We start from the raw sequence: 55,828 nt of genomic DNA on the forward strand, positions 1-55,828 counted from the left end.
AATCTGGTTTTTCACGGAAAAGCAGCAGGGCCAGAAGCGGAATAAATACAAAGTAGGCAGAAAGTACGCAGGAAGTTACTGTTGCGCCAGTTTTTTCGGCTCCAAGAATCAAAAATACATTAAAGGCAACCTGTTCCAGCGAAAGGATAAAAGACTGAAAAATCTGTTTTTTATCCAGGCGGAAAAGCTCACCAAAAAAGAAGAGAAGAACGATTATAAATCCTGCTCCGTTGGTAATCGTTAAATATCCGAACTGAGAAACCGAGGAAGGTACTCCGCCAAGAAAGGCATATTGAATTGAGGCAAAAAAAGTTATGATACATAAGGAAATTACAGCTTCAAACTTATTCAATTTATCAGTCCTTCTCTTTTACAAGATATTTTTTAAGCAAATATTCGGGCCTGTAGGACAATTTCATTTTACGAAGTCCCTCATGACCTAAATCCTCTTCCCAGTTAAGCCATTTAATTGAACCCGGGCAGCGGTCTGCAACCGTATTGTTCAGCATTTTATAAATATACTTATATGAACGGTCTGCCTTTTCTACAAAACCGTCATAAGTATCCTGATTTAAGGGCGTGCCGTATTCAAAGGCTGCAATTTTGCTGTCAATTAAAATCACAAGCCCATGAAAGCCAAGTTCATAAAAATTTTCCAGAGCATTGTCCAAGGCTTTTTCTTCTGCGCGAAGCTGGGCATTAGTTTCTTCTGTATAAAAATCGTCGTACCACCTTCGTGAAAAGGCTTTTACTTCTTCAAAATATGAAGGAACAAGTTCTTCTATTGAATAGCGGCCTTCAAATTCCTTCTGAAAACGATGGACTTCCCATCTCTTGCCTTCATATTCCTTGCCTTTGAGTTCAGCAAGTTTTTCTCGGTTGAAAATGTATTCCGCATTATCGCGTTTTTCTTCTATATAAAATTGCTCCGGATAATTCTCTTCAATAAAATTTTTGGCTTTTTCTGTGACAGTTTCAAAAACCAGTTTTTTACCTTTTTTGTGGGCTTCAGAGAGTAAAGTTTCTAATGCCTTCTTCCCATCCTTGATATTTCCCAGAGGGAAAAGATAGACTTCTTCATTTTCATTACAGCGATTCTGACGCAGGATGAATAAAAAATCATTTTTCACCGCATAGAGGTTTCCGTATTTTTCCTGAAGACAATAGGCTGCCGCAAAGGAATGCTGACAGGACCCTTCTCCATATTGGAAGAAAAAAGGATCAAGAAGAGGTTTTGTACTGAGAAGTAGAGGTTTAAAATCTAACATCAGGTAATAGTTTTCTTTCGGTTTTTCCTCATTAGTCTTTTATGGCGTATATAGTAATGTTACTTTTTCCGTCTGAACCTGAAAAAGCTTCTTTACCTTCTTTGTCCTTAAATGGCTTGTAACCGTCACGATATAAAGGAAGAACGCCGTAAGAAATATCTGCGCTTCTTACAAATCTTTCTTCATCTTTTGTATCTGGATTATAAATGACAGTGATTGTTCGTGGATTTTCTATTATATTAGAGGCTGCTTTTTTGAGAAGTTCTTTTAATTCCTTGTGATATTCTGGAATTTCCACATCGTAGTCTAGGCTTTCTGTAAAATATTTAATGGAAGCATTTTTTGTAATGATAAAAGCTTCAAGCTTGGAAAGTTCAAGAGAGTCAGCGTCTACGGTGTATGCGTATTCAACTTTTGCATCTTTCCATTCTTCTGGCAGAAAACGTACATCAGTAGAAGTCGCTGCCGGCGCTGTAGTAGTCATGGTAAGACTTCCGTCTTCATTAGCCCTTATGGATTCAAATTTTTCTCCAAGGTCTGAACCGTCTAAAATACTTCCAGTATCTATGTTACTGGCTAAGGATTTTCGCTCTTTATCAGTCATTACCGGCCATTGAACTATGGATTTGGAACTTTCATCTTTAAAAAAGAGAGTCCAGCAGCTGTCTTGTTTTGTATAAAGTTCTTTTGTGCTTTTTACCGGCGTATCCAGGGAAGTATAATCAAATTCTGCATACATCATGTCTGAAGTTGAATATGAAACTCGGGAATAATAGTCCAGAGCCTGAACCTGTAAAGCGCCGCCTTCCGCTGCAATTGTGGTCTGCTTCCAGTTTTTGTGACGTTTGAGCAGGCTTTTTTTAGAATTAGCCTTAATTATATCAGCGTAAGTAACTGACTCTGGATTTTTAGGAGTTGATTTATCTTTTGCGAATGTAGAAAACGTGATTCCTGCAATAAGAAGCGGAAAGAGCAAAAAGCATTTTTTCATATATTACTCCTAAGATAACGTTACTATACATTTTAATTCCTGTTATCTTGAACCGTCAAGAAAATTCGGCTTTAAACTACGATTTTTCTATGATAGAGTGATTGATGTGGAACTTCTTTCAAAGTCAGAAATTACAGAAATAATGAAACGCTGGCAGACGCAAAATCCTAATCCCGCTTCGGAACTGGAATATAAAAATGCATTTACTCTGCTGGTGGCGGTGGTGCTGAGCGCTCAGGCTACTGACAAATCTGTGAATATTGCAACGCGGCCGCTTTTTGAAGTCGTTGACAACCCTCAGGCCATGCTTGAACTTGGGGAAGAAGGCCTCATTCCATATATAAAATCAATCGGGCTTTATAAAAATAAGGCAAAGCATGTAATTGGCTTGAGCCGTAAATTAATAGAAGATTTTGACGGCGAAGTTCCAGGCGACCGTGACGCCCTTATGACCCTTCCCGGGGTGGGACGCAAAACCGCAAACGTAGTTCTGAACGTGGTATTTCACCAGCCGACAATGCCCGTAGATACCCATCTGCTTCGTGTGGCGCCCAAAATGGGACTGGCAGAAGGCAGCACGCCCGAGCAGGTGGAAGCTTCGCTGCTTGAGAGAATCCCGGCGGAATTTTTGCAGCACGCCCACCACTGGATTTTGCTGCACGGGCGCTATGTATGCACTGCCCGCAATCCTAAGTGCCAGGACTGCATAGTCAGTGATTTATGCAAATGTTATAATCAGAATAGAGGATAAAAATGAAAGAGGAACTTGTACTTATAAAGAATGATTTTTTGAAATTTATCACGACTTCCTGGGATAAAATCGATGATTTTATTACCGTGCATTACTTTTTTGTGGGAATAAGCATTCTTCTTGTACTTTTTATCTATTATGTGATTTACCGTCTGGTTCGTAAGGGAATCCGCCAGGTAAACGAGGAAAAACTGCCAAAAGAGCGCAAGGAAATTCTGACCCGCTTTGCCCGCTATATTTTTTATTTTGCCGTTGGCGTTTATGTTCTGGGACTTTTTGGAATTAAGCTTTCTGCTATCTGGGGAGCGGCGGGAATTGCCGGAGTTGCAATCGGTTTTGCGGCTCAGACTTCTGTCAGCAATTTGATAAGCGGCATTTTTATTGTTTCGGAAAAATCGATTAAGCTTGGCGACACGATTATCATTAATGGAGTGACCGGCGTGGTTGATACAATCAGCCTGCTTTCGGTTCGCGTGCATACTCACGATAATCAGATGGTTCGCATTCCGAATTCTTCTATTATAAACTCACTTTTGACAAATAATTCCTATAATTCTTACCGCCGTTATCTGCTTAATGTCAGCGTTGCCTATGAAAGCGACCTTGCCCTTGCGATGGAAACTCTGAAAAAGGCGCCGGCCCTTTGTCCGACAGCCCGAACTGACCCGGCCCCTAATGCCTGGATCGACAGCTTTGGCGAAAGCGGAATAAACCTCATTCTTGCAATCTGGTTTGACAATTCAGATTTCCTTGCCGTAAAAACCGAAGCCTTTATTGCGGTAAAAAAAGTTTTTGATGAAGCTAAAATAGAAATTCCTTACAACAAGATTGTGGTGCACAATGCCTAACTTTTTCCAACCTTACACCTGGGACTACATGCTGGAGCGTAATCCGCCCCGCGCCTACAGCGTCGCCGACTATCACGAAATTCTCTGTCCCCGTGCTGATTATCCGGCCTTTCTGAAGCCTTACCTTGAGCTGCCTCTGCTTACCCGCCTTAAGGGCATCGGCCTTTTGTGCGGCACCGACTGGACGAAGCTTTATCGCAACCGTTTTTATTATTCGCGATTTGACCACAGCCTGGGCGTTGCCCTGATTATCTGGCATTTTACCCACGACAAGGCTCAGACAATAGCCGGCCTTTTGCACGACGTTTCAACTCCGGTTTTCAGCCACGTGAGCGATTTCCGAAAAGGAGATGCCCTTACCCAGACTGCCACCGAAGAACCAAACGAACTGCTTATCCGCGGGGATGCCGCTCTTGCCCGCCTTCTTGCGGCTGACAGCCTCACCGCCGACCAAGTCTGCGACTATCACAATTACCCGGTTGCCGACAACGAAATCCCTCAGCTCAGCGCCGACCGCCTTGAATACATGTACCCCAGCGGCATGGCTCTGGACGGCAGCTGGACTTACGAGGAAATCCGCCGCACTTATGGTGACTTGCGGGTGCTCAAAAACGAAGAGGGCCTTCCCGAGCTTGGCTTCGCGACCCCCGAAATTGCCACCGAGTACACCGAGCATTTCTGCCTCATCGGTCACATCCTCCAGCTCAACGAAGACAAGCTCTGCCTGCACATGCTGGGGCAGATAATGAACCTGGCGGTGGAAGAAGGCGTTTTGCGCGAAGAAGATTTTATGACGCTGTCAGAGCCTGAAATTATTAAAAAGATAGAAGATGAGATGACCGGCTCGCAGGAACTTAAGTCTCTTTACTGCACCTTCCGCGATATGACATCCATAGTTCATTCTCAAGGCAAGCTCGCCGGTCATTTTTGCGTAAATTTGAAGGTCAAACTCCGCTATATCAATCCGCTGGTTCAAATGCCGGACGGCTCTGTCCGCCGGATAAGAGAAGTTTCCCCTCAGGCCGATAAAATTATCAGCGACTTTTTAAGCTGGGAAGACACGCCTTTCGGCTGCGTTAAGCTTTTGTAGGCGGGCTGGGGACGCTGACAGCTGAAAGCTGGCACTCTCTCAAGTGCAGGTTGTTCCCGTTTTCAATTACAGTTATAATAGCTCTATGAAAACTCAGATTACAATTACAGTTCTGCCGGACCAAGAGCAGAACTCAAAAATCATAAATTCTAAAATTACTGCGGAGATAAAAAAATCCCCGGCCGCAAAGGAACTTGCAAAAAACGGCGGAAAGTTCGAATCACTTTTTGTAAAAAAATCGATTGATGCCCGCCACGGCCAGGTAAAGCTGCACCTTCGCTACAATGTTTTTATTGGCCAAAGCGCAGAGGCAGCTGCCCAAGACAAACTCCCGGAATGGAAACATGCAGACGGAAAAAAATCAGTTATTATAGTAGGAAGTGGTCCTGCAGGACTTTTTGCGGCTCTTAAACTTCTGGAAAAAGGCATAAAACCCGTAATCCTTGAACGTGGCGAAGAAACTTCTCAGCGCAAGCGGGATATTGCACAAATCAGCACAAAGGATAATGTAAATCCCGATTCAAACTACTGCTTTGGCGAAGGAGGGGCCGGAACTTTTTCTGACGGTAAGCTCTACACCCGCAGTAACAAGCGCGGCAACATCAATCAGATTCTGATGATTTTTAATCACTTTGGAGCAGATAAAAAAATCCTTACAGATGCCCATCCTCACATAGGAACAGACAGACTTCCTCAGGTAATCAACAATATGAGGGCCAAAATCATTGAGCTTGGCGGAGAATTCCATTTTAATACCCGCGTTACAGAGCTTATCACTCAGGGAGAATGCGGGACAAAGCCTGTCGTAAAAGGTGTGTGTGCCCAGAATACAAAAAGTGGCGAAACTTCAGAATATTTTGGAGACTCCGTAATTCTTGCAACCGGTCATTCAGCCGGTGATATTTATCAGATGATTGCAAAGGCTGCTCCACAGGCTCTGGAAGCAAAAACCTTTGCAGTTGGAGTCCGGGTAGAGCATCCTCGGGTTTTGATTGATGCAATTCAGTATCATGGAAAACTTGATACAAATCTTGGAGCCGCAGAATACCGCGTAACAACCCAGGTTGATGAGCGCGGAGTTTATTCCTTCTGCATGTGCCCCGGCGGTTTTGTAGTTCCATCTGCCTCAGGCCCGGATGAAATCGTCGTAAACGGAATGTCGGCCGCAGCCCGCAATTCAAAATGGTCAAATGCGGCGATTGTAGTTGAAGTTCGCCCGGAAGATATTCCACAAAAGTTTAAGGATGCCGCTAAAAAGGACGGATGTCCTCAGCTGGCAGGCCTTTACTTTAGAACCGAGCTTGAAAAGCTGGCTTTCAAAAACGGAAAGGGGCAGGCGGCACCGGCTCAGCGTCTTTCTGACTTTCTGGAAAATAAAGAGTCATCGGACTTACCGCCATCAAGTTACACCGCAGGCCTTGTAAGTTCAAATCTCAATAAGTGGATTCCGGCTTTTATTGCAGACCGCCTTGCAAAAGGCTTCCGCCAGATAAACAAAAATATGAAAGGCTTTATCTGCCCTGATGCCCTTATGATTGCAATGGAAACCAGAACCAGCACTCCTGTAAGAATTGTCCGTGACAAGGAAAGCTTTGAATGTACTGCCCTTAAAAATCTTTACCCTTGCGGCGAAGGCAGCGGATATTCCGGCGGAATTGTTTCCAGCGCAATGGACGGAGTTGCCGCTGCAGGGAAACTCTAACTCCAAATTTTAATATTGTCGAAGTTCTTTAATATTGTTAAAATTATGCATCACGTTTTAGAGGAGTGAACACATGAAAAAAATCGTTGCTTTGGCTGCTTTGACAGCTGTGATTTCTGGTATGGCCTTTGCTAAACCTAAAAAAGTTGAAATTAATTCAGTTGCTGATCTTGAAGGAAAAAAGATTGGTGTTCAGGCTGGTACAACAGGTGAACTTTATGTTCAGGAAGAAGTTCCTGGCGCAAAACTTTCTTCATTCAAGAGCGGTATGGATGCTGCTTTGGACTTGAAGAATGGCGCTATTGATGCTGTTGTTCTTGATGAACTTCCTGCAGAGCAGATTGTAAAACGTAATCCTAAACTTAAGATTATCCGCGACCCATATTTTGCTGCAAATAAAGAAGAATATGCTATTGCCATCAAAAAAGGTAATACAGAACTCTTGAATACTATCAACGCAACAATCGCAGAAATGAAGAAAAACGGCGAATACGAAGCTCTTGTTGCTGCATTCATGCCGGCCGACGGAAACATTACAATTCCAGCTGCAAAAAATGCAAAAAGCGCTAAAAAACTTAAGCTTGGAACAAATGCTTCATTTCCACCATTTGAATATGTTGAAGGAACAGGCATTGTAGGTTTTGATATTACTATGGGACAGAAAATTGCAGAAAAAGCATCTTCTTCTCTTGAAGTAATTGATATGGCTTTTGACAGCCTTATTCCAGCTTTGCAGGCAGGAACAATTGATTTTATTGCTGCAGGTATGTCTGTTACAGAAGAACGCAAAAAGAACGTAGATTTTTCTGATCCATATTTTGCTTCTGAACAGGTTATTATTGTAAGAAAATAGCTTAGTTTAAAAGGCAAAAATAGCTTCCGGTCACAAAACGTGTAACAAAACCGCGCGATATCGCGCTACACGTTGATTGTGGTAAAGAAACTATAGAATTGGCCGCTCTCGCGGCCGCCACAATCAAAGTGTTTTTGTCACACGCTTTGCTCCCTCGCGCTATTTTTGCCTTTGACAATGCCTTCTATCCGCGATATCTCGCGGTTTTGTCCTGTACTTTGTGACTGGCAGCCATTTTTGCATTTTAAACACAACTTTTACAATAACTTCCTTTTAATTGCAAAATCCGCTATAATCTAAATCTATGTTTCAATCAATTTACGACACAATGATTGCAGGCCAGCGCTGGCTTTTGATTTTAAGCGGTCTGAAAATTACACTTTTAATTGCTTTTTTCGCTATTCTTATCGGAACTGTTCTGGGGTGTACATTTGCCCTGATGAAGGTTTCAAGCAATAAAATTCTTCGTGCAATTGCCAATGTTTACACAACTGTTTTGCGTGGTATTCCTCTTGCAACTCAGCTGATGATTTTTTATTTTGTTGTTTTTGCACCGCTTGGCTGGGACAGACTTCTGGTTGCTATTATTTCTTACGGTATTAACTCAGGTGCCTACTGTACAGAAATTTTCCGCGCTGGAATTCAGGGTGTAGACCATGGTCAGACAGAAGCCGGCCGTTCTCTTGGCTTGAGCAAGTGGCAGACCCTTTCAAAAATCGTTCTTCCGCAGGCAATGAAGGCTGTACTTCCAACTTATACCAGTGAATTCATTGTTTTGATTAAGGAAACTTCAGTTGCAAGCTTTATCGCCGTTACAGACCTTACAAAATCCGGCGATATGATTCGAAACGCAACCTACAACGCATGGATTCCGCTTCTTACCTGTGCAATCATCTATTTGATTTTGACTTTGGGCTTAACAAAACTCTTTGCCACCTTTGAAGGCAAAATGGCAAGAAGCAATTAAAACCTAAGCACCTGCTTATTTACTAACTTTGTACTGCAGCAAGAGCAGGTGCAGTTCTTCCAGTTTTTTTACACCAAAAATCTTAAATAATTCAGAAAAATCTTTTTTTACAGTAGAAATACTCACAAAATATTTTTCACTCAAATCTTTGTAAGTGCAGTTTTCGTGAAGGTTATCAAGAACAAAATCCATCTGACGCTCAGAAAGCTTGTAATCAGTCAGATGAAGCGGCTCTCCCGGCTTTTCCTTAATCACCGAATTACTCTTTGTTTCAGCCGGCAGGAAGCAGGAAAGCTTTGTTCTTAAAATATCATAAATCCAGTAGAAAAATGCCATGTAAAAGAATGAAGAGGCAAGCCCCAAAAATACATGAACCCAGCCAAGTTTTGCGCAGGCCAGAATTGAAAGCAGGTGAATTATCACAAGAGGAATGATTTTTGCTGCAGGCCGGCTTGTAAACTGTTCTTTTACGAACATAAGGATAAGCATTGCGTAAAAAAGGAAAACACCAAGCTGTGTGTAGCCGGTCATAACCGTAAGAACACTTTCGGTAAGAATAATGATGACTTCGAGTAAAATTATTGGTTCAATGAGTGTGATAATAGAAAGGGAAAAGGCAACTGCATGTGTAACAGTTACAACTTTCTGAGAAGTAATTAATGTCTGATACCTGAGCGGTAAAACTAAGCTGGCTAGAAAAGCAACAAGCAGAAATACCGTTGAAAAAAATAAGAAAACTCTCTCCGGATTAGTCCGGATATTCTTCATATCATAAGTATAAAGGATTAGTGGGAAAAGACAAGCGGGAAAATATCTTTTTAAAGTAAAATTTATGCAGTAAAAATTACATCATTGTCGCGATAAAGGCTGCGGTAAGGCCAGTGAAAATTGCTAGCCCAATCGAATGAACCGGCACAAAGCTGCTGAGGGCCAGTGCCCCGAAGGAAATGGCAGTTGTCAGGAAAGAAAGTATGATTGCCGTGCGTTCCAGGCGGCCGCCCTTGTGCTGTGTCATATAAATTATGTAGTCAATTCCAAGTCCGAAAACCAGGATAATTCCAGTTATGCAGAAAAAGTCTATCGGAGTGCCGCTTGCCGTAAAGACAGCGAGAATCGAAATCAGACTGAAAAGAGGAACAAGGGCAATTTTTAAGGTCTGGCGGACATTAAAAAAGAGCCGGAGGACAATCAAAATGATGATGTAGGCAATTGTCAGCATCAATAAAATCATTTTTGAAAGGCGGTCCAGGCCTGCGCTGATTTGTGAAACCTTGTTCTGATAGAAAATTCCGTCTTCCGGGGCAGCAAGGCTTTCCAAAGTGGCAGTTGGCAGGTTTTCTGTAGGCATAAAGACTGAATAGAAACGTCCGTCGATTTTTCCCAGCCAGAGCATTTTTACAAGGCTTTCCAGCTGTGGCGGAAGCGGGCTTTCAAGGCTCAGGAAATCTGCGTCATCAATCTTTTTCAGGATTTCTTTCTGTCTGACTTCCGGCTTTTCAAAATCAAGGATTTCAAACTGAGAAAGGCATTCCTGCGATGCTGTAAGAGTTCGGCAGGCTTCTATAGAAAGCCTCTGACTTTTTTCTGACGGAATAAGACGGGAAGTACAGATATATTTTTTATTGAAGTTGCCCTCTGAGGCAGTTTTTATCTGGTAAAGGGCAGAGAAAGCTTCTTCTTTCTGCAAAAGTTCTTCTTCCGAGCCGGCTTCAAGGATGAACCAGCTGGACGGAGTGTAATTCAGCACCTGGGATGCAAGAATTGTGTCACTTTTTAGGCGGCCCTGCATCTTGTAGAGATTTGACAGATTATTTTTTATCGCAAGATTTTTGAGATTTAGGGCGATAAGTGCGGCAGGCAAAATTAAAATAACAAGAAAGACCTTGCGGGGCAGAGCGGGACAAAGTGCAGGCTTGAAAGAAGGAATAAATCTTTTCTCATCATCTTGAATTCTAAAAATTGGATAGACCCATAAAACTGTCAGGAAGGATGACAGAATGCCGGTAAAAGAAAAAAGAGCCATCTGGCGCAGAAGAGGGAAGGGTGCAAAAATCAGAAGGAAGTAACAGAGTTCCGTGCTGGCAAGAGAAAGTGTAAGGCCTTTTTTAAGGAAGTTTTTGATTTCCTGACCGCTGGCAAGGTCGCGGTTAGCTTTCCAGTTTACAAAAAAGTGCAGGCTGTAGTCGATGCAGGAGCCGATTAGCGAAGTTCCAAAAACCAGGGTTAGCGCGTGAATGTGCCCGAAAACCGCGGAGGTGACGCTGAAGGCAAAGGCAATCGAAAGAAGAATCGAGGTAAAGGCGGCGGCAATGGGGAGAGGATTTCTGAAAGTGAAAATCAGCATGGCAAGAACTGCAAACAAAGAGACCAGGCTTATAAGAGTGATTTCCCGGCTGGCGTTTGTCGAGCTTTTGTGACTGTGAAATGGCGTTCCGGAAAAAACAAAGCGGGCTGGAGAGCTGCCGTCTGAAGCGGCGTCTTCCAGCGGCAGGCAGACGTCATAAATCAGCTGAACGCCGTTGTTCTTTTGGGCAAGGGCGGCGCCTTTGTCTGTAAGCAGGCCCTGAATCATTACAAAGCATTGACCTTCCCATTCGCAGGCCAGCACTCCATCCCTCAGGCTCATGTTTGTGCCGCTGTCTTGCAAAAGCTGCAGAAAAGTCCGCAGGTTTATCTCGTCAAGAAAAAATGGATCTTCCTCAAGATTATCCAGACTGGCAAGCGAAAATCCGCCGAAAATATTTGTCAGCGTTTCTTCGGCAAAATCAGCCCGGCCTTCCTCAGTCTGCAGCTGCGCGGCTGTTTCAGGGCTAAGCAGATTCCAGCGGTAGGCCTGTAAAAAATCCAGGACAGCGGCATAGCCTTCAGAATCCGGGTAGAGGGTAAGGCTTTCAAAAAAATCCGGGAAGGCAGGCTCTTCTATAAGCGCCCGGTAAGCCACCTCTGCATTTTTCTTCGCCGTTGTAAAGTCGCTGCTTTGGCTGAGAATAAAAACTGATTTTCCGCTGTTTCCCGTAAGCTTTTTGTCTGCAATTTCCAGCGCCTCTGACGACGCTGTGTTAGGAATCATCGAAAATAAATCTGAAGTTATAAAAAATCTTCCGCAGGCCGCAGAAATCCCGAAGGCGGCAAAAGCTGCAAGGTGAATGAGAAGAAATAAAAATAGCGGAAGATTATGCTTTTTCATGGTTCAAAAACTCGTAAAGAATTGAATCTCCGTTTGCAAGAATACTTTCCATAGAAAGCATGTAATCAAGGTTTCCTGTAAGGATTATTCTGCTGACTGCCTGGGCAATTGTGCTGTCACGCGGAGTAAGAATTGTCTTCCAATGCGCAGGATTATCTCCCAGGCTTCCGTCAAAATCAATCAGAAAATATTCCTGAAGCTGCTCACGATTTCCGGCAAAGAGGCTTGCCATCATTTTTGAAATCAGGGTGAAAACCTGGCTCTGACTGCTGTCTAAAACCGTCTCCTTTCCCCTTGAGTCGGTCGTAGTGATTTTTCCCTTTGTGATTGTAACGGTATTTTTCACTGGCTTTTGTGTCTGCCAGACTATTTCACCATTTCCTACTGTGAAAATTCCGCTTGATTTAAGGCTGCGGCCGTTTGAGGCAATCCTTCTTTTCTGTACAAAGTCGCCTTTTATCTGACTTTCAGGGCTCATAACGGAACATGCCTGCTCAAAAGTGGCAGAAAAAATTGAGGTTCCCGCAAATAGACATAAAATCAGCGAAAGAAGTATTTTTTTCATTTTCCTTCCATATATTTTCTAACGTTATCAATAAAAATCTGAGGGCAGACAATTGATGATTCGCTTGTTGCAATGCTCATAGCCATCTGGGTGCTTTCTGCCTTTGTGCAGAGTTCGCCAGTTTTTGCATTGTAGATTTCATATTTGATTTTGATGCAGTTTTCGTATTCTGTAAGATAGGAAACGACGCGGGCTGTGTCTCCGAATCTGAGGGAACGCACGTATTTGAGCTTCATATCTACAACCGGGAAGGCGGTTCCGCATTTTTCCATTTCAAGGTAACCGAAGTTTACGCTGTCCAAAAGAGCGCAGCGGGCCTTTTCCATATATTTTACATAATTTCCGTGCCAGACAACCCGCATTGTATCCACGTCGTAGAATTCTACCGGAAAAATGATTTCGTTTTTTACAAAGTATTCCATATTTTCTCCAAATTACCAGAAGTCAAAGAAATTATACCACTGATATGGGTACATTAAGCAAAAGACTTCCATTATTTTTATGTAGTCATTTGCCAGTTCCCTGATTTTTTCTTCGCGTTCTTTGCGGCTGCAGTCAAAAGTGATTTTTGATTTTATCAGATTTACCACATAGGTCGGATCAAAACCTTCCTGCTGCTTTCTCATTGAAAAAATAAAGAAGGTCGGGCAGTTTAAAAGCGCCGCAATTAAAAAAGGACCGTATGGAATCTTTGCAGGCTTTCCTAAAAAGTTTACTTCAAGGCTGCGGCTGGTGTTTGTTGCAGCCAGGCGGTCTGCCGAAATTATAACAAGGCCGCCCTGGTCGATTGTGTCCTGCATGATTCCGATAGTTGCCATGGAAATATCATCCGAAGCGATTACGTTCATTTTTGCGTTTGCGTTCAGGTTTTCGATCAGATTATTGAAATTCTGGGTTACCTTCTGGTCCATAATGATTGAAACCGGAATCTGATGGTCGAAGTTTTCGCCAAAGCTCAGGATGCTTCTGAAAAGTTCAATGTTTCCCAGATGAGAGCAGATAAGCATGCAGCCTTTCTTGCTTTTCAAAAGGCTTTTTACTTCTTCATTGTTTGCAACAAGTCCCGTGTTTCCAACCTTTCCATTTGCAAATTCAATAAAATCCATGCCGGTTTTCCCGGTCCAGCCTTCAATTTTTTCTACCAGGCTTGTAGCAAAGGAAGTGATATGGCGGTAAGTGTTGGGACGGGCCGGCAGCTTTGAAATGTCGGCATCCTTCAATTCCAGCGGAAGATTTTTTGAAAATTCTATGAGATTTCTCTGATAGAGGCTGGAATAATTACGCGCCCACTTTGTAAAAGCCCAGTAAAAAAGGGAAACAAAGCGGGTTAATGCAACGAGCACGCGGTGGGGAAAAATCCGCACCAGAAAGGCTGTAAAGGCAAGCGAACGACCAGATTTTGAAACTTCATGGATATTTTTCCAGCTGGCGGTCGGAGAAGAAGAGGTGGTTCTATTTGTCATCTGGTTTTCCATTGAATTTTCTTTTTAGCGCAAAATAAATCAGTTTTGGAAGCCGCAAAATCATACCGAAAAAGAGGCGTGAAAAGGTAAGCGAAATTGCAATATTATCTTTTATGATGTGAAAATTGCTGATTCCATCTTTCGGGTAGGAAACTTTAACCGGCAGGTTAAAAAGGGGCACTCCCATCCACAAATAATGCACCAGAATATCAGAATCATAGCCCATGCGGCGGTGAATAAGGGCATGGCGGCGGAGAAACTTTGCATAAGGTTTCAGAGGATAAATCCTGAAGCCGCAAAGTACATCTGCCGGTGAAAAATTAAGGCTTACTATTCCTGTCCAGAAAATAGAAAGCTTTCGGCCGTTTATTCTGTTTGCCGGAGCTGAAGTGTCGTATTCCGGGTAGCCGTTTATAAGCGCCTCCGGATGTTTTTGGCTGAGTTCTAAAAATGACTGGCAGGCGCTGCAATCGTGCTGGCCGTCCGCATCAATCTGAAATACGTGTGTGAGCCCCATTTCAAGGGCTTTTTTGACGCCGCGGCTCATTGCAAGACCTTTTCCTGCATTTTTGCTGTATGAAACAAGAGAAACAAGTGGATATTTTTCAGCGCATTCCAGAATCTGAGCCTTATTCTGCTCATCATTTCCATCATCTATGATAATAATTGGAAAAGCAAAGTGTAAAAGGCTGTTCACAACTCCTTCAATTGTAGAGCCGTGTCTGTAAACCGGAATGATAAAACCGGGCTTAAAATTCAAAGTACATGTATTATACTGTCTTTTATATAAAAAGTAAAAAAGTTTGAAGTCTGTTTGCCCAAACTTTACTTTGCATATATAATTAAATTTATGGACGAATTGAAACAGCAGATTAAAGAGATAATTATCAGCTCCTTGCAGCTTGAAGATATTGAGCCAGATGACATTGTAGATTCAGAGCCTTTATTCAACGAAGGTCTTGGTCTTGATTCAATTGATTCTCTTGAACTTGGCGTTGCCCTTAAAAAGAAATTCGGTGTAAAATTTTCGTCTGAAAATGAAGATAACCGAACTTATTTTGCAAGCGTAAATGCCCTTGCAGATTTTATAAAAGCCAAGCGTGAAGAAGCTAATTAAAATCCTTTTTTACATTATCTCAGTACTCTATCCGGTAATGATTTTCACTTTTCTGGTGATTTTTAAATTACCGGTAAGAATAATTTCTCTTTGTGTGATTGCGCTTGCGCTGGCTTTCTTTTTGAGCGCTACGGGGGCGTCTAACTCCGCCACAAAAGATGGAGACTCGGAAGGGGATGCCAGCGTAAGCGCCTCATCTTTTACTATTAAACCAGTCATTACGGCTTCTCTTTTGCTGGCGTCTGGGCTTGCCTGTTTTTTGACTAATCAGACACTTTTTCTGAGGATGTATGCCGTCGTTATCAGCGTCATGATGCTGGTGACTTTTGGCTCGACGCTGATTTTTCCGCCAAATATCATTTATCGTTTTGCCTGCCTTTCTGACCGCAGCATTCCTTCTTCCCTTGAGCATAAAGAAGTTGAGCATTATTGCCGCAAGGTTTGCATTGTCTGGTGCATTTTTTTTATTGTAAACGGCGGAATTTCTTTTTATACGGCCTTTTTTTCAAGTGAGCAGGTCTGGGCAATTTATAACGGGGGAATTTCTTACATTTTAATGGGGCTTTTATTTGGAATTGAGTTTATAATAAGAAAGGGAGTAAATAAAAAAATGTCAAAAACACATCCAATCACGAAATTTAATGCTTCTTCTTTTAGTGATGACCATATCATCAGTTTTGAAGGAAAATGGAGCGATAAGAAATATAAAACCTGGCTTGATTTTTTGAAGGCGACTGCAAAAATTAGGGCCTTTATTGGATCCCGGCCGGCTGAAAAGTGGATTTTGCACTGCGAGGATTACTGGCTTTTTACTGTAACCTTTGTGGCTCTGCTTCAGTGTAAAAAAACAGTTCTTTTGACCCAGAATATTACCGAAGGATTTTTGAAGGAAATCTGGACTGAAGGAATCGGATTTTTTACAGACCAGAAGGTTTCCGGGGCGGAAGATATACGCGGAATCCTTAAGGCCAGCGCAGAGCCGGACCAGGCTGAAATCAGAAAAACCCCTAAAATAGATGCTGACGGCACAAAAATCATTATGTTTACCTCGGGAAGTACCGGTAAGCCTAAGGGGGTTGAGCAGCGAATGACCGAGTTTGAACTTGATAATGCCTTTATCATTTCAAAGTGGGGCGAAGAGTTTTTGAGCAGAAAGCTTGTTGCCACTGTAAGTCAGCATCATATTTACGGCTTTTTGTTTACGGTTTCCCTTCCATTTACGCTTGGCGTTCCTGTCCGACGTAAGCGCATTGAATTCCCGGAAGAATTTGCAACTCTAAATGATGATAAATATATGATTATTGCGACTCCGGCCTTCTTAAAGCGCTGTGTTGAAATTGAAGGAAAACTTCCTCTTGATGACTCTTTTATTTTTACCAGCGGCGGACTTTTGACCTACGAGGTTGCAGAAAAATCTGCCCGTACTTTTGGCTTCTGGCCGGTTGAAGTTTACGGTTCTACAGAAACCAGCGGAATTGCCTGGAGACGCAGTAAAAATGGCCAGGAATGGACTCCTTTTGATAACGCAAAAATCTGGCTTGGCGATGACGGCTGTCTCCGTATTATTTCTCCATATATTAAAAATCCTGAAGGCTTTGCTACTGCCGACCTTGCGGAAATGCTGCCAGACGGACGCTTCCTGCTTAAAGGCCGCAGTGATTCTATTGTAAAAATAGAAGAAAAACGCATTTCCATGACGGAAGTTGAAAACCGTATTCTTGACAGCGGACTTGTAAGCGACGTAAAGGTTATTGCCATGGAAGACAGACGTCAGTATCTTGCGGCGGCAATTGAACTGAATGCCCAGGGAAAGGCAAAATTTGCAGACTGCAAAAAGCTTGAAATAAACAAATTCTTCCATAAATATCTGATGCAGTATTTTGAAAATGTCGTAATTCCAAAAAAATGGCGTTTTCTGGATAAATTACCGACAGACGTGCAGGGTAAAAAGCATAAAGAAGATATTAAGGCCTTATTTTTACAGAGCGAAGCCTGATTTTTTATAATTATTTGTTAAAAAATCACATAAAAAAATTTCTCTTATATCAAAACATGGTGTAAACTGAATGTTGAGGTTTTATGGGAAATAAGCTGAATCCGAAGGTTATAAAATATATTTTCACAGCTGTACTTTCTGCGGTTGCCAGTATTCTGATTGTACTTGTTACCTCAACTTTCTCTAAAAAAATCATGTCCTTTTACCGCAGGAATTCCTTTGAAACAACCAAGCTTATTGCGGATGGTTATGCGAAACTTGCGAATGAAAGGCTTAATTCTTATTTTGCTGTCCTGGATACCCTCTATGATGAAGAAGTTTTCTCAAAGGGTTCTTCCTTAGATATTATTTATCACATCAATAAGAATAAGAGTAAAATACCGTCGGAATTTCTTGATGTATTTTATTTTGATTTTGATGGTGTCGCTACCGATATTCACGGAAACACTCAGTATGTTACAGACCGGGCTTACTATAATGCTATAGTTTATTCAGGTTCAAAAAGCTTTATTACTGCAGCTCAGAGTTCAAAAGTAGACGGCAAGTACATTTTTATGATGGTAAAGGCTGTCTATGATAAGAATGCAAGGCTAAAAGGCGGCTATGGCTGTGCTGTAGATTTGTATCAGTTTGAAGAAATTTTCCAGAATGCAAATATTATTCAAAGGGGTTCTATCAGTATCATTGATAGATACGGAAAATTTATTATCCATAAAAATCATGAGATGATTTCTAAGTCTTACTCCGAGGATGATAAGCGTTACGCCCGCATTGCTACAACAAGTCTTGCAAAAAAGAAATCAGGAATTGAAAGTTTTAGGGATGAAAAAGGAATTCCTGTTACAATTTTCTATAGTTATATAAAAATTCCTGCCTGGGTTCTATGTTTTACCCTTCCTGATGAAAACATGCTGGTAATTCAGCGTAAGCAAATTCTTATAAATATCATAACAATTCTCTGCTGTGTTATTCTTTTGTTTACACTCTTCTTCGGCGAGTTTATGACAATTGAATTATTCCAGAGAAAATCCCTTATCTTCGTTGATTTTGATCCTCTTACCGGACTCTGGTCTTTGGATCGCTTTGAGCATGAAGCTGATAAAATGATTTCCCGTCATAAAAAAGAGAAATTCTTCCTGCTTGATATAGATATTCTTGGATACAAATTTATCAGTCAGAATCATGGGGATGCAGAACTTAAAAAGATACTGAAATTTCTTTCACGCGAAGTAAAAAAGGTTGCTGATGAAAATCAGGGAGTCTGCTGCCGTGGAGACAGTGACCATTTCTTTATGTTCTTTATAATCACTTCTGTACAGCAGGCTATGCGCGTATTTAAGATGATTGCAAGAAAGGAAAATAATATTACAGATTCCTATAAAATTCCTTTTGCCCTTAAATTCGGAGTTGCCTTCCATCTGCCGGAAGAAAAATATAAGGGAATCTCAACACACGTTTTGATTAATCAGGCGTCTATTGCAAAAAAGAACCTTCATAAAGATGGTGATCTGCTTTATGCAATTTACGATTCAAAATTCCTTAAACGCATTCAGACGGAATATTTTCTGGAAAGCCAGTCAGAAAAGGCTCTTGCAAATCATGATTTTTTTGTACTTTATCAACCAAAAATCAGCCTGAAGGATGAAAAAATTATTGGTGCAGAGGCGCTTGTTCGCTGGCAGCATCCGGAACGCGGCGTAATTCCGCCAAATGATTTTATTCCGCTTTTTGAACGCACTGGCTTTGTTACTAAGGTAGACTTCTTTGTTTATGAAGAAGTTTTGAAGTTCCTTGATGCCCGCTTACGTGCCGGACTTCCTGTAGTTCAGGTCAGCGTAAATATGAGCCGAAACCACAATAAGCCTGAAAAATTCATGGAAGATTTTCTTGCTGTCTTTAATAAATACAATGTACCTGCAAAATATATTCAGGTTGAAATTATTGAACGCTCCTTTGCCGAAAACCGTATTCTTGCAGAAATTACTACCCGTCTGCATCAGAACGGCTTTACTGTTGCCATGGATGATTTTGGTACTGGTGAAAGTTCCCTTTCCATGCTTACCCAGGTGCCTATTGATGTCCTTAAGTTTGACCGAAGCTTCCTGCTTTCTTCTACCAATTCTAACGGCGAAATTGACAGGCGCTCGGCGGCCTTTATCGAATCCTTTATCGGGCTCAGTAAGCGCCTTGATAAAGAGACGGTTTTTGAAGGTGTTGAAACTGAAAGCCAGAGAGACTTCCTTCGCGTAATCGACTGTGACTGTGTTCAGGGCTATCTCTATTCACGTCCTTTGAGCCAGACTGATTTTGAAAAATTTATTGAAACACATATTTAGGAAACTTTTTATAAAGTTCTTAATGAAGTAGAATATTGATTTATGGAAAACAAACAGGTTACACAAAACGATGTTGCCCGCGAGGCGGGCGTTACCCGAAGCATGGTCAGTTACGTTATTAACGGAACTGAGGGGCGTTCAGTTGCGCCAGAAACCCGCCAGCGTATTCTTGAAGTTATTGACCGGCTGGGCTACCGTCCCAACAAGGCGGCACAGGTTTTGCAGCAGGGTGAAGTTGCTTTTGCTTCTAAGCGGATTGGTGTTGTTTTGCGTGACCCGGATATGTTTCGTCGTCCTTACTATGCGGAGATTTTAGCCGGTATTCATACGGCGGCCCATGAACATAATTATAAGGTTTCCTTTATCCGCTTTTTTGAAGAGTTCAAAGATCCTGTTTTGTTTAATGAACTTGTCCACGAAGAAGAAATCGGCGGCTTGATTTTGATTGCCACCGACCAGTGCATTAAAGGGGCAGAAGACAACCGTCTTGTTCAGCGGATGAAAGAGCGCATACAAAAAGTTGTCTGCGTGGACTGGAAGTTTGACGGACTTTCTAGCGTCACTTTCGACCGCCGCGATGCCGCAAAAAAAGCTGCGGCTTATGTCATTGAAAAAGGCTACACCGATCTTTCTTATATCGGGGAACTTGATAACCGAGTAGACGGCATTGAAGATGTGATTGTTTCAAAGTGCCAGGTTTTCGGGGCATTTGATATGAAGGGCGGTTATGAAGCTGTTGCAGAAATTCAAAATAGCGGTCGTTTTCCTCGTGCTATTGTCTGTGGTTCTGATGAAGTTGCCTATGGAGTTTTGTGCCACCTGAACAAGCTGAACATTTCTGTCCCGGCTCAGGTTGCCGTAATAAGTATAGATGACCTTGAAGCCTCTTCCTACATCACGCCGCCGCTTACTACGGTAAACGTGCAGAAGCAGGGCATGGGAAGGAAGGCTGTAGAACTGATTGTGAGCGGGACAGCAGGGCAGGGAGAAAAGGCCCTGAACATTGAGTTGCCGACAGAATTAATTACAAGGGTGAGTGCCTAGTCTAGAAAAAAAGCGCTGCGGAGGTTCGTGATTTGCGACGCTTTTTTCGCGATGCGGGGCATACAACGCGTAGACTACCTACAGAGCAAGCGAAGCTTGCGTCGAGCGAAAAGCTGGCGGAGCAAATTACGGTTCTCCGCAAAAGCTTTTTTTCTAAAACTGCACTTCTATATTTTTAATTAATCCTTCTCGTGCAAATATTGCCTTAGTTTCTTCCACTGTCAGTTCGTTACCCGCACGCTTGCTTCCGTTTACGCTGATGCTGGCTTTTTCGGCCGAGGCTGCTTTTACGCCGCCTTTTCCAAAACGGTAGGTAACCGGAGTTCCGCACCAGGTAAAGCTCAAAGTGCTGTCTTCCCTGATTTCAGAATCCTTAAGAATAAGCGGAAGGAAGCTTGCTTTTCCGTCTTCAAGGCAAACTCCAAGTTCACCAAAGCGGGTAAGAACTTCTTCTTTTACCTGACCTGTCATACCAGGCTGTTTTGCGCCCTGTCCGCTTGGAGTATGTGAGTATGGATCTGCCGGGAAAGCGCCGTAAAGTTCAGGTGTCTTGTGGTAGCCAAGTCCGTCTCTTACTTCGTAGTAAGACTGAGTCAGCTTACGGGCATTTTCTTTATCACCAAGCTTTTCTGCCTTAAAGATGTTTTCCTGTACGGCAAGCAGCAGCTTTGAAACCATGTGCCAGTAAATGCTTCCAAGACCTTCGTAAGCATAGAAGGTTCCGGAACGGCCGGTAAAGCTCTGGTGATTAAAGGTCTTTTCGTAAAGGGCAAGAAGTGCTTCCTGCTCTGCAGCTGTCGGACGATTTTCTTCTTTCTGAGCAGCAATAAAATCCTTAATAACATTCGAGTTTCTGAAAGTTGGATTAAAGTGCCAGATATCGTTTACATCCTTTTCCATGTACAGAGTTCCGCTGCGGGAAATTAAAGCCTGCAGAGGTTTTACGTCTCCTGCCTTTACGCAGTTTTTGTTCTGGAAGGCTGGCAGTTCCTTGTTAGGGTAAAGCATGTAAGAATGCTGGCGAGTTTCGTACATCGCGCTCTTTCTGAGGGCTTCAAGAAGAGACTGAGCTTCTGCCGGGCTGAGCAAATCTGAAGAAAGAATTGCAACCTGACCTTCCAGCATTGGCTGAAGATAAACGATTTCCATTTTGCCGTCAGCGATTTTTACAGTGTTGTAAGAATGATAAAGTCCGTCGCTTCGTTTGTTCATCTTAATAGAAAGTTCAATCATCTTGTTGAATTCTGCAAGTGAAGCAAGCAGACTTGAGATTTCAAGCTTTTCTTCTCCGTCAGAATAACCGTTTTTGTAAAGGTCATTTCTTTCTTTTTCAAAAATACGTCCGGCCTTGTCTGTGAAAGCCTTTCTTTCTTCTGCATTTTCTGCGGCCTTTTTAAGGTCTGCGTCTTTGTAAAGTGCGGTCAGTTCTGTGAGCGCTGCCTTTACAACCTTAGGAAGAGAAACTTCCTTTACACCGCTCTGCTCAAAAATATTCTGCAGCAGTCTGATGTAGCGGTAGAGATAGCAGAGGGTAACAACTGAAAGACCATAGCCTGCAAGAGCGTTGTTAGCGTCATTCCATTCAGGGCGCTGGGTGTTCAGCCAGATTCCTCCGCCCGGCACAAGATTAGAGATTTTTGTAATTACAATCTGCAGGGCTTTTGCGGCAAAGCTTACCAGATAAGGATTTTTGTCGCTTCCAAGTACCAGTTTTGCATCAGAACCGCGGACTTTTGTCTCCTTCTGAAGCTGATTGCTCAATTCGCGGTCAAAGAAGATTGTATTTCTTGGGTCTTTTAAAATCTCATCATAAGATTTGATGCGGTAAGGCACGTTTGCGCTTGTGTAGATTTTTTCATCAAGACTCTGCATAAGCGAAGCCTTATCTGTTTTAAGAAGGAATTCCAGAAGCTTTGCAAAGTAGATAACCTGATGGTCTCCCCAGTAACCGATAAAGGCCCATGGATTGTTTGGATCCGGGATTTCCCAGTCGATTCCGGCGCGGTTGATTTTATAAGGATTGAAACCGTCTGCTGTCATTGCGTTCAGGAATTTTACGCACATATTTTTGATGTAGAAAGGATAAGACCATGAAAGGGCTTCCCAGTTCTGGAAGATGTCTCGCCAGTTTCCTTCGTAATTCAAGATTGGATTTCCGTCAGTGTCGCGGAGTTTAATTGAGAAAATGTTCCATGGACGGCTTGGGTCACCGTGGCGGCGGCTGAAGGTGAGAGGCATGTATTCAAAGAAAAGGCGGGTAAGCTGAGGATTGTCATGCTTCTTTACAGCGTCAAAAAGCTCCTTGTAATCTACATCTGATTTTTTGTCCATCAAAGGTTTTACAAGGCTCTGAGCTTCTTTTACAAGACCTGTGTTTCTCTGTTCAATGAAAACGATAAAGTCTTTTAAGCCGATTTTTCCCTGATTGCAGAAAATACCGCCGCGCATAATATTAAACATTACATTCTGCTGGTGGTGAACGCATGCCATTGTGTCGGCAGTTGACTGAAGTCCGTCTGCATTTGCAAGGTAGTCAGTCATAAGAGCGTCAGTCTTTTTAATATCAGCTTCAAGAAGTTTTAGAGCCTCTTTTCTGTCTTTAATTTCTGCCTTAAGATTTTCAAGTTTTGCAAGGTCAAGGTAAGTATTGAAAACCTGATACCAGTCTGCTTTTTCCTTTGCTTCAAGGCTAAGGTTTTTGCAGATAAAGCATGAAGAACGTGTTCCCTTTGTTACAATCTGAGGATTAAAATCTGCTGTTTTAGGAAGAGAAGTGAAGTTTGCAAAGTCGGCAGGGGCACTTGTATTCAAAATGATTTTATCATCTGTTGTGAACCAGCTTACATTGGCGAGAAGGCTTTCTGAAGGTTCAGCCTTATCGGTAAGAACTGATGAAAGGGCGAAGAGAGCAATGTTTCCACTTTCGTCCAGGTCGGTTTTCTTGTAGGCGTCAAGGAGGCAGCTGTTAGAGTTCTGCAAATCTGAAGTTGTGCAGGCAGGCATGATGTTCTGTGCCCCGTCAAGAACTGCAAGTTCAACCGGCTTGTCGTTAAGATTTTTAATTACAGTTGATTTTACAAGTCCAAAATGGTCAGAAGAAGTCCAGCCGATTCTAAAAAGAAGATTGAGTTTTGTGTTGATTTCTTCAAACCATACAGCGGTTCCGTTGTAGTTTTTGTAAATGTTGAACTGAGAATTTCCTTCCATCAGTTTTTTTACGGAAGGAGATGCGTTGAAGTAAGAGAAAGGCTCCCAAAGTTCAATTCTGTTGCTTGTTTTTACAGCTACTGCTGCATAATTTCCTGTATAAGTGCGTGCGTCAAAAACCTTGTCTGCTGTGTAATATGGAAAAACAGCGTGATTACTGTCAATTCGTCCTGCTGTAATTCCGCCCTGTGACCAGCAGAAATTCCAGATGTCTGACGAGCTTGTGATGGTCATAAAAAAGTTTTCCATCATGTCGTAATTTTCGATTTTGTAAACCGGGCAGCTATCCAGTTCTGTAAAAAATCCTTTTACTTCTTTTTTCATAAAAATCCTTCCGGGTGCAAGCACACCTTAAAAAAATATATAGGCAACCGATTGCCTACTTAATTTAGTTTTAAACTATACTATAGGTTTTTTGTTGTCAAGACTGGATTTTGATAAAAATGTGATATAATTAACTTATGCTTTCTACAAAAGAAGAAATAAGAAAAAAACTGTTTGAACTTCAGGACACTACTTACCGCGATTTTCAGGCAAAGCTTATTCCCACCGTGGCAGCTGACAGTGTGATTGGTGTAAGAACGCCTGCTATGCGTGCCCTTGCAAAAAGTCTTGTAAAGGACGCAGCCTGTGATGAAGAAACTGCCTCTGCAATAAAAGCTTTCCTTTCCGACCTGCCTCATAAATATTATGATGAAAATCAGCTGCACGCATTTATTCTTAACGAAGAAAAAGATTTTGACATCTGCTTTTCTGAAGTAGAAAAATTTCTTCCTTATGTTGATAACTGGGCAACCTGCGATACTCTTTTGCCTAAGGTGTTTAAGAAGACAAAAAATCACCAGGCTCTGCTTGAAGCCGTTAACCGCTGGATAAAATCAAGTCATACTTATACGGTGCGCTATGCAATCGGAAGTTTGATGCGCTATTTTCTTGATGATGAGTTTAAGCCCGAGTATCTGGAAAAAGTTGCTGAAGTTCGCTCAGAAGAGTATTACATCAGAATGATGGTTGCCTGGTATTTTGCAACGGCGCTTGCAAAACAATGGGATGCAAGTCTGCCCTTTATAAAAGAAAAACGCCTTGAAGGCTGGACGCACAACAAGGCGATTCAAAAGGCTATAGAAAGCTACAGAATTGCCCCAGAGCAAAAAGTCTTGCTCAGAGGAATGAAGGTTTAATTTTTATTTCTATTCGCGAAATTTGCTAATCCACGCTTAAACTGAGGAATGCGGGCGCAGGTTACGCTGTCCCAGCCGTCGCGGTCGCCGCGTTTTAAGAAGTGGTAGGCAACTCCCGCAATCATGGCTCCATTGTCTCCGCAGAGTTTGAGCGGAGGGAAGATGCAGTTTAAGTCTGTGCGTTCTGCCAAAAGTGAGCGGAGTCGTGAGTTTGCGGCAACACCACCGCCGGCAACAACTGTTGTAAGGCCTGTGTCCTCTACCGCACGGAAGAGGCGTGAAGTCAAAGTCTTGCAGGCTGTTTCCTGGAAGGCGGCACACATATTTTCCTTAGAATGTTCGTATCCTTCGTTCCAGAACATGTCGCACTGGTGAATTACAGCTGTTTTCAATCCGCTGAAGGAAACGTCATAGCGGTGTTCCTTGTTATCAAGCTTAGGAACCGGGAAAGTTGCGGCTCTTGCGTCACCCTGCTTTGCAAGATTATCGATGATAACACCTCCAGGGTAACCCAAACCGTAGAATTTGCTGACCTTATCAAAAGCTTCGCCTACAGAATCATCAACTGTAGTTCCCAAAATCTCAAGATCATCAAAATTATTTACCTTACAGATAATACTGTGACCGCCGCTTACAAGAAGTCCCAGATAAGGATACTGAATGTCATTTACAAGGTGAGCGGCATAAAGATGACCCAGCATGTGGTTTACTGCAAGGAAAGGCTTATTCAAAGACCAGGCAAGTGTTTTTGCAAAAGTAAAACCAACCATCAGAGAACCCATAAGACCCGGACGGTTTGTAGCAGCAATTGCATCAATATCATCAAAAGTAAGTTTTGCTTCTTCAAGAGCCTGACGAACTACAGGCAAAATCCATTCAACATGCTTGCGGCTTGCAATTTCCGGCACAACGCCCTTATAAATCTGATGGAAGGGAATCTGAGTTGCTACAACGTTGCTCAAAATTGTTTTTCCGTCTTCAACGATAGCGCAGGCTGTTTCATCACATGATGATTCAATTCCTAAAACTTTCATACTATTCCTCTAAGGTAAAGCTAAAAAAAGCAGTGCTTTTTTTTTAACGCTTTGCTATTTATCAAGAAGAGGCATAGCCTCTTCACTCATCTCTTTAATCCACGGCATTCCGAAACCGTTTTAAACTTATATCCCTTTTCCAGAAGTTCGGGATAAACTTCCATTAAGGCAGCCGGCATAAAATCAGCCGACCAGATATGGCCTATCATTATAACAACGCCGTCGCGGTTTGCAATATCAAGATTTTTACGAATTTCAGCTACAACGTTGTCGCGGGTTTTTACGTTATCCAGGAAACGACCGTTACGTTCATAATATGACAAACCAAGCGCACTTGCAACGGCAGGCACAGTAGTATTTACGTTAGTGCGGGAATCCAAAAAGTAGATACCGTTTTCAGATGCATACTTCAAAACCGTTTCCATTTTTTCTGCATCAGCCGTAATCAGCGAACCTTCGTGATTATTAAAGCCCGCAATCGGACCGATTTCCGAAATATTCTGATAAAGCATAGCCTTAATCTGCTTTTCATCCATGTTCGGTGTAATTGCGCCCGGCCCTGGATTCACTTTTTCGTTTATAGCCTGCATAGGCTGGTGCAGCATAAGCTCTTTTCCGCTGGCACGAACCTTTGCAGCCGATTCTTTTGAGTGCGCCAGTTGAGGAAGCACCGCAATAGTAATTGGGAAGGGCAGATCAAGGAATTTCTGCAAGTGAGCAAGATTCTGACCGCCGTCGTCCAGAAGAATTACAAGCTGAGCCCCGTTTTTAGCCTGAGGGAAATTGAATTTTGACTCAGCTACAGGGGTGGTAGACGGCACTGTCGCTTTGGAAGACGAACCTGTTGCCTGGGAAGACAGCGCTTGCTGGCTAGACGGCACCTTATTCTCCGTAGTTGGTGTTCTTACCGGTTCTTCTTCCTTTTTAGGAGTTACAGGCTTAGGCGCCTTTTCCTCAGCCTTCTTTTTAGCTGCAAGTTCAGCCTTTTTTTTAGCTTCTGCCGCCTTCTCTGCTTTTTCTTTTTCAGCCTGGGCCTTATCTGCCTTAGCCTTTTCTTCAGCCCTGCGTTTTTCTTCAGCCTTACGAGCCTCTTCTTTTTTCAAGGCATCTTTTTTCTTTTGAGCCGCAAGCCTTTCTTCCTGCAGCTTTTTCTCTTCGTTAATCTTCTCTTCTTCAAGACGCTTTTCCTGGGCCTTTCTCTCTTCCTCTTTTCTTTCTTCTTCAAGAAAAGTCTGCTGTTTATTCCATGCCCGCTGATTAATCGCCGTACTTACGACCAGAAGCCCCATGCAAATAGCAATAATTGCCGCGCACAAAATAATGATTTTGTAAGGAGCAATATAAACCTTGCCCTTTTTAGTGCGTTTTTTCTGAGTTCGTCGTGATTTTGCTGTAGTTTTTGATTTAGAAGCGCGCCTTTGAGCCATATTCTTCTATTTTATAGTTTTCCCCGGGTATTTGCAAATTATGAATCAGAATAAATGGCTTGCGGTCACGAAGCATGGTTCAAAACCGCGCGATATCGCGCTACATGCTGATTGTGGCAAAGAAACTTTTGAACAGGTCGCTCCCGCGACCTCCACAATCAGAATGTTTTTGAACCATGCTTCGTTCCCTCCGCCAGTTTCTCCTGTTTAAAAACACAAAACCGTCGAAGTTTCCCTCGACGGTTATTAGGCTTCCAGCCACTTGCGCAGCAAGTGTTAGGAGGTTAGAAGCCTTCGGAAGTTGGAGTTTTCGTTACGACCTCCACATTACGCAGTCAAAGCCTTAATTTCAATCTTTTTAGGTGCTTCACTAGCTTTTTTCTGCATAAGGATTGTCAAAACACCGTTCTTAAAGTTAGCAGAAACATTTTCTGTATCTACATCCTTTGGCAGAACAAAGCGGCGTTCAAAGCTGCTTGTGCGTCGTTCTTTAAGAATGTATTTTCCAGCCTTCTTCTCTTCTTTCTTTTCCTCTTTCAGCTCTTCTTTAGAAGAAGTAATAGTCAAATTGTTCTGGTCAAGCTCAATATTTACGTCTTTTTCAGTACGACCAGGCAAATCCATCTCAAGAGTGTAACTCTTTTCGTCCTCCTCAATGTCAACTTTTGGAGTAGAAGCTGTTACATGGCACATTGCAGGTGTGTCAAACACGTCGTTGAAAAGTGAATTGATAAGTGAAAGTTCGTTCATATCGTACCTCGATTTTTTTTAAGGGAGCTTATACAAGTTCCCAGATTTTTCACTTAATATATAGCAATATTCGTGCCAACTTTCTGATATTTAATAAAATTTGCTAAATTTTATGAATTTTTCGGGCGGGCCCCCCTATTAACAGGCTTTCCGGCACTCCGCTGCCGCTTCGGTCTTAAAAATTCCGCTCCGCTCCCATTTTTAAGACGGCTCCGCCTGCCTCCAGGCCTGCGCATGCTGCCCCATAAATCAGCCAGTTTTCTCTCCGCTTCGGGAGAATTTTCCCAAATTTTCATCCAAAATAAAGCTTAGTGAGTAAATATGACACAGTAACTTGTTTCTTTTCGACACGGATGCACGCAGATGAACACGGATGGGACACGGATACTTTTTAATCAGTTATTTTATAATCACTATCCGTGATAATCCGTGTTTATCCGTTTAATCCGTGTCAAAAAAAATCTGCGCCCTTTCTGCGGCTATTTTCCAAACACAGCCTTCACCAGTTGTTTAATATTTTCAACTTTTGTACAGTCCTTTTCTTTTTCAGGGCAAATAACATCATTAAATCCCAGCTGCTGAGCCGCCTTAATGCGCTGTTTAGCCTTTGTAACCGGTCTAATTTCCCCGGCAAGACTCAATTCTCCAAAAACAACTGTCTGATTTTTAAGTGCAATATCAGTTCTTGCCGAATAAAGTGCCGCCGCCAGTGCCGCATCAATCGAACTTTCTGTTAATCGAACACCGCCGGCCACATTCACATAAATATCCTGATCAGAAAATCTAAGTCCGCAGCGTTTTTCCAGGACTGCTGCAACCCGCGCAACACGGCCTGAATCAACCTTTTCGCTGTAAATTCTGCTTATACTTGCCTTTGCGGGCACTGTAAGAGCCTGAATTTCAACTAAAAATACCCGTGAACCTTCAAAAACCGGGGTACAGGCAACTCCAGCCGGCTGATTTTCAGTCCTTTTTGTCAAAAAGAGGTTAGCCGGGTCTTTTAAAGTTACAAGACCCTTCTCTGTCATGCTGAAAATCCCGATTTCGTCCACAGAACCAAAGCGGTTTTTCTGGGCATGTAAAAATCTTATTTCATCATCGTTGCGTTCAAAAGAAATTACAGTATCAACCATGTGTTCCATGGATTTTGGGCCCGCAATCGAGCCTTCCTTTGTAACGTGGGCAGTCATAATCAGAACAGAATCTCGTTCCTTTACCCACTGAATGAACTCATTAGCGCAGTATTTAAGCTGATTTACGGTTCCCGGAATAATTCCTGCCTCTGCCGAATAAACAGTCTGAATGGAATCTACAATTACAAGGGTTGGATTGAGCTTATCAAGAGCATTGAGAGTGTCTTCCAGGCGGTTGGTGCACAAAATATTGATATTTTTACAGTCCAGTTGAAGTCTTTTTGCCCGGTCTTTAATCTGTGCCGCTGATTCCTCTCCGCTGACGTAAAGAATTTTGCTTTCAGCTCCAAAAGATTTAGCGCAGGAAGCTGCAGTCTGTAAAAGAAGGGTAGATTTACCGATTCCTGGCTCACCGCCAAGCAGAATTGCCGAGCATTTTGTAGCTCCTCCGCCAAGTACGCGGTCAAATTCTGCTATGCCGGTTGAAAAACGAACATTTTCTGCTGCTTCAACGCTTTCAAGGCTTACAGGCTTTTGCATTTCAGCCTTTTCTGAGCCTCGTCCGGCCGGGGTAACTGCATTTTTATCTATGATAATCTCTTCAAGGGAATTCCATTCGCCGCATTCCGGGCAGCGTCCAAGCCAGCGGGGCTGTGAGTAGCCGCAGCTTGAGCATTTATACATTATTGAACCGCTTTTCTTTGCCATGTTTTTATACTAAGGCATATTGAAGGAAGAGGGCAAGGGCTGCTTTAACTTAACAAAAAATTATGGAAAATTTTGTTGACAACTGAATATATGCAAGTTATATTTATATCAGCTTGTAAATAAGCTGATAAACTCTCTCCGATGACCAACTATGTTGGTCGACACGCTTCCCTTCTAGTGTTACTGTCTGGGAAGCGTGTTTTTTTAACCTCAGATGATTTTTACGGGGGCGTTGCGGGGGGCTAAGCGAAGCGACCCCCGCTAGAAGGGGTGGTGTAAGACTGCGAAGCAGGCTGGAGACAGGGGAAGGCTTTCCCCTCACCTTAATCCTGAGTAATTACGCTATTTGCAGGAACTGATTTAGTTACCCAGGTGTTACCTCCGATTGTGCTGCCTTTTCCAATGACAGTTTCGCCGCCCAAGATTGTTGCATTGGCATAAATTGTTACATCGTCTTCTATAGTAGGGTGTCTTTTGTTGCCTGTAAGAGACTTCTTTACGCTGAGAGCGCCAAGTGTTACACCCTGATAAACTTTAACGTTTGTTCCTATTATACAGGTTTCTCCAATAACAACGCCGGTTCCGTGATCAATAAAGAATGATTCACCGATTTTTGCGCCCGGATGAATGTCGATTCCGGTTTTTCCGTGAACGTGCTCGCTCATAATGCGGGGAACGATAGGTACTCCGTTTTCGTAAAGATAGTGGGCGATTCGGTAAACAAGGATAGCTTCAAGACCAGGGTAAGAAAGGATAACTTCCTCATTGCTCTTTGCGGCCGGGTCTCCGTTGAAGGCGGCAATTACGTCCAGCTGGATTTTGCGGCGGATTTCAGGGATTTCTTCTATAAGACCTGTGGCAACTTCTTCTGCCAGCTGGAAGCATTTTGAGTTTGTAGGATTCTGTCTGCAGTCTGACTGGGCTTTTGTAGAAAGGGTGTAAATCAAAGCTTTCTGAATTTCCTTTGTCAGCTTTGCAATTACGTTATTAACTTTCTGGCCTGTTACGTAGCGGATGTTTACAGGATCAATATCCTCTGCCTTTTTAAATCCCGGGAAAACGAGGGTCTGGATGTCTCCAAGAATTTCTACTACGTTCTGGCGGTTTGGAAAGGAGTCTGAATCACTGCGGTTGATTAAACCGTATCTATGGTAAGAATCAAGAATTCCGTCGATAAGCATATCTATTGTCATAAGCGCCTCAATGTCTTAAACTATCTTTTAGATAGGTTAAAAATAGTGCAGAATTCGTAAAGAAACAAGATGAATTTTCGAAAATTCTTGATTGAATTTATTGACATAAAACTTGTGTTTCTTTATAGTCATAAAACGCACGTTTTCTATAGCAAAAGCAGAAGTGCGAAATTGCCCCTTTAGCTCAGTTGGTAGAGCACCACATCGGTAATGTGGAGGTCTGCAGTTCGATTCTGCAAATGGGCTAAAGAAAATTTATAACAGGAGTTACAAATGGCAAGTAAGAAAAAGGGCGCTGTAGAAATCATTGCTTTGCAGTGCACAGAATGTAAAAGAAAGAATTACACAACTTACAAAAACCGCAAGAATATCACTGGTAAATTGGAAAAGAACAAGTATTGTCCATTCTGCCGTAAGTCTATCTTGCATAAAGAAACAAAAGCAAAATAATTTTTAATATTTTTTACCGGTTCGCCGGGATTAAATATATAGGGCAGTAGTTCAGTTGGTAGAGCAGCGGTCTCCAAAACCGCCTGTCGTGGGTTCAAGTCCTGCCTGCCCTGATTTTTTAAGGAATTAATGATATGTCAAAATTAGTACAGTTTGTTCGCGAAAGCAAAGCAGAGTTGAAAAGAGTTGATTGGCCGACAAAGGAAGATGTATTTTCTTCTGTTAAAGTTGTAATTATTTCAACTGTTGTTGTTGCTGTTCTGCTTGGTGTGCTTGACTTGGCATTCACTCAGGTTTTCAGATTCTTAATGAAATAGGACGTAGAGATGTCTAGAAGTTGGTATATTCTTAACGCTTATACAGGCTACGAAGGAAAAATCGAACGTACTATCAAATCTTTGCTGGAAAAATCAGAAATCGATCCTAACGTAGTTCTTGATGTAAGAGTTCCGCTAGAAGAAGTTGTTGAAATTAAAGATGGTAAGAAACGTACTCGCATGAATAAGTTTTTGCCAGGTTATATTCTTCTTGAAATGGATCTTCCAGAACTTAATTGGAAAGAAACTTGTACAAAACTTTATAAGATTCAGGGTGTTACAGGTTTTGTTGGTAATGTAAGCCGCAATGACCGCCCGGTTCCAATCCGCCCTGATGAAGCAAAGAGTCTTTTGCAGAAGTCTGGAATTATCAAAGGTGAAAAACAAGTTCACGTTCGTCAGTCTTTCGATATCGACGATGTTGTTAAAATTACAGACGGTGCATTTGCATCATTTACTGGAACAATTAAAGAAATCAATCTTGAGAAAGAAAAGCTTAAGGTTGAAGTTCAGATTTTTGGTCGTTCAACACCAGTAGAAGTAAACTTCCTGCAGGTTGAGAAGACAAAATGAGGGAAGAAGCTATGCTTCTTCTTGATTGATAGCAAGCCGTTAAGAAAAATGCACCGCATTTTTTAGGCTTACCTACTTGTTAGAATATAATGCAGCGGTGGTTGGGCTTTCTTGGCAAAACCACCTTTTGTGTTTATTCAATGTTGTTTGGCAAATTCAGGGGTTTGTATCCCAAATACAAACCATTTTTATCCTGTTTTTGGGAGAAGTAAAAGTCCGTTGGACAGAGTTACTTCGTTAGGAAGATTCCTTGTGTGAACTTCCACACCAATTTTTGGGAGAAATAAAATGGCTACAAAGAAAGTCACAGCTGTAATCAAATTGCAGTGTCCTGCAGGGGCGGCTACACCAGCTCCTCCAATCGGACCAGCTCTTGGACCTCACGGTGTTTCAGCTCCTAAGTTCGTTCAGGAGTTCAATGACCGTACAAAGTCTATGGAGAAAGGTCTGATTATTCCTGTTGTAATCACTGTTTACCAGGACAAATCTTACACATTCATTCTTAAGACTCCTCCTGCTGCAGTTCTTATTAAGAAAGCAGCAAAAATCGAAAAGGGTTCTGGAAATCCTCTTCGCGACAAGGTTGCTACTTTGTCTAAGGCAGCTCTTGAAGAAATCGCAAAAACAAAGATGCCAGATATCAACGCTAACGATATCGAAGCAGCAAAGAAAATCATTGCCGGTACTGCTCGCAGTATGGGTGTAGAGGTGGAGCAGTAATATGAAACATGGAAAGAAATATCGCGCAGCTCTTGCAAAATATGATCTTACAAAGAAATATGATGTAGCTTCAGCTTGCAAAATGGTTCAGGACATGAAGTTTGCTAACTTCGATGAGACTGTAGAAGCTCACGTTGTTCTCCGTCTTGAGAAAAACGCTACTGTACGTGATACATTGGTATTCCCAAATCAGTTCCGTGGCGAAAAGAAAGTTCTTGTTTTCTGTAAGGAAGACAAAGTAAAAGAAGCTTTGGATGCTGGTGCAACATACGCTGGTTCTGATGAATACATCGAAAAAGTAAAGGGTGGATGGCTCGAATTTGACGTTTGTGTTGCTACACCTGATATGATGAAAGATGTTGGTCGTCTTGGTATGGTTCTTGGTCGCAAAGGTTTGATGCCAAACCCAAAAACTGGAACTGTTACTCCAAACGTGGCACAGGCTGTTGCTGAACTTAAGAAAGGTCGTACAGAATTCCGCGCTGATAAAGCTGGAATCGTTCACATTGCTGTTGGTAAGTGTTCTATGGACACAGACAAGGTTGTTGAGAACGTTAAGACTCTCCTTTCTGAAATCGGTCGTAAAAAGCCTGCTGGATCTGCTGCTGGATTTGTTCAGTCAGTATCTGTTAGTTCTTCTATGGGCCCAGGCGTTTGGGTTGACTATAAGGATGGTGAATAATGGCAATCAAAGCAAAGAAAATTCAGCCTGCTAAAGCAGAAGCTATTGAAAACGCAAAGAAAGTTCTTGGTGAATACAACGACTTCATCTTTGCTGATTACCGTGGTCTTACAGTAGAACAGATTACAACTCTTCGCGACAAACTTCGCGAAAAGAACGCTGTTCTTAAAGTTATGAAAAATAACTTTGCACGTATCGCTTTTGAGGATATGAAAGTAGAAAATGTTGCTGACTACCTCAAAGGTCCTACTGTAATTGCAATGGCAAAAGAGGATGCTAACGAAGTTGCAAAAGTTCTTTTTGACTTTGCAAAAGATGCTCCTACTTTGACTGTAAAAGGTGCTTATGTAGAAAAAGAAGTTTACGATGCTGCAAAGATCGAAGCTTTCTCAAAGGTACCTGGAAAGAAGCAGCTTATTGCTATGCTTATGTCTGCAATGAACGGTCCTGTTCAGAAGCTCGCAGCTACTTTGCAGGCTTACGTGGACAAAAAGACAGCAGAAGGTGCCAACTAATTGTAAACATGGAGTGGCGTTGCCGCTCCTATCAAACACACTTTCAGGCTTCATAACTGCTGACTGTTAGTGTGCGCGGCGGCCGAAAGGCTGCAAAATATAAATACTTTATTGTAAGGAAGACAATATGGCAGTTACAAAAGAAGACATCCTTGAGACAATTGCAAACATGTCAGTTCTCGAGGTTTCAGAGCTTGTTAAAGCAATGGAAGAAAAATTTGGTGTTACAGCAGCAGTTGCAGTAGCAGCAGGTCCAGCAGCAGGTGGAGCAGCAGCAGGTGGAGAAGAGCAGACAGAATTCACTGTTACTCTCGAATCATTCGATGCAGCTAAAAAGATCCCTGTTATCAAAGCAGTTCGCGAAATCACAGGTCTCGGACTTGGTGAAGCTAAAGCTTTGGTTGAAGGTGCACCAAAGGCTCTTAAAGAAGGCGTAAGCAAGGCTGACGCTGACGAAATCGTTAAGAAGATCGAAGAAGCTGGTGGTAAAGCTTCTAAGAAATAAGTCGGAGCAAATCTGGCTTAATAGCTGCTAAAAAGCAGTAAAACAGGGGGTATCCGGTAAGAAATTACCGGATATCCCTTTTGTCGTATAAAACGACTTTTTACATTTTCCATTTTTACAACATGATATAGCAAAAAATCAGAGTTTTCTGTGCTGTGCGGAGTTTCCAGCATGTAGCAGACTACATCTGAATTTATAAATCTATAGGAGAAGCTGATGTTCGCAAAAACACGGACTATCAACCGTCAGTACATCGGTAAAGACATCCAGACTGTAATGGATGTGCCAAACCTTATTGGAATCCAGACATCATCTTATGAAAGCTTTCTTCAGTCTGAAAGACTTAAGAAGGGTGAGAAGCTTTTAAACCAGGGACTTCAGGACGTTTTTAATTCTACTTTCCCTATTGAAAGCCCAAATGGCGACATGTCATTGGAGTATGAGTTTTATGAGTTGGATTGGGCAAATCTTAAATTTTCAGAAATCGAGTGTAAGCAGAAAGGTGTAACATATTCTGTTCCTTTAAAAGCCCGCATTAACTTGAATTTCCTTCAGACAGGAGCAATCCTTCAGAAAGATATCTACATGGGAGACATTCCGCTCATGACAGACCGTGGTACATTTATTGTAAACGGTGCTGAACGCGTAGTTGTTTCTCAGATTCATCGTTCGCCTGGTGTAATTTTCTGCCACGACAAGGGTGTTTACTCTTCTCGTATCATTCCGTATCGCGGATCATGGCTTGAATTCGAAATTGACCAGAAAAACGAATACATTTATGCAAAGATTGACCGCAAAAAGAAAATCCTCGGAACTATTTTCCTCCGTGCTCTTGGTTATTCAACCCGCGAAGAAATTATCCGCTGCTTCTACGATGTAGAAGACGTTGAGGTTAAATCTGATAACGAAGGTAAAGAATCACTCTTTGACCGCGTTCTTGCAAGTGCTGTATTTATTAAAGATGAAAACGGCGAAGAAAAACGTCTTTTCAATGCCGGAACTCGTCTTAAGGCACACGATGTTGATGACCTCGTTGCTAACAACATCGACAAAATCACTGTAATCCGCTTTGATACACGTGCTAATCCTTTGAACAAGGAAGAAAAGAACAATTCTCTTGATTCTCAGATGATTATCAACTGTTTCGACCGCGAAGAGGCAAAATTCGTAAAAGAAGGTTCAATCGATAACGAACCAACTAAGGAAGATTGTCTTGCAGCTGTTTACGCAGTTCTTCAGCCTGGTGAACCAATGACAGTTGAATCTGCTGAAAAAGATTTGACTTCTATGTTCTTTTCTGAGCGCCGCTATGACCTTGGTCGTGTTGGTCGCTACAAGCTCAACAAAAAATTCGACTACTCGGATGATGTTAAAGACTTTACTTTGATTAAAGACGATATCATCAACACAATGAAGACTTTGATTAAAGTTTACATTGGTGACGAGCAGATTGACGATATTGACCACCTGGGTAACCGCCGTATCCGTTCTGTTGGCGAACTTATGACAAATCAGCTTAAGTCTGCATTTGCCCGCATGGAACGCATCGCTAAAGAGCGCATGAGCCTTAAAGAAACTGATACAATGAAGCCACAGGATTTGATTTCTATCAAACCTATCGTAGCTGCAATCAAAGAATTCTTTGGTTCTTCTCAGCTTTCTCAGTTCATGGATCAGATCAACCCATTGGCTGAACTTACTCACAAACGTCGTCTTAACGCTTTGGGACCTGGTGGTCTTTCTCGTGACCGCGCCGGCTTCGAAGTTCGTGACGTACACTATTCACACTACGGACGCATGTGTCCTATTGAAACTCCTGAAGGTCCGAACATCGGTTTGATCGTTTCTCTTGCTATGTACACAAGAATTAACGATTACGGTTTCCTTGAAGCTCCATACCGCAAGGTTGTAGACGGAAAGGCAACAAACGAAATCGAATACCTTTCAGCTATTGATGAAGATAAATACTACATCGGACAGATTGTTCCTGGTATGAAAGAGGATGGAACATTCCCAACAGAAACAATTTCTTGCCGCAACCGTGGTAACTATACTCAGCGTTCTCCAAAGGACGTTCAGTACATCGACGTTTCTCCACGTCAGGTAATTTCTGTATCTGCATCTATGATTCCGTTCCTTGAGCACGACGATGCTAACCGTGCGCTCATGGGTTGTAACATGCAGCGTCAGGGTGTACCTCTGCTCTTCCCGGAACCACCTCACGTAGGAACTGGTATGGAACGCAAATGTGCTTACGATTCAGGTGTTCTTGTAAAAGCTAAGCACGACGGTGATGTAGTTTACGTTTCAAGTGAACTCATCAAAGTTAAGACAGAATCTGGTGCAATTGATGAATATCCATTGCTCAAATACCAGAGAACTAACAACGATACATGTAACCACCAGCGCCCAACTGTTGGAGTAGGCGAAAAAGTTAAGGTAGGAAGCGTTCTTGCTGACGGTCCTGCAACATTCAACGGTGAAATGGCTCTTGGCCGCAACATTCTTGTAGGATTCGTTCCTTGGAATGGTTACAACTACGAGGATGCTGTATTGATTTCTCAGCGCGTAGTTCGTGAAGACTGGTATACATCTATCCATATTAAAGAGTTCCAGGTTGAAATCCGCGAGACTAAACTTGGACCTGAGCGCATCACACGCGATATTCCTAACACTGCAGAAAAGGCTGTTGCTAACCTTGATGCTGAAGGTATTATCCGCATTGGTGCAAAAGTTCGCTCTGGTGATATTTTGGTTGGTAAAGTTACTCCAAAATCAGAAACAGAGACAACTCCTGAATTCAACCTCCTTCGCTCAATCTTTGGTGAAAAGGCTAAAGAAGTTCGCGATTCTTCACTCCGCGTTCCACATGGAATTGAAGGTGTTGTAATCGATATTCAGCAGATGAGCCGCCTTGAAGGTGATGATTTGAACCCTGGTGTAGACAAGGTAATCAAAGTTCTTATCGCTAACAAGCGTAAGCTTCGTGAAGGTGATAAGATGGCCGGACGTCACGGAAACAAGGGTGTTGTTGCACGTATTCTTCCTATTGAAGACATGCCATACCTGGAAGACGGTACTCCACTCGATGTATGTTTGAACCCTCTTGGTGTACCTTCCCGAATGAACATCGGTCAGATTATGGAGTCTGAGCTTGGTATTGCAGGTAAATACCTCAACCAGTTCTTTGAAGCACCTGTATTCCAGTCTCCAACTCAGGAGCAGATTGCAGACAAGCTCGAAGAAGCAGGTCTCCCACGCAGCTGTAAACAGATTGTTCACTCAGGTCAGACTGGTGAACCATTCCATAACCCAATCTTCGTTGGTGTTATCTACTTTATGAAGCTTCATCACTTGGTTGATGATAAGATGCACGCTCGTTCTACAGGTCCTTACTCGCTCGTTACACAGCAGCCACTTGGTGGTAAGGCTCAGTTCGGTGGTCAGCGTCTTGGAGAAATGGAAGTTTGGGCTCTCGAAGCTTACGGTGCCGCAAACTGTCTTCAGGAAATGATGACTATCAAGTCTGATGATATGAACGGTCGTTCAAAGATTTACGAATCTATCGTTAAGGGTGACCCTTCATCACCAATTGGAATTCCAGAATCATTCAACGTATTGGTTCAGGAAATGCGCGGTTTGGCTCTTGATTTCACTATTTATGATGCTAAGGGTAAACAGATTGCTCTTACAGAACGTGATCAGGATTTAATTGATAAAGCAGCTTCCGGATTTGATAAGGAGGACAAGAATGCGTGATGTTCAGGACTTCGACAGTCTTAAAATAAAATTGGCTTCTCCAGAGACTATTAAATCATGGTCTTATGGTGAAGTTAAAAAACCTGAAACAATTAACTACCGAACTCTCCGTCCAGAGAAAGATGGTCTTTTCTGTGAAAGAATTTTTGGTACAACAAAAGAGTGGGAATGTTACTGCGGTAAGTTCAAGTCAATCCGTTATAAGGGTGTAATTTGTGACCGCTGTGGTGTTGAAGTTACTCACTTTAAGGTTCGCCGTGAACGTACAGGTCACATTGAACTTGCAGCACCAGTAAGCCATATCTGGTACTACCGTTCAGTTCCTAGCCGCATGGGTCTTTTGCTTGACCTTCAGGTGGCAGCTCTGCGCCAGGTTCTTTACTATGAAAAATACATCGTAATTGACGCTGGTGATACAGACCTTAAGAAAGGTCAGCTTTTGAGCGAAGAAGAATATCAGACAGCATTGGAACACTATGCTGGTTCTGCTTTCACAGCTGATATGGGAGCTGAGGCAATCAAGACTATGCTTGAACGCCTTGACCTTGATGAACTTGCAGCTGAACTTCGTGCAAAGATGATTGAAAAAGGTGCTAAATCTGATAAACGCCTTCTTCGCCGTATTGAACTGGTTGAAAACTTCCGTGCATCTGGAAACAAAGTTTCATGGATGATTCTGGACGTTATTCCGGTTATTCCTCCTGAGCTTCGCCCTATGGTTCAGCTCGATGGTGGTCGTTTTGCAACATCTGACTTGAATGACCTCTACCGCCGTGTAATCAACCGTAACAACCGTCTTAAGAGACTTCAGCAGCTTTCTGCTCCTGATATCATCATCCGTAACGAAAAACGTATGCTTCAGGATGCAGTTGACGCTTTGTTCGATAATACAAAACGCAAGCGCGCAGTTAAGGGTGCTTCAAACCGCCCTCTTAAATCAATTTCTGACCTCCTCAAAGGTAAGCAGGGACGTTTCCGCTTGAACCTTCTTGGTAAGCGTGTTGACTACTCAGGACGTTCTGTAATCGTTGTAGGTCCAGAATTGAAGCTCTGGCAGTGTGGTCTTCCAACAAAAATGGCTCTTGAATTGTTCAAACCATTCTTGATGAAAAAGCTTGTTGATAAAGATGTTGTATTCAATATCAAAAAGGCTAAGATGCTCGTAGAATCTGAATCTCCAGAAGTTTACGCAATCCTTGATGAAGTTGTAAAAGAGCATCCGGTTATGCTTAACCGTGCGCCTACACTTCACCGACTTGGTATTATGGCATTCGAACCTGTACTTGTAGAAGGAAAAGCTCTTAAGCTTCATCCTCTTGCTTGTAAGTCATTCAACGCCGACTTCGATGGTGACCAGATGGCTATCCACGTACCTCTTACACAGGCTGCACAGATGGAATGCTGGACTTTGATGCTTTCTGCACGCAACCTTCTTGACCCGGCTAACGGTAACACAATCGTTGCTCCGTCACAGGACATGGTACTTGGTATTTATTACATGACTGCCATCAAACCGAACGCAAAAGGAACAGGAAAACGTTTCTCTACTCCTGATGAAGTTCGTATGGCAGCAGAACTTGGAAACATCGACTGGCAGGCTCTTATTAAGGTTCCTGCTCCAAAAGATTCATTCAACTCAAAGGCTCTTAAAGTTAAGGGTGACGAAGGATTCGTTTCTGGAACTCAGGACTTTAAAGAAGGTGATTTGATTGAAACTTCTGCCGGACGTCTTGCATTCAACGAAGCAATGCCAGAAGGTGTTGAATACGTTAACCGCCAGATGTTCGATAAATCACTCAAGAAGATGATTGAGTACGTTTACCACAACAAGGGTTCATGGCTTACAATCCAGATGCACGATGCAATCAAGGATGTAGGTTACAAGAACGCTACTTTGTACGGTGCAACACTTTGTATGGATGATATCCTTGTTCCGGATGAAAAGAAGGACATGATTGCAACTTCTAACAAGGAAGTTGAAGATATTATCGCTCAGTATTCAAAGGGTGTTATTACAGCAGAAGAGCGTTACAACCGTGTATGTAACATCTGGGCTCGTACTAACGAAAAACTTACAAACCTTATGATGTCTAATCTTGAAAAAGATAAAGACGGTTTCAATACAATCTGGATGATGGCTAAATCTGGTGCCCGCGGTTCTCGTGGTCAGATTTCTCAGCTTGCCGCTATGCGTGGTTTGATGACTAAGCCTAACGGAGATATTATTGAACTTCCAATTCGTGCAAACTTTAAGGAAGGACTTTCGGTTATCGAATACTTCATTTCTACTAACGCTGCACGTAAAGGTCTTTCGGATACAGCTCTTAAGACAGCCGATGCCGGTTACATGACTCGTCGTCTGGTTGATGTTGCTCAAGATGTTGTTATTAATGAAGAAGACTGTCAGACAATTAACGGTATTGATTATGCCGCAATTAAAGACGGTGATGATATTAAAGTACATTTGGCAGACCGCATTGTAGGTCACTACACAATCGAACGTGTTGTTCACCCGGTAACTGGCGAACTTCTTTGCGATGTAAACCAGTACATTGATGATGATCTGGCACAGAAGATTGAAGCTGCCGGTGTAGAAAAGGTAAAACTCCGCACTGTACTTACTTGTGAAGCTAAACACGGTATCTGTGTTAAGTGTTACGGTAAGAACCTTGCACGCAACAAGATTGTTGAAATTGGTGAAGCAGTTGGTATCGTAGCTGCTCAGTCAATCGGTCAGCCTGGTACACAGTTGACACTTCGAACATTCCACTCGGGTGGTGCTGCCGAAATGACAACTGATGATAACCACATTGTTCTTAAGTTCAACGCATTCCTTAAAGACATTTCTGGAACTCACGTTGAAATGAAGAACGGAAACTGGCTCTTTACTCGTAAGGGTAGCATGACAGTTATCCGCATTTTGGACGAAGTAAAAGTTGGCTCTGGTGACAAAGTTCTTGTTGAAGACGGAACAAACATCATGCGCGGTACTCCAATCCTTAATCAGGGTGGAAAAGAAATCGCTGCTGCTGTTACTGGCCGTGTAATGCTTAAAGACGGAACTCTTTACCTTGTAAGTAAAGATCAGAAGATTGAAATCGTAAACGGTTCTACAATCTATAAGAAGGCTGGAGATTTGATTAAGAAGGGTGAAGCACTTGGTGAATTCGACCCATTCTCTGACCCAATTATTGCTGAACAGAACGGTTTCATCCACTTTGAAGACGTACTTGTCGGTTCAACTCTGGAAGAAAAAGTTGACTTGCAGACTGGTTCAAAAGAGCGCTACATTACAGATCTTCACCTTGATGTTAAACAGCCTCGTATTTTGATTACTGATGAAGCTGGTAACGAGCTTGGAACTTACTACCTCCCAGCTGGTGCTCTTCTTCTTGTTGAAGATAAAGCTCCAATTGAAGCCGGAGTTATCCTTGCTAAGATGCCAAAAGCTGCTCAGAAATCTCAGGATATTACTGGTGGTCTTCCACGTGTATCTGAATTGTTCGAAGCCCGCAAACCTAAGAACCCTTGTGTACTTGCACAGATTTCTGGTCTTGTTAAATTCAAGGGAATTACAAAAGGTAAGCGTATCGTAACTGTTGAAGACGAGTTCGGAAAAGTATTTGAACACCTTGTTCCAATGACAAAACGAATGATCGTTCGCGATGGTGACCATGTTGAAGCAGGTGAACAGCTTTGTGTAGGTTCTCCAAACCCACAGGATGTTCTTGCAATTCTTGGTGAAAACGCACTTCAGAACTACTTGATGGATGAAATCCAGGACGTTTACCGCGCTCAGGGTGTAGACATCAATGATAAGCATATCGGTATTATCGTACGCCAGATGCTCCGCAAGATTGAAATTGTTGCCGTAGGCGATACAAAATTCATCTTCGGACAGCAGGTAGATAAATACAAGTTCCATGAAGAGAACAGACGTGTAATCGAGGAAGGTGGTCAGCCAGCTATCGGTCGTCCAATGTTCCAGGGTATTACAAAAGCTTCTCTGGGTGTTGACTCATTCATTTCTGCAGCATCATTCCAGGAAACTACACGCGTTCTTACAAATGCCGCTATTGCCGGTGCTACTGACGGACTCCACGGAATTAAGGAGAACGTTGCTATCGGTCACATGATTCCGGCTGGTACTGGTATTAAGAACTACAAAGATATCAAACTCTTTGACGACAGCGACCGCGACCTTGATGCTCAGATGAACGAAATTCTTGAGCGCCGCCGCCTTGAAGAAGAGCAGGAATCTCAGCTTGAAGAGCCTAGCTTTGTAGAGACTGAAGATAATGACTAATTCAGAAAAACTTCTATTATATAGAAGAAACTGATAAAAAGCCCGCACCGGGAATTACAACGTGCCGGCTGAAACCCAAATGCGGGTTACGGCTGTCACGTGATTGTGAATGGTGCGGGCTTTTTTTCATCATATAGTAAAAATTTACATGAAATTCAATTAAATTCAGTTGAATTCATTTTTTGAATTTTATATACTCTTTAAACCTATCAAAATCTAATAATTTTGAATTCTTTCCGGGGTGCTGACCGGAGTAAATATAGGAGATTAGGCGATGCCTACAATTAATCAGTTAATCCGTCAGGGTCGTAAGTCTGCAGCTAACAGAACCAAAGCTCCCGCACTTGATTCTTGTCCGCAGAAACGTGGTGTTTGTACACGTGTAATGACTATGACACCTAAAAAGCCAAACTCGGCTCTTAGAAAGATTGCTCGTGTTCGTTTGAGCAATGGTATTGAAGTTACTGCATACATTCCTGGTATTGGTCATAACTTGCAGGAACACTCAGTTGTATTGGTACGCGGTGGTCGTGTTAAGGACCTTCCTGGTGTACGCTACCATATCATTCGTGGTACAAAAGATACTCTTGGCGTAGAAGACCGCAAACGTGGTCGTTCTAAATACGGTGCTAAGAAACCTAAGGCTTAATGGAGGACTAAGATGGGAAGACATAAGAAATCAATCGAACGTCCATTGATGCCGGATGTTAAATATAATAGCAAAGTAATTTCTAAGTTTGTTTGCCGTATGATGCTTGATGGTAAAAAAGCTACTTGCCAGAAAGTAATTTATGATGCAATGGACAAACTTAAGGCTAAAACCGAAAAAGATCCTCTTGAGGTTCTTTTGAAGGCTCTTGAGAATGTAAAACCAATGGTTGAAGTTAAATCTCGCCGTGTTGGTGGTGCTACATATCAGGTTCCAATGGAAATCAGAGAAAGCCGCCGTGAAGCATTGGCTATGCGCTGGATCATCGATGCAGCCCGCAACCGCAATGGTCACGGAATGGCTGATACACTTTCTGCTGAACTTTTGGATGCTTACAATAACACAGGTACAGCATTCAAGAAGCGTGAAGATGTACATAAAATGGCAGAAGCAAACAAAGCTTTTGCTCACTACCGCTGGTAGAATCAGCTGCCTGATGGCGGCTTAAGAGATGGGGACTTCAGAAAACTGAGGTTCCCATTTTTTTTGAAAACCTTGTAATTTATCGCAAAGGCTGGAAATTTTTCATAAACTCTTGAAACTTTTTTAACAAAACTGTATATTTTCAAATGTTCGGCTTTTTATGCATGCCGAAGGGTTCTTTGAGAGTCAGGCAGAAACATTAAAAATAATTAAATAAAAATGTTATCTGGTGTGTCCGTAAAGCTAATCACATCTTTTGTGGTTTTCAGGTTGCACGGCCCTAAATTTGTAATTTGTTACCGTTGGTAATAAAGATATAGACAATTTGTTTGGGTTTCTGACTAAGTCGCTAACGACTAAAACTCGAATATACCAAACCAGTTGTCAGTTGAAGAGATGATAATGATGGTGGTTACCGGGTTGCGGTTCATTGAATAGATAATGAACTGAATCTTCTTCCTATCCGATTCCTATCTATCATTTATATAATCTTTCAAACATTGTGTCTGCGAATGAAGGCTTCCGCGTATCGGAGGTTTTTCGTTCTGGCTTAAAGTGCGGCACATAAAAAATAAGTATGCCGGCGTATGTACCGGCAAGGAGAAAAACATGGCAAAGGAGAAGTTCGAAAGAACCAAACCTCACATGAACGTTGGTACTATTGGTCACGTAGACCATGGTAAGACAACACTTTCTGCAGCTATCACTACATACTGTGCTAATAAGTATGGTGATAAGAAACTTAAGTATGATGAAATTGATAACGCTCCAGAGGAAAAAGAGCGTGGTATTACAATCAATACTCGTCACCTTGAGTATCAGTCAGACAAACGTCACTATGCACACATCGACTGTCCTGGACATGCTGACTACATTAAAAACATGATTACTGGTGCTGCTCAGATGGATGGTGCTATCCTCGTAGTATCTGCTCCAGATTCAGTTATGCCTCAGACAAAAGAGCACTTGTTGCTTGCTCGTCAGGTAGGTGTACCAAAGATTATCGTATTCTTGAACAAAGTTGACTTGGTTGACGATCCAGATCTTCTTGAATTGGTTGTTGAAGAAGTAAAAGACACTCTTCAGTCTTATGGCTTCTCTGCTGATACACCAATCATTAAGGGTTCTGCATTCAAAGCTCTCCAGGAAGGCGCTACAGCTGAAGATACAGCTTGTATCGAAGAACTTCTTCAGGCTATGGATACATGGTTCGATGATCCAGTTCGTGATTCTGATAAACCATTCTTGATGCCAATCGAAGATATCTTCACAATTTCTGGTCGTGGTACTGTAGTAACAGGTAAGATCGAACGCGGTGTTGTAAATATGAACGACCCAGTACAGATCGTAGGTATCCGTCCAACAGCTGATACAACTGTAACAGGTATCGAAATGTTCCAGAAGACTCTTGATCAGGGTATGGCTGGTGATAACGTTGGTATCCTTCTCCGTGGTGTTGAGAAGAAAGACGTTGTTCGTGGTCAGGTTTTGGCAAAGCCAAACAGCATCACACCTCATACAAAGTTCGAAGCTCAGATTTACGTTCTTTCAAAGGAAGAAGGTGGACGTCACTCTCCATTCTTCTCTGGATATCGCCCACAGTTCTACTTCCGTACAACAGATATTACTGGTACTGTAGAACTCGAAGCTGGTACAGATATGGTTAAACCAGGTGACAACGTAAAAGTTATCGGTAACCTTATCCACCCAATCGCTATGGACGAAGGTCTTAAACTTGCTATCCGTGAAGGCGGTCACACAATCGCTTCTGGACAGGTTGTAAAAATTATTGAATAGTTTTTAATTTTTTCAAACAAAGGGGCTGGTTCGCCGGTTCCTTTGTTGTGAAAAGGAGTATTTGAAAATGGCTAATGGAAAGATTCGAGTTAGACTTCGCGCATTTGACGTAGAGTTAATCGATCAGAGTGCTAAAGCCATCGTGCAGACTGTTCAGAAGGCGGGAGCAAAGGTTTCAGGCCCTATCCCTCTTCCAACAAGAATCAATAAGTTTACTGTATTGCGTTCACCTCACGTAAACAAAAAGTCACGTGAACAGTTCGAAATGCGTACACACAAACGTCTTATTGACATTATGAATCCATCTCAGGATGTTATGGATTCTTTGATGAAACTTGAACTTCCTGCCGGTGTTGACGTAGTTATCACACAGTAGTGAAAATCGCGGACTTAAGCCCGCAAAAATAGCAGGTGTTATCCTGCAAGGTACGAGCCCTTTGGATCAGGGACGACGGCCTAAATAATTCAATAGAACAATGGTCTGGAGAAATCCTTTCTAGTTTGTTCTAACAGGAGATATCAGAATGAAAGGTCTGATTGCTAAGAAAATTGGCATGACGCAAGTTTTCGACGAAAGCGGAAATCTGACACCAGTAACCGTGATCCAGGTCGAGCCAAATGTTGTCGTTGCCAAGAAAACAAAGGAAAATTGCGGTTATGATGCAGTTGTTCTTGGTTTGGAAGATGTAAAAGCTTCTAAAGCAAACAAAGCATATGCCGGTCAATTCCCAGAGAACATCAACCCTAAGCGCCACTTGAAAGAGTTCCGCAACTTCGAAAAAGAAGTAAATGTTGGTGATGAAATTGGTCTTGAACTTTTTGAAGGAAGTCGCTTCTTAGACGTAACTGCTACTTCAAAAGGAAAAGGTTTCCAGGGTGTAATGAAGAGATGGGGCTTCCATGGTGGACGTGCTACTCATGGTTCTAAATTCCATCGTGAGCCAGGTGGAACTGGAGAATGTACTACTCCAGGACACAGCTTTAAAAACATCAAACTTCCTGGACATATGGGATTCAAAAAAATTACTGTTCAGAACTTGAAAATTGTTAAAGTAGATCCTGAACTTAAAGTAATTATGGTTCGCGGAGCTGTTCCGGGAAACAAAGACTGTACTCTCATCGTAAAGTCCGCAGTTAAGAAATAAGGGGAATAAGATATGGAAAAGAAAGTCTATTCAACTTCTGGAAAAGAACTGCGTACAATCACACTTGATGATAAAGTATTCGGTCTTCCAGTAAATGACGACGTAATTTATTACGCAATTACAAATGAATTGGCAAATAAGCGTGTTGGTACTGCTTGTACAAAAACACGTGCAGAAGTTCATGGAAGTAACGCAAAGCCTTATAACCAGAAAGGTACAGGTAATGCTCGTCGTGGTGATAAGAAATCTCCTATCACTGTAGGTGGTGGTACAATTTTTGGACCAAAACCACGCGACTTCAGTTACTCAATTCCTAAAAAGGAAAAGAGACTTGCTCTTAAAACAATCCTTAGCTCACACGCTCAGGGTGACAGACTTACTATCGTAGAAGACTTTACAGTTGAAAGCGGTAAAACAAAGGACTTGGTTGCAATTCTTAAGAACTTTGCTAAAGATGAAAGAACAGTTTTGATTCTTAAAGATGACGATGCAAAAGTAAAACAGGCTGCAAGAAATATCAAAAATCTTACATTCTTGTCTTACAACCGTCTCAACGCTCATGACTTGTTCTACGGAAGAAAGATTATCGCTCTTGAAAGCGCAGTAAAGAATCTTTCTGACTTCTACGCTGATGATAAGGAGGCTAAATAATGACTTACACAGATATCCTTATTAAGCCTGTAGTATCTGAAAAGGCAAGCACTTTACGTGAACAGAATAAATATGTATTTGTAGTGCACCCAGATGCAACAAAAACACAGATTAAAGCTGCTGTTGCTGACTTGTTCAAAGTAAAGGTAATTGGCTGCACAACTATGAATGTGCTTGGAAAAATGAAACGTCTTCGCGGTAAGCCGGGAAGAACAGCATCTTACAAGAAGGCTATTGTTCGTCTTGCAGACGGTGAAACAATCAGCGCTTTTGAAGGTGTTTAATTCCAAGTTGTAACTAAGGGGAACAAAAATGGCTCTTAAAGTATTTAAGCCAATGACACCTGGTACACGTGGACGTGTAGACTTGTGTCGTGATGAATTGACATCAGCAAGACCCGAAAAATCATTGGTGTCAAAACGTAAGTCACATGCTGGTCGTGGAGCTGGAGGACGTATCTCTGTACGTCACCAGGGCGGCGGTCACAAAAGACTTTATCGTGATATAGATTTTAAGCGTGATAAGCACGGCATCCCTGGAACCGTAAAAGCAATTGAATACGATCCAAACAGAAGTGCTAACATCGCTTTGATTTATTATGCTGACGGTGATAAACGTTATATCATCGCTCCAAAAGGATTGCAGGTTGGACAGAAAATCATGTCTGGCGAAAATGCAACTCCTACAGTTGGAAATGCTCTTCCTCTGAAAGCAATTCCAGTTGGTTTCACTATTCATAACATTGAGTTGACACTTGGTGCTGGTGGACAGCTTGTTCGCTCAGCTGGTGCTTCTGCTCAGATTTCTGGTAGTGAAGGTGACTATGTTATCGTTCGTTTGCCTTCTGGTGAAATGAGAAAAATCAACGGACGCTGCTATGCTACAGTCGGTGTTGTAGGAAACGAAGAACACATGAATGTAAAGCTTGGAAAAGCTGGTCACAGACGTTGGTTGGGTATCAGACCTACTGTTCGCGGTATGGCTATGAACCCTCATGATCATCCGCTTGGTGGTGGTGAAGGTGCCGGTAAAGGTCGTAACCCAGTTACTCCTTGGGGACAGCCTTGTAAAGGTTACCAGACACGTAACAAACGTAAGACATCTAGCAATTTCATTGTTAGCCGTCGTAAGAAGAAGTAGGCGAGGAGATAATCGTGTCAAGATCTGTTAAAAAAGGACCTTTCGTAGAGAAATCACTTTACAAAAAGGTTCAGGCTATGAATAAAGAAGCAGACAGAAAAATGATTAAAACATATTCTCGCTGCTCAACAATCATCCCAGAAATGGTAGGTAATACTATCTCTGTTTATAATGGTAAATCATGGATTCCTGTATACGTTACAGAAAACCTGGTAGGTCACAAACTTGGTGAATTTGCACCAACTCGTACTTATCACGGCCATGGTGGTTCAGATAAATCTGCCGGAAAAGGCAAATAATAGGTGGATATTATGGCTGAGAAAAAAGGTTATGTAGCCACTACAAAATTCCTTATTGCATCACCAACAAAGGTTCGCCCAGTTGCTAATGTAATTAAACAGAAGTCCTATTCGGAAGCTATGGCAATTCTTGCTAATATGCCACAGAAAGGTGCAGCTTTGATCAGCGCTACTTTGAAGTCAGCTGCTTCAAACGCACTTAATTTGAATAGCAAGTTAGATGAAGATATGCTTTACGTAAAAGAAATCAGAATCGACGAAGGTCCAAGACTTAAGAGAGTTTGGTTCCGTGCTCGTGGACGTGCTGATCAGCTTTTGAAACGTATGTGCCATATTACCGTTGTCGTTGACGAAAAGGCGGGGGAATAAAGTGGGACAGAAAGTAAATCCAATTGGTTTGCGCTTGGGCGTAAACAAAACATGGCAGTCACGCTGGTATGCAGATCCACGTGAATATGCAGATTTAGTTTTGGAAGATATCAAAATCCGTAAATTGGTTTCAGACCTTCCAGAATGTAAAAATGCTGATATTGCTGAAATTGAAATTGTACGCCATCCACAGCGCGTTACAATCGTAATTCATACAGCTCGTCCTGGTGTTATTATTGGTGTAAAAGGTGCTTCAATCGAAAAGATTAGCGCTGACATCCAGAAACAGCTTACAAAGAAAGTTCAGATCAAGATTAAGGAAATTAAACGTGCTGATTTGAACGCTTCTTTGATCGCTCAGAACATCGGTCGCCAGCTTTCTGGCCGTGGTTCATTCCGCAAGGCTATGAAACAGGCTGTAAGCAATGCAATGCGTGCAGGTGCACAGGGTATTAAAGTTCGTGTAAGTGGTCGTCTTGGCGGTGCTGATATGAGCCGTACAGAAGAACACAAAGAAGGACGTGTACCTCTTCACACACTTCGTGCTGATATCGACTATGGTACATTCGCAGCTCTTACTACATACGGTAAAATCGGTGTAAAAGTATGGGTTTATAACGGAATGAACTATGGTATTGAACGCAACGAAGATGCCGGTCAGCTTGTAAAGAAGCCAAGACGCAATCGTCCAGCTGCTGACAAAGCTGAAGGTGCAGAACCTAAAAAGGCAAGGAGTTAGTTATGCCACTGAGTCCTAAAAGAGTTATTCACCGTAAGGTACAGCGTGGTCGCGAAAAGGGCAACGCTACACGTGATAATACAATCGACTTCGGCGACATTGCTCTCGTAGCAATGGAACCAACATGGCTTGATGCTCGTGTAATCGAGGCTGCCCGTGTTGCTATCAACCGTAAGCTTGAACGTAAAGGTAATGTTTGGATTCGTATTTTCCCAGACAAGCCTATTACAAAGAAGCCTGCTGAAGTTCGTATGGGTAAGGGTAAAGGTGCTCCAGATCATTGGGCAGCTGTTATCAAACCTGGTATGATTTTGTTTGAAATTGGTGGTGTTGATCTTGAAGTTGCTCACAGAGCTTTGGAACTTGCAAGTGATAAACTTCCAGTTATTACAAAAATCGCTTATAAGCCAACAAAAGACTAGGAGGAAATAAGATGGCTGATTCAAAGAAAAAGAATGACAAAGAACTGTCTTATAAAGAACTAGTTGCTAAACGTGATGAGCTTAAGAGAGAATACATGGATCTCCGTTTTAAGATGGTAGTATCTCATGTAGATAACCCGTTGCAGAAACGTACAATTCGTCGTGAAATTGCACGTTTGAACACATTTATTCGCCAGAAAGAAATTGCTGGCGAGAATAAATAGGAGCTGAACCGTGGCAGAAAATACTGTTCAGACTGTAAAGGCTGCAAAAAGATCTTTTACTGGGCTTGTTACAAGTGAAAAAATGGATAAAACCATTGTTGTAACAGTTACAACAAAAAAGATGGATCGTCTTTACAAGAAATATGTTACTAGATCAAAGAAATACATGGCTCATGATGAAACAAATGATGCACATGTAGGCGATACTGTTCGTATTGTAGAATGCAGACCACTCAGCAAAAATAAATGCTGGCGTCTTGCAGAAGTTGTTGAAAGAGCAAAATAAGCTAAGGAGTTAATGAATTATGATTCAGATGCAATCTTGTATGACAGTTGCTGATAACTCTGGAGCAAAAATTGCTCAGTGTATCAAAGTTATCGGTGGTTCACACCGCAGATACGCTGGTATCGGCGACATCGTAGTAGTAGCTATTAAAGATGCTATTCCTACATCTACAATCAAAAAGGGTGCTATTGAAAAGGCTGTAATTGTACGCCAGGCTAAGGAATACCGCCGCCCTGATGGAACTTACATTCGTTTTGATGATAATGCTTGTGTTATCGTTGACGACAGCAAGAACCCTAAAGGAAAACGTATTTTTGGACCTGTAGCTCGCGAGCTTCGTGATATGGACTTTATGAAGATCATTTCACTCGCTCCAGAGGTTCTTTAAGGAGAAAATGAGATGTTAGTTAAATCAAAAATCCGTAAAGGCGATACAGTAGAAGTACTTGCTGGAAAAGATAAGGGAAAACGCGGAGAAGTTGTTCGCGTAAACCTTAAAAAAGAAGCAGTAATAGTATCTGGTGTAAACATTGTTAAAAAAGCAATGAAAAAGAGAAGTCAGCAGGACCAGGGCGGTATCGCTGAGGTTGAGGCTCCTCTTAATATTTCTAACGTTGGAATCGTATGTAAAAAATGCGGTAAACCAGTTAGAATTGGTTACAAAATCGACGGCGACAAGAAAGTTCGTGTTTGCCGTAAATGTGGAGATATCTTGTAATGGCAAATTACGTACCTCGGCTTAAGAAAGTCTATAAAGACGAAATCGCACCGGCTCTTGTAAAAGAGTTCAGCTACACAACTCCGATGCAGATTCCTGCAATCAAAAAAGTTGTTGTAAGTATGGGTGTTGGTGAAGCTCTCACAAATAAGAAACTCCTTGATGCCGCAGTTACTGACTTGACTGCTATAACTGGTCAGAAAGCTGTAAAAACTAGAGCTAAGAAGAGTATTGCTAACTTTAAACTTCGTGAGGGTAATGAAGTTGGTGCAATGGTAACATTGCGTGGAAACATCATGTATGAGTTCCTTGACCGCCTTATCAACGTTGCTCTCCCACGTGTAAAAGACTTCCGTGGAATTAAAGCTACTGGTTTCGATGGTCATGGAAATTTCTCTCTTGGTATTACAGAGCAGATTATTTTCCCAGAAATTGATTTCGATAAGATCGTAAAAATTGCTGGTATGAATATTACTGTAGTAACTAGCGCAAAGACAGACGCTGAAGCAAAATCTTTGCTTACCAAGTTCAACATGCCGTTCAGAAAGTAGGTGAAGTATGGCAAAGAAATCAATGATTATTAAAGCAGCCCGCAAACAGAAATATTCTACACGCGAATACAATCGCTGTCAGATTTGCGGTCGTCCACGTGGATATTTGCGCAAGTTTAAGATGTGTCGTCTTTGCTTCCGTAAATTAGCAAGTGAAGGTCAGCTTCCTGGCGTTACAAAATCTAGTTGGTAGGGGGATAAAATGAGTGCATCAGATCCAGTAGCAGACATGCTTACAAAGGTTCGGAATGCGGCTGTTGCCCGCCACGAGAAAGTAGATGTTCCAGCCTCTAAGCTGAAGCTCGAAATCGTGAAGATTCTGAAAACTGAAGGTTATATTAAAAACTTCAAAAAGGTTCAGGAAGACGGAAAAAATACTCTCCGCATTTTCTTGAAGTATGATGATGAGAATAATCCGGTAATCCACGGTGTTAAGAAAATTTCTACACCAGGTCGTCGTGTTTATTCTGGTTATAAAGATTTGCCACGCGTATTCAACGGATATGGTACAATCATCGTTTCAACTTCTTCTGGTGTAACAACTGGTAAGAAAGCTGCTGAAAAGATGGTTGGTGGTGAATTAGTTTGCACAATCTGGTAATAGGGGGAAGAGATGTCTAAAGTAGGTAAACTTCCTGTTGCTATTCCAGCAGGTGTAACAGTAACTGTTGCTAACAACGTAATGACTGTAAAAGGTCCTAAAGGTGAACTTAAGCAGCCATTCTCAAGCAACATTAAAATTGATGTTCAGTCAAACGAGGCTGTTCTTACAACTTTGAACGATACAAAACAGGCTGGTGCTGATCACGGTCTTTACAGAAGTCTTCTTAATAACATGGTTAAAGGTGTTTCTGAAGGCTTTACAAAGACACTGGTAATCACTGGTGTAGGTTATCGTGCAGAAGTTAAAGGTAAAGAACTTGTTATGAACCTTGGATATTCAAGTGACTATATTGTTATCATTCCTAACGGTGTAACAGTTGCTACAACTCCAGATGGAAAAGTAACTATTACTGGTATTGATAAACAGTTGGTTGGTGAATTCAGCTCTCAGATTCGTAAGTTGCGCAAACCTGAACCTTACAAAGGAAAAGGTATCCGCTACGATAACGAAGTTATCCGCCGCAAGGTTGGTAAGACTGGTGTAAAATAAGGTGAAGCTATATGTTTAAGAAACTGAACGATAAAGACAGAAAACGCTTGCACAGAAAGATTCACATCCGCAAGACTCTTCGCGGAACTGCAGACAGACCAAGAATGACTGTTACTCGCAGTAACAAGAATATTTCTGTTCAGGTTATCGACGACGATGAAGGTAAAACTTTAGCTTCTATTTCTACTTTGGAAAAAGAATTTGCAGCTCTTAAGCCTAATACTGAAGGTGCTGCAAAGCTCGGTGAAGCTATTGGAGCTCGTCTTAAGGAAAAGAAGATTACTAAGATCGTTTTTGATCGTAACGGATATCTTTACCATGGTGTTGTAAAAGCACTCGCTGATGGCGCTCGTAAAGCCGGAATTGAATTCTAGGAGTTTGAAATGGAAGAACATCAGAAAAAATTTGATAAAGATCCAAAAGAGAAAGAGTTCGTAGAAAAACTCGTAACTCTCAACAGAACTTGTAAGACTGTAAAGGGTGGACGCCGTATGTCTTTCTCTGCTCTTACAATTGTTGGTGATCAGAAAGGTCGTGTAGGATACGGACTTGGTAAAGCTAATGACGTATCTGAAGCAATCAAGAAGAGTATCGATAAGGCTAAACGTAACCTTGTTGTACTCCCTCTTAAGAATGGTACTTTGCCACATGAAGTTCTTGGTAAATACAAGAGTTCTTCAGTTTTGTTAAAACCAGCTTGTTCCGGAACTGGACTTATCGCTGGTGGTACTGTTCGTGCAATTATGGATGCTGCAGGAGCTACTGACTTGATTTCTAAATCTCTCGGTTCAAGCTCTGCTGTAAACGTAGTTCGCGCTACTTTCGACGCAATCGTAAACATTATGGATGCAAAGAAAGTTGCTGCTAACAGAGGTAAAACTCTTGACGAGTTGTGGGGTTAATGTATGGCACAGATTAAAGTTACATTAATTAAAAGCGTAATTGGTCAGAAACCAGAGAAAAAAGCAACTGTAAGAAGCCTTGGTCTTAAGAAGATTCATTCTTCTAACACACTTGAGGCTACAGATGCTGTAAAAGGTATGGTTGCTGCTGTATCTCATTTAGTTAAAGTTGAGGAGATCTAAAATGGCAGAATATAATCCAATTCTTAGCGCTCCTCAGGGTGCTAATAAAAAACCTAAGCGTGTTGGTCGTGGTTCATCTTCTGGACTCGGTACAACAGCTGGTAAAGGTAACAAAGGTCAGCAGTCACGTACAGGAACTAGCGTACCATACGTTGGTTTCGAAGGTGGACAGATGCCTCTTTACAGACGTATTGCTCACAAAGGTTTCTCAAACTATCCTTTCAAGAAAGAATATGTTTGCATTAATCTTGATCAGCTCGAAGCTAAATTCAACGATGGTGAAACAGTAAACAAAGAGTCTTTGGTTGCAAAGGGATTTGTTTCTAAGAAAGCATCTGAAAAAGCTTTGATTAAGATTCTTGGTAATGGCGACATTACAAAGAAACTTACAGTTGAAGCAAACAAAGCTTCTGCATCAGCAAAGGCTAAAATTGAAAAGGCTGGCGGTTCAGTAAAAGTTACTGAAGACGCTGCTGAAAGCAACAAGTAGAAGCGGAGTTAAAACATGGCAAGCAATCCAATCGTAAATATGTTTAGAGTTAAAGAACTTAGAGACCGTTTGTTCTTTACATTGCTTATTCTGGCAGTGTTCAGACTTGGAAGCGTTCTTACAATTCCAGGAATTGACGCAAATGTTCTTATTAAGTACTTTGACGACCTTGCATCTCAGAATAAAAATGCATTCGCAAGCTATATGGACTTCTTTGTTGGAGGAGCTTTCTCAAACTTCTCTATCTTCATGCTTGGTGTAATGCCTTATATTTCAATGCAGATTATCATGCAGCTTGCTGTGATTATTTTCCCATCTCTTAAACGCATCTCTCAAGAGGATGGTGGACAGCGAAAGATTGCGTCTTACACACGCTTTGGAACAATAATCGTATGTTTGATTCAGTCTTTCGGTGTTACTGTTTATGCAAACAGTATCCCTGGATGTATCATGCTGGACAATCAGCTTGCATTCAAATTGCTTGCAATGCTGACTGTTACAACAGGTTCTATGGTTACTGTTTGGCTGGGAGACCAGATTACAGCTCGTGGTATTGGAAATGGTATTTCAATGATGATCTTTGCTGGTATCGTTGCCCGCCTTCCTAACGCAATTGTTGAGTTAGGACAGAAGGTTTCAAACAACGAGATTCAGCTTGTATTTGTCATCCTTGTTCTTATCATGTTTGTTGCTATTATTGGTTTGGTAATTTACGAAGAATCAGGTCAGAGAAAGATTCCTGTTCACTATGCAAAACGCGTTGTAGGACGCAAAATGTACGGCGGACAGACAACTTACATTCCGTTTAAAGTAAACCCTTCAAACGTAATTCCTTTGATTTTCGCTTCTTCTATTCTTACTCTTCCATTAACACTTGCATCAACATTCGCACAGAGCCAGAACGCTGCTAAGTGGGTTGGTACACTTTCACGCATTTTGACTCCAAATGGTGTTTGGTATAATGTTTTGTTAGTTATTCTTATCATTTT

The 55,828-nt window shown here is 42.0% G+C and carries 60 protein-coding genes and 2 tRNA genes (2 of these 62 only partly in view); 47 read left to right on the plus strand and 15 right to left on the minus strand.

Annotated features, from left to right (window positions below):
• The 3 genes in view from T530_RS0105140 to T530_RS0105150 are tightly spaced (at most 31 nt apart) and all read right to left on the minus strand, a layout consistent with a single transcriptional unit that may run on beyond the window.
• A protein-coding gene (locus T530_RS0105140; protein ID WP_027728109.1) for a DMT family transporter crosses the window boundary here: on the minus strand, positions 1-352 show its beginning. The gene continues 1,517 nt to the left of window position 1, outside the view; only the first 352 of its 1,869 coding nucleotides appear in the window; its start codon is at positions 350-352; the stop codon falls past the left edge of the window.
• Between the two features lie 4 nt (positions 353-356).
• Positions 357-1,268 (minus strand): DUF2156 domain-containing protein, encoded by a 912-nt coding sequence (locus T530_RS0105145; protein ID WP_027728110.1) that lies wholly within the window; start codon positions 1,266-1,268, stop codon positions 357-359.
• Between the two features lie 31 nt (positions 1,269-1,299).
• Positions 1,300-2,259 (minus strand): hypothetical protein, encoded by a 960-nt coding sequence (locus T530_RS0105150; RefSeq protein ID WP_027728111.1) that lies wholly within the window; start codon positions 2,257-2,259, stop codon positions 1,300-1,302.
• A 106-nt stretch (positions 2,260-2,365) separates the two neighbouring features.
• On the opposite strand from T530_RS0105150, the gene nth reads away from it, so the two are divergent.
• The 6 genes from nth to T530_RS0105180 all read left to right on the plus strand — a co-directional run bounded on the left by nth (position 2,366) and on the right by T530_RS0105180 (position 8,470).
• On the plus strand, positions 2,366-3,010 hold the full coding sequence (gene nth / locus T530_RS0105155; RefSeq protein ID WP_027728112.1) for an endonuclease III: 645 nt from the start codon (positions 2,366-2,368) through the stop codon (positions 3,008-3,010).
• Between the two features lie 2 nt (positions 3,011-3,012).
• The gene (locus T530_RS13600) at positions 3,013-3,858 is read left to right on the plus strand and encodes a mechanosensitive ion channel family protein (RefSeq protein ID WP_051537840.1); all 846 of its coding nucleotides are present in this window, start codon (positions 3,013-3,015) and stop codon (positions 3,856-3,858) included.
• Positions 3,851-4,948 carry a hypothetical protein gene (locus T530_RS0105165; RefSeq protein WP_027728113.1) on the plus strand — a complete coding sequence of 366 codons (1,098 nt, stop codon included), beginning with the start codon at positions 3,851-3,853 and terminating at the stop codon, positions 4,946-4,948. Before T530_RS13600 ends, T530_RS0105165 begins: the two co-directional genes overlap by 8 nt.
• 85 nt (positions 4,949-5,033) lie before the next feature.
• Complete coding sequence (locus T530_RS0105170; protein WP_027728114.1) at positions 5,034-6,650, plus strand: NAD(P)/FAD-dependent oxidoreductase; 1,617 nt, start codon at positions 5,034-5,036, stop codon at positions 6,648-6,650.
• Positions 6,651-6,723: 73 nt separating this feature from the next.
• The gene (locus T530_RS0105175) at positions 6,724-7,503 is read left to right on the plus strand and encodes a transporter substrate-binding domain-containing protein (protein WP_027728115.1); all 780 of its coding nucleotides are present in this window, start codon (positions 6,724-6,726) and stop codon (positions 7,501-7,503) included.
• Positions 7,504-7,807: 304 nt separating this feature from the next.
• Complete coding sequence (locus T530_RS0105180) at positions 7,808-8,470, plus strand: amino acid ABC transporter permease (RefSeq protein ID WP_027728116.1); 663 nt, start codon at positions 7,808-7,810, stop codon at positions 8,468-8,470.
• A gap of 15 nt (positions 8,471-8,485) precedes the next feature.
• Here T530_RS0105180 and T530_RS14675 read toward each other — a convergent pair whose 3' ends face one another.
• The 6 genes from T530_RS14675 to T530_RS0105210 form a co-directional block, all read right to left on the minus strand.
• Positions 8,486-9,238: a hypothetical protein gene (locus T530_RS14675; protein ID WP_051537841.1), complete on the minus strand. Its 753-nt coding sequence runs from the start codon at positions 9,236-9,238 to the stop codon at positions 8,486-8,488.
• Between the two features lie 76 nt (positions 9,239-9,314).
• On the minus strand, positions 9,315-11,657 hold the full coding sequence (locus T530_RS0105190) for an MMPL family transporter (protein ID WP_027728117.1): 2,343 nt from the start codon (positions 11,655-11,657) through the stop codon (positions 9,315-9,317).
• On the minus strand, positions 11,644-12,222 hold the full coding sequence (locus T530_RS0105195) for an outer membrane lipoprotein carrier protein LolA (protein WP_027728118.1): 579 nt from the start codon (positions 12,220-12,222) through the stop codon (positions 11,644-11,646). The genes T530_RS0105190 and T530_RS0105195 overlap by 14 nt, the downstream gene beginning before the upstream one ends.
• Positions 12,219-12,644, minus strand: a complete 426-nt coding sequence (locus tag T530_RS0105200) for a thioesterase family protein (protein ID WP_027728119.1) — start codon at positions 12,642-12,644, stop codon at positions 12,219-12,221. Before T530_RS0105200 ends, T530_RS0105195 begins: the two co-directional genes overlap by 4 nt.
• A gap of 12 nt (positions 12,645-12,656) precedes the next feature.
• Complete coding sequence (locus T530_RS0105205; RefSeq protein WP_197018246.1) at positions 12,657-13,685, minus strand: hypothetical protein; 1,029 nt, start codon at positions 13,683-13,685, stop codon at positions 12,657-12,659.
• The gene (locus T530_RS0105210; RefSeq protein WP_027728121.1) at positions 13,675-14,445 is read right to left on the minus strand and encodes a glycosyltransferase family 2 protein; all 771 of its coding nucleotides are present in this window, start codon (positions 14,443-14,445) and stop codon (positions 13,675-13,677) included. The genes T530_RS0105205 and T530_RS0105210 overlap by 11 nt, the downstream gene beginning before the upstream one ends.
• Before the next feature lie 90 nt (positions 14,446-14,535).
• Between T530_RS0105210 and T530_RS0105215 the strand changes: the two genes are divergently transcribed.
• From T530_RS0105215 to T530_RS0105230, 4 genes are all read left to right on the plus strand, one after another.
• Positions 14,536-14,802 (plus strand): phosphopantetheine-binding protein, encoded by a 267-nt coding sequence (locus tag T530_RS0105215; RefSeq protein ID WP_027728122.1) that lies wholly within the window; start codon positions 14,536-14,538, stop codon positions 14,800-14,802.
• On the plus strand, positions 14,786-16,798 hold the full coding sequence (locus T530_RS0105220; RefSeq protein ID WP_038073798.1) for an AMP-binding protein: 2,013 nt from the start codon (positions 14,786-14,788) through the stop codon (positions 16,796-16,798). The genes T530_RS0105215 and T530_RS0105220 overlap by 17 nt, the downstream gene beginning before the upstream one ends.
• A gap of 83 nt (positions 16,799-16,881) precedes the next feature.
• Positions 16,882-19,134, plus strand: coding sequence for an EAL domain-containing protein (locus T530_RS0105225; RefSeq protein ID WP_027728124.1), 2,253 nt, complete (start codon positions 16,882-16,884; stop codon positions 19,132-19,134).
• Positions 19,135-19,176: 42 nt separating this feature from the next.
• Positions 19,177-20,178 (plus strand): LacI family DNA-binding transcriptional regulator, encoded by a 1,002-nt coding sequence (locus T530_RS0105230; RefSeq protein WP_027728125.1) that lies wholly within the window; start codon positions 19,177-19,179, stop codon positions 20,176-20,178.
• A gap of 153 nt (positions 20,179-20,331) precedes the next feature.
• On the opposite strand, the gene T530_RS0105235 is transcribed toward T530_RS0105230, so the two are convergent.
• Positions 20,332-23,709, minus strand: coding sequence for a hypothetical protein (locus T530_RS0105235; RefSeq protein WP_038073801.1), 3,378 nt, complete (start codon positions 23,707-23,709; stop codon positions 20,332-20,334).
• Between the two features lie 137 nt (positions 23,710-23,846).
• Here T530_RS0105235 and T530_RS0105240 point away from each other — a divergent pair, with 137 nt between their 5' ends.
• Positions 23,847-24,566 carry a DNA alkylation repair protein gene (locus T530_RS0105240; protein WP_027728127.1) on the plus strand — a complete coding sequence of 240 codons (720 nt, stop codon included), beginning with the start codon at positions 23,847-23,849 and terminating at the stop codon, positions 24,564-24,566.
• Here T530_RS0105240 and tsaD read toward each other — a convergent pair.
• The 5 genes from tsaD to epsC all read right to left on the minus strand — a co-directional run bounded on the left by tsaD (position 24,563) and on the right by epsC (position 30,811).
• Positions 24,563-25,600 (minus strand): tRNA (adenosine(37)-N6)-threonylcarbamoyltransferase complex transferase subunit TsaD, encoded by a 1,038-nt coding sequence (gene tsaD, locus T530_RS0105245; RefSeq protein ID WP_027728128.1) that lies wholly within the window; start codon positions 25,598-25,600, stop codon positions 24,563-24,565. The two genes, T530_RS0105240 and tsaD, sit on opposite strands and share 4 nt — an antisense overlap.
• Positions 25,601-25,686: 86 nt before the next feature.
• Positions 25,687-27,027, minus strand: coding sequence for a divergent polysaccharide deacetylase family protein (locus T530_RS14680; RefSeq protein ID WP_051537842.1), 1,341 nt, complete (start codon positions 27,025-27,027; stop codon positions 25,687-25,689).
• Positions 27,028-27,354: 327 nt separating this feature from the next.
• Positions 27,355-27,777, minus strand: coding sequence for an Hsp20/alpha crystallin family protein (locus T530_RS0105260; RefSeq protein WP_027728129.1), 423 nt, complete (start codon positions 27,775-27,777; stop codon positions 27,355-27,357).
• Between the two features lie 479 nt (positions 27,778-28,256).
• The gene (gene radA, locus T530_RS0105265; protein WP_027728130.1) at positions 28,257-29,618 is read right to left on the minus strand and encodes a DNA repair protein RadA; all 1,362 of its coding nucleotides are present in this window, start codon (positions 29,616-29,618) and stop codon (positions 28,257-28,259) included.
• A 323-nt stretch (positions 29,619-29,941) separates the two neighbouring features.
• Positions 29,942-30,811 carry a serine O-acetyltransferase EpsC gene (gene epsC, locus T530_RS0105270; protein ID WP_027728131.1) on the minus strand — a complete coding sequence of 290 codons (870 nt, stop codon included), beginning with the start codon at positions 30,809-30,811 and terminating at the stop codon, positions 29,942-29,944.
• 173 nt (positions 30,812-30,984) lie between these two features.
• Between epsC and T530_RS0105275 the strand changes: the two genes are divergently transcribed.
• The 36 genes from T530_RS0105275 to secY form a co-directional block, all read left to right on the plus strand.
• A tRNA-Thr gene (locus tag T530_RS0105275) sits at positions 30,985-31,057 on the plus strand.
• Between the two features lie 27 nt (positions 31,058-31,084).
• Positions 31,085-31,261, plus strand: a complete 177-nt coding sequence (rpmG, locus tag T530_RS0105280) for a 50S ribosomal protein L33 (protein ID WP_009103771.1) — start codon at positions 31,085-31,087, stop codon at positions 31,259-31,261.
• Positions 31,262-31,301: 40 nt separating this feature from the next.
• A tRNA-Trp gene (locus T530_RS0105285) sits at positions 31,302-31,374 on the plus strand.
• Positions 31,375-31,395: 21 nt separating this feature from the next.
• Positions 31,396-31,578 carry a preprotein translocase subunit SecE gene (gene secE / locus T530_RS0105290; protein ID WP_009103773.1) on the plus strand — a complete coding sequence of 61 codons (183 nt, stop codon included), beginning with the start codon at positions 31,396-31,398 and terminating at the stop codon, positions 31,576-31,578.
• 9 nt (positions 31,579-31,587) lie between these two features.
• Positions 31,588-32,151 (plus strand): transcription termination/antitermination protein NusG, encoded by a 564-nt coding sequence (gene nusG / locus T530_RS0105295; RefSeq protein ID WP_027728132.1) that lies wholly within the window; start codon positions 31,588-31,590, stop codon positions 32,149-32,151.
• A gap of 288 nt (positions 32,152-32,439) precedes the next feature.
• Positions 32,440-32,871, plus strand: coding sequence for a 50S ribosomal protein L11 (rplK, locus tag T530_RS0105300; RefSeq protein ID WP_027728133.1), 432 nt, complete (start codon positions 32,440-32,442; stop codon positions 32,869-32,871).
• Between the two features lies 1 nt (position 32,872).
• Positions 32,873-33,553 (plus strand): 50S ribosomal protein L1, encoded by a 681-nt coding sequence (gene rplA / locus T530_RS0105305; protein ID WP_009103779.1) that lies wholly within the window; start codon positions 32,873-32,875, stop codon positions 33,551-33,553.
• Positions 33,553-34,068 carry a 50S ribosomal protein L10 gene (gene rplJ / locus T530_RS0105310; RefSeq protein WP_009103781.1) on the plus strand — a complete coding sequence of 172 codons (516 nt, stop codon included), beginning with the start codon at positions 33,553-33,555 and terminating at the stop codon, positions 34,066-34,068. Before rplA ends, rplJ begins: the two co-directional genes overlap by 1 nt.
• 127 nt (positions 34,069-34,195) lie before the next feature.
• Complete coding sequence (gene rplL, locus T530_RS0105315; protein ID WP_027728134.1) at positions 34,196-34,573, plus strand: 50S ribosomal protein L7/L12; 378 nt, start codon at positions 34,196-34,198, stop codon at positions 34,571-34,573.
• Between the two features lie 216 nt (positions 34,574-34,789).
• Positions 34,790-38,332, plus strand: a complete 3,543-nt coding sequence (rpoB, locus tag T530_RS0105320) for a DNA-directed RNA polymerase subunit beta (protein WP_027728135.1) — start codon at positions 34,790-34,792, stop codon at positions 38,330-38,332.
• Positions 38,325-42,638 carry a DNA-directed RNA polymerase subunit beta' gene (rpoC, locus tag T530_RS0105325; RefSeq protein ID WP_027728136.1) on the plus strand — a complete coding sequence of 1,438 codons (4,314 nt, stop codon included), beginning with the start codon at positions 38,325-38,327 and terminating at the stop codon, positions 42,636-42,638. Before rpoB ends, rpoC begins: the two co-directional genes overlap by 8 nt.
• Before the next feature lie 274 nt (positions 42,639-42,912).
• The gene (gene rpsL, locus T530_RS0105330) at positions 42,913-43,287 is read left to right on the plus strand and encodes a 30S ribosomal protein S12 (RefSeq protein WP_009103791.1); all 375 of its coding nucleotides are present in this window, start codon (positions 42,913-42,915) and stop codon (positions 43,285-43,287) included.
• A gap of 12 nt (positions 43,288-43,299) precedes the next feature.
• The gene (gene rpsG / locus T530_RS0105335; protein WP_009103793.1) at positions 43,300-43,770 is read left to right on the plus strand and encodes a 30S ribosomal protein S7; all 471 of its coding nucleotides are present in this window, start codon (positions 43,300-43,302) and stop codon (positions 43,768-43,770) included.
• A gap of 609 nt (positions 43,771-44,379) precedes the next feature.
• A complete protein-coding gene (tuf, locus tag T530_RS0105340; protein WP_027728137.1) occupies positions 44,380-45,567 on the plus strand; it encodes an elongation factor Tu in 1,188 nt (395 codons plus the stop codon).
• Between the two features lie 67 nt (positions 45,568-45,634).
• A complete protein-coding gene (gene rpsJ / locus T530_RS0105345) occupies positions 45,635-45,943 on the plus strand; it encodes a 30S ribosomal protein S10 (protein WP_009103797.1) in 309 nt (102 codons plus the stop codon).
• A gap of 148 nt (positions 45,944-46,091) precedes the next feature.
• Complete coding sequence (gene rplC / locus T530_RS0105350; protein ID WP_009103799.1) at positions 46,092-46,712, plus strand: 50S ribosomal protein L3; 621 nt, start codon at positions 46,092-46,094, stop codon at positions 46,710-46,712.
• A gap of 12 nt (positions 46,713-46,724) precedes the next feature.
• Positions 46,725-47,363, plus strand: a complete 639-nt coding sequence (gene rplD, locus T530_RS0105355; RefSeq protein ID WP_027728138.1) for a 50S ribosomal protein L4 — start codon at positions 46,725-46,727, stop codon at positions 47,361-47,363.
• On the plus strand, positions 47,363-47,647 hold the full coding sequence (locus T530_RS0105360) for a 50S ribosomal protein L23 (protein ID WP_009103803.1): 285 nt from the start codon (positions 47,363-47,365) through the stop codon (positions 47,645-47,647). Before rplD ends, T530_RS0105360 begins: the two co-directional genes overlap by 1 nt.
• Before the next feature lie 28 nt (positions 47,648-47,675).
• Positions 47,676-48,503 carry a 50S ribosomal protein L2 gene (gene rplB, locus T530_RS0105365; protein ID WP_009103805.1) on the plus strand — a complete coding sequence of 276 codons (828 nt, stop codon included), beginning with the start codon at positions 47,676-47,678 and terminating at the stop codon, positions 48,501-48,503.
• 14 nt (positions 48,504-48,517) lie between these two features.
• Entirely contained in the window at positions 48,518-48,802 is a 285-nt protein-coding gene (gene rpsS / locus T530_RS0105370; protein ID WP_009103807.1) for a 30S ribosomal protein S19, read from the plus strand.
• 12 nt (positions 48,803-48,814) lie between these two features.
• Positions 48,815-49,171: a 50S ribosomal protein L22 gene (rplV, locus tag T530_RS0105375; RefSeq protein ID WP_009103809.1), complete on the plus strand. Its 357-nt coding sequence runs from the start codon at positions 48,815-48,817 to the stop codon at positions 49,169-49,171.
• 1 nt (position 49,172) lies between these two features.
• Complete coding sequence (rpsC, locus tag T530_RS0105380) at positions 49,173-49,910, plus strand: 30S ribosomal protein S3 (protein ID WP_027728139.1); 738 nt, start codon at positions 49,173-49,175, stop codon at positions 49,908-49,910.
• 2 nt (positions 49,911-49,912) lie between these two features.
• On the plus strand, positions 49,913-50,332 hold the full coding sequence (rplP, locus tag T530_RS0105385; RefSeq protein WP_009103813.1) for a 50S ribosomal protein L16: 420 nt from the start codon (positions 49,913-49,915) through the stop codon (positions 50,330-50,332).
• Positions 50,333-50,343: 11 nt separating this feature from the next.
• A complete protein-coding gene (gene rpmC, locus T530_RS0105390) occupies positions 50,344-50,556 on the plus strand; it encodes a 50S ribosomal protein L29 (RefSeq protein ID WP_009103815.1) in 213 nt (70 codons plus the stop codon).
• A 10-nt stretch (positions 50,557-50,566) separates the two neighbouring features.
• Positions 50,567-50,842, plus strand: coding sequence for a 30S ribosomal protein S17 (gene rpsQ, locus T530_RS0105395; RefSeq protein ID WP_027728140.1), 276 nt, complete (start codon positions 50,567-50,569; stop codon positions 50,840-50,842).
• Positions 50,843-50,861: 19 nt separating this feature from the next.
• Positions 50,862-51,230, plus strand: a complete 369-nt coding sequence (rplN, locus tag T530_RS0105400) for a 50S ribosomal protein L14 (RefSeq protein WP_009103819.1) — start codon at positions 50,862-50,864, stop codon at positions 51,228-51,230.
• A gap of 12 nt (positions 51,231-51,242) precedes the next feature.
• Positions 51,243-51,560: a 50S ribosomal protein L24 gene (gene rplX, locus T530_RS0105405; RefSeq protein ID WP_009103822.1), complete on the plus strand. Its 318-nt coding sequence runs from the start codon at positions 51,243-51,245 to the stop codon at positions 51,558-51,560.
• Entirely contained in the window at positions 51,560-52,111 is a 552-nt protein-coding gene (rplE, locus tag T530_RS0105410; RefSeq protein WP_009103824.1) for a 50S ribosomal protein L5, read from the plus strand. The genes rplX and rplE overlap by 1 nt, the downstream gene beginning before the upstream one ends.
• Positions 52,112-52,118: 7 nt before the next feature.
• A complete protein-coding gene (locus T530_RS0105415) occupies positions 52,119-52,304 on the plus strand; it encodes a type Z 30S ribosomal protein S14 (protein ID WP_009103827.1) in 186 nt (61 codons plus the stop codon).
• Between the two features lie 9 nt (positions 52,305-52,313).
• Positions 52,314-52,712, plus strand: a complete 399-nt coding sequence (gene rpsH / locus T530_RS0105420; RefSeq protein ID WP_009103829.1) for a 30S ribosomal protein S8 — start codon at positions 52,314-52,316, stop codon at positions 52,710-52,712.
• Between the two features lie 12 nt (positions 52,713-52,724).
• Positions 52,725-53,264 carry a 50S ribosomal protein L6 gene (rplF, locus tag T530_RS0105425; protein WP_009103831.1) on the plus strand — a complete coding sequence of 180 codons (540 nt, stop codon included), beginning with the start codon at positions 52,725-52,727 and terminating at the stop codon, positions 53,262-53,264.
• A gap of 11 nt (positions 53,265-53,275) precedes the next feature.
• Positions 53,276-53,638: a 50S ribosomal protein L18 gene (rplR, locus tag T530_RS0105430; RefSeq protein WP_027728141.1), complete on the plus strand. Its 363-nt coding sequence runs from the start codon at positions 53,276-53,278 to the stop codon at positions 53,636-53,638.
• A gap of 9 nt (positions 53,639-53,647) precedes the next feature.
• Complete coding sequence (gene rpsE, locus T530_RS0105435) at positions 53,648-54,166, plus strand: 30S ribosomal protein S5 (RefSeq protein ID WP_009103835.1); 519 nt, start codon at positions 53,648-53,650, stop codon at positions 54,164-54,166.
• 3 nt (positions 54,167-54,169) lie between these two features.
• A complete protein-coding gene (gene rpmD / locus T530_RS0105440; protein ID WP_009103837.1) occupies positions 54,170-54,349 on the plus strand; it encodes a 50S ribosomal protein L30 in 180 nt (59 codons plus the stop codon).
• A gap of 1 nt (position 54,350) precedes the next feature.
• Positions 54,351-54,839, plus strand: a complete 489-nt coding sequence (gene rplO, locus T530_RS0105445; RefSeq protein ID WP_027728142.1) for a 50S ribosomal protein L15 — start codon at positions 54,351-54,353, stop codon at positions 54,837-54,839.
• 15 nt (positions 54,840-54,854) lie between these two features.
• A protein-coding gene (secY, locus tag T530_RS0105450) for a preprotein translocase subunit SecY (RefSeq protein ID WP_009103842.1) crosses the window boundary here: on the plus strand, positions 54,855-55,828 show its 5' portion. Its footprint extends 361 nt past the window's final position; 974 of the gene's 1,335 nt are visible here — the first part of the coding sequence; its start codon is at positions 54,855-54,857; its stop codon lies beyond the right edge, outside the window.

This window comes from Treponema sp. C6A8 (assembly GCF_000619925.1).
Taxonomy (GTDB): Bacteria; Spirochaetota; Spirochaetia; order Treponematales; family Treponemataceae; genus Treponema_D.

Excerpts from the sequence above, each read along its gene's own strand:
- rplC (WP_009103799.1), top strand. The coding sequence starts at position 46,092 with ATGAAAGGTCTGATTGCTAAGAAAATTGGCATGACGCAAGTTTTCGAC.
- rpoB (WP_027728135.1), top strand. The coding sequence starts at position 34,790 with ATGTTCGCAAAAACACGGACTATCAACCGTCAGTACATCGGTAAAGAC.
- T530_RS13600 (WP_051537840.1), top strand. The coding sequence starts at position 3,013 with ATGAAAGAGGAACTTGTACTTATAAAGAATGATTTTTTGAAATTTATC.
- T530_RS0105360 (WP_009103803.1), top strand. The coding sequence starts at position 47,363 with ATGACTTACACAGATATCCTTATTAAGCCTGTAGTATCTGAAAAGGCA.
- T530_RS0105215 (WP_027728122.1), top strand. The coding sequence starts at position 14,536 with ATGGACGAATTGAAACAGCAGATTAAAGAGATAATTATCAGCTCCTTG.
- T530_RS0105225 (WP_027728124.1), top strand. The coding sequence starts at position 16,882 with ATGGGAAATAAGCTGAATCCGAAGGTTATAAAATATATTTTCACAGCT.
- rplV (WP_009103809.1), top strand. The coding sequence starts at position 48,815 with ATGGCTGAGAAAAAAGGTTATGTAGCCACTACAAAATTCCTTATTGCA.
- rplD (WP_027728138.1), top strand. The coding sequence starts at position 46,725 with ATGGAAAAGAAAGTCTATTCAACTTCTGGAAAAGAACTGCGTACAATC.
- rplR (WP_027728141.1), top strand. The coding sequence starts at position 53,276 with ATGTTTAAGAAACTGAACGATAAAGACAGAAAACGCTTGCACAGAAAG.
- rplP (WP_009103813.1), top strand. The coding sequence starts at position 49,913 with ATGCCACTGAGTCCTAAAAGAGTTATTCACCGTAAGGTACAGCGTGGT.
- rplE (WP_009103824.1), top strand. The coding sequence starts at position 51,560 with ATGGCAAATTACGTACCTCGGCTTAAGAAAGTCTATAAAGACGAAATC.
- rplB (WP_009103805.1), top strand. The coding sequence starts at position 47,676 with ATGGCTCTTAAAGTATTTAAGCCAATGACACCTGGTACACGTGGACGT.
- T530_RS0105200 (WP_027728119.1), bottom strand. The coding sequence starts at position 12,644 with ATGGAATACTTTGTAAAAAACGAAATCATTTTTCCGGTAGAATTCTAC.
- T530_RS0105175 (WP_027728115.1), top strand. The coding sequence starts at position 6,724 with ATGAAAAAAATCGTTGCTTTGGCTGCTTTGACAGCTGTGATTTCTGGT.
- rplA (WP_009103779.1), top strand. The coding sequence starts at position 32,873 with ATGAAACATGGAAAGAAATATCGCGCAGCTCTTGCAAAATATGATCTT.
- T530_RS0105190 (WP_027728117.1), bottom strand. The coding sequence starts at position 11,657 with ATGAAAAAGCATAATCTTCCGCTATTTTTATTTCTTCTCATTCACCTT.
- rpsH (WP_009103829.1), top strand. The coding sequence starts at position 52,314 with ATGAGTGCATCAGATCCAGTAGCAGACATGCTTACAAAGGTTCGGAAT.
- T530_RS0105415 (WP_009103827.1), top strand. The coding sequence starts at position 52,119 with ATGGCAAAGAAATCAATGATTATTAAAGCAGCCCGCAAACAGAAATAT.
- rpoC (WP_027728136.1), top strand. The coding sequence starts at position 38,325 with ATGCGTGATGTTCAGGACTTCGACAGTCTTAAAATAAAATTGGCTTCT.
- rplN (WP_009103819.1), top strand. The coding sequence starts at position 50,862 with ATGATTCAGATGCAATCTTGTATGACAGTTGCTGATAACTCTGGAGCA.
- rplL (WP_027728134.1), top strand. The coding sequence starts at position 34,196 with ATGGCAGTTACAAAAGAAGACATCCTTGAGACAATTGCAAACATGTCA.
- rplX (WP_009103822.1), top strand. The coding sequence starts at position 51,243 with ATGTTAGTTAAATCAAAAATCCGTAAAGGCGATACAGTAGAAGTACTT.
- T530_RS0105145 (WP_027728110.1), bottom strand. The coding sequence starts at position 1,268 with ATGTTAGATTTTAAACCTCTACTTCTCAGTACAAAACCTCTTCTTGAT.
- rpsG (WP_009103793.1), top strand. The coding sequence starts at position 43,300 with ATGGGAAGACATAAGAAATCAATCGAACGTCCATTGATGCCGGATGTT.
- T530_RS0105195 (WP_027728118.1), bottom strand. The coding sequence starts at position 12,222 with ATGAAAAAAATACTTCTTTCGCTGATTTTATGTCTATTTGCGGGAACC.
- rpmC (WP_009103815.1), top strand. The coding sequence starts at position 50,344 with ATGGCTGATTCAAAGAAAAAGAATGACAAAGAACTGTCTTATAAAGAA.
- secE (WP_009103773.1), top strand. The coding sequence starts at position 31,396 with ATGTCAAAATTAGTACAGTTTGTTCGCGAAAGCAAAGCAGAGTTGAAA.
- tsaD (WP_027728128.1), bottom strand. The coding sequence starts at position 25,600 with ATGAAAGTTTTAGGAATTGAATCATCATGTGATGAAACAGCCTGCGCT.
- epsC (WP_027728131.1), bottom strand. The coding sequence starts at position 30,811 with ATGACAATAGATATGCTTATCGACGGAATTCTTGATTCTTACCATAGA.
- radA (WP_027728130.1), bottom strand. The coding sequence starts at position 29,618 with ATGGCAAAGAAAAGCGGTTCAATAATGTATAAATGCTCAAGCTGCGGC.
- rplJ (WP_009103781.1), top strand. The coding sequence starts at position 33,553 with ATGGCAATCAAAGCAAAGAAAATTCAGCCTGCTAAAGCAGAAGCTATT.
- rpsJ (WP_009103797.1), top strand. The coding sequence starts at position 45,635 with ATGGCTAATGGAAAGATTCGAGTTAGACTTCGCGCATTTGACGTAGAG.
- T530_RS0105150 (WP_027728111.1), bottom strand. The coding sequence starts at position 2,259 with ATGAAAAAATGCTTTTTGCTCTTTCCGCTTCTTATTGCAGGAATCACG.
- T530_RS0105170 (WP_027728114.1), top strand. The coding sequence starts at position 5,034 with ATGAAAACTCAGATTACAATTACAGTTCTGCCGGACCAAGAGCAGAAC.
- T530_RS0105165 (WP_027728113.1), top strand. The coding sequence starts at position 3,851 with ATGCCTAACTTTTTCCAACCTTACACCTGGGACTACATGCTGGAGCGT.
- rpsE (WP_009103835.1), top strand. The coding sequence starts at position 53,648 with ATGGAAGAACATCAGAAAAAATTTGATAAAGATCCAAAAGAGAAAGAG.
- tuf (WP_027728137.1), top strand. The coding sequence starts at position 44,380 with ATGGCAAAGGAGAAGTTCGAAAGAACCAAACCTCACATGAACGTTGGT.
- rplF (WP_009103831.1), top strand. The coding sequence starts at position 52,725 with ATGTCTAAAGTAGGTAAACTTCCTGTTGCTATTCCAGCAGGTGTAACA.
- rpmD (WP_009103837.1), top strand. The coding sequence starts at position 54,170 with ATGGCACAGATTAAAGTTACATTAATTAAAAGCGTAATTGGTCAGAAA.
- T530_RS0105260 (WP_027728129.1), bottom strand. The coding sequence starts at position 27,777 with ATGAACGAACTTTCACTTATCAATTCACTTTTCAACGACGTGTTTGAC.
- T530_RS0105240 (WP_027728127.1), top strand. The coding sequence starts at position 23,847 with ATGCTTTCTACAAAAGAAGAAATAAGAAAAAAACTGTTTGAACTTCAG.
- rplO (WP_027728142.1), top strand. The coding sequence starts at position 54,351 with ATGGCAGAATATAATCCAATTCTTAGCGCTCCTCAGGGTGCTAATAAA.
- rplK (WP_027728133.1), top strand. The coding sequence starts at position 32,440 with ATGGCTACAAAGAAAGTCACAGCTGTAATCAAATTGCAGTGTCCTGCA.
- nusG (WP_027728132.1), top strand. The coding sequence starts at position 31,588 with ATGTCTAGAAGTTGGTATATTCTTAACGCTTATACAGGCTACGAAGGA.
- T530_RS0105230 (WP_027728125.1), top strand. The coding sequence starts at position 19,177 with ATGGAAAACAAACAGGTTACACAAAACGATGTTGCCCGCGAGGCGGGC.
- rpmG (WP_009103771.1), top strand. The coding sequence starts at position 31,085 with ATGGCAAGTAAGAAAAAGGGCGCTGTAGAAATCATTGCTTTGCAGTGC.
- rpsL (WP_009103791.1), top strand. The coding sequence starts at position 42,913 with ATGCCTACAATTAATCAGTTAATCCGTCAGGGTCGTAAGTCTGCAGCT.
- T530_RS14680 (WP_051537842.1), bottom strand. The coding sequence starts at position 27,027 with ATGGCTCAAAGGCGCGCTTCTAAATCAAAAACTACAGCAAAATCACGA.
- T530_RS0105235 (WP_038073801.1), bottom strand. The coding sequence starts at position 23,709 with ATGAAAAAAGAAGTAAAAGGATTTTTTACAGAACTGGATAGCTGCCCG.
- T530_RS14675 (WP_051537841.1), bottom strand. The coding sequence starts at position 9,238 with ATGAAGAATATCCGGACTAATCCGGAGAGAGTTTTCTTATTTTTTTCA.
- T530_RS0105205 (WP_197018246.1), bottom strand. The coding sequence starts at position 13,685 with ATGACAAATAGAACCACCTCTTCTTCTCCGACCGCCAGCTGGAAAAAT.
- T530_RS0105180 (WP_027728116.1), top strand. The coding sequence starts at position 7,808 with ATGTTTCAATCAATTTACGACACAATGATTGCAGGCCAGCGCTGGCTT.